53 protein-coding genes, 1 pseudogene and 2 riboswitches (1 of these 56 running past the window's edge) are annotated in these 55,415 nt (G+C 70.1%); of the genes and pseudogenes, 21 read left to right on the forward strand and 33 right to left on the reverse strand.

The annotated features are described in order from the left end of the window. Window positions 1-1,978 (forward strand): pectate lyase family protein (locus VIP82_RS03260; RefSeq protein WP_331905854.1); only part of this gene is annotated, 1,978 nt, incomplete at its 5' end. 58 nt (window positions 1,979-2,036) lie between these two features. Here VIP82_RS03260 and typA read toward each other — a convergent pair. After that, window positions 2,037-3,950, reverse strand: a complete 1,914-nt coding sequence (gene typA / locus VIP82_RS03265) for a translational GTPase TypA (protein ID WP_331905855.1) — start codon at window positions 3,948-3,950, stop codon at window positions 2,037-2,039. A 90-nt stretch (window positions 3,951-4,040) separates the two neighbouring features. Further along, window positions 4,041-5,801 (reverse strand): dipeptide ABC transporter ATP-binding protein, encoded by a 1,761-nt coding sequence (locus VIP82_RS03270; RefSeq protein ID WP_331905856.1) that lies wholly within the window; start codon window positions 5,799-5,801, stop codon window positions 4,041-4,043. Between the two features lie 38 nt (window positions 5,802-5,839). Between VIP82_RS03270 and VIP82_RS03275 the strand changes: the two genes are divergently transcribed. Beyond that, entirely contained in the window at window positions 5,840-6,445 is a 606-nt protein-coding gene (locus VIP82_RS03275; protein WP_331905857.1) for a PH domain-containing protein, read from the forward strand. A 14-nt stretch (window positions 6,446-6,459) separates the two neighbouring features. On the opposite strand, the gene VIP82_RS03280 is transcribed toward VIP82_RS03275, so the two are convergent. The 3 genes from VIP82_RS03280 to VIP82_RS03290 all read right to left on the reverse strand — a co-directional run bounded on the left by VIP82_RS03280 (window position 6,460) and on the right by VIP82_RS03290 (window position 11,084). Beyond that, the gene (locus VIP82_RS03280; protein ID WP_331905858.1) at window positions 6,460-7,614 is read right to left on the reverse strand and encodes an ABC transporter permease; all 1,155 of its coding nucleotides are present in this window, start codon (window positions 7,612-7,614) and stop codon (window positions 6,460-6,462) included. Next, entirely contained in the window at window positions 7,614-9,149 is a 1,536-nt protein-coding gene (locus VIP82_RS03285; RefSeq protein WP_331905859.1) for an ABC transporter permease, read from the reverse strand. Before VIP82_RS03285 ends, VIP82_RS03280 begins: the two co-directional genes overlap by 1 nt. A 159-nt stretch (window positions 9,150-9,308) precedes the next feature. Continuing rightward, a complete protein-coding gene (locus tag VIP82_RS03290; protein WP_331905860.1) occupies window positions 9,309-11,084 on the reverse strand; it encodes an ABC transporter family substrate-binding protein in 1,776 nt (591 codons plus the stop codon). Window positions 11,085-11,246: 162 nt separating this feature from the next. On the opposite strand from VIP82_RS03290, the gene VIP82_RS03295 reads away from it, so the two are divergent. Next, the gene (locus VIP82_RS03295; protein WP_331905861.1) at window positions 11,247-12,116 is read left to right on the forward strand and encodes a CPBP family intramembrane glutamic endopeptidase; all 870 of its coding nucleotides are present in this window, start codon (window positions 11,247-11,249) and stop codon (window positions 12,114-12,116) included. A 148-nt stretch (window positions 12,117-12,264) separates the two neighbouring features. Here VIP82_RS03295 and gcvP read toward each other — a convergent pair whose 3' ends face one another. The 9 genes from gcvP to VIP82_RS03340 form a co-directional block, all read right to left on the reverse strand. Continuing rightward, a complete protein-coding gene (gcvP, locus tag VIP82_RS03300) occupies window positions 12,265-15,174 on the reverse strand; it encodes an aminomethyl-transferring glycine dehydrogenase (RefSeq protein ID WP_331905862.1) in 2,910 nt (969 codons plus the stop codon). Then, window positions 15,171-15,554: a glycine cleavage system protein GcvH gene (gene gcvH, locus VIP82_RS03305; protein ID WP_331905863.1), complete on the reverse strand. Its 384-nt coding sequence runs from the start codon at window positions 15,552-15,554 to the stop codon at window positions 15,171-15,173. Before gcvH ends, gcvP begins: the two co-directional genes overlap by 4 nt. Then, window positions 15,551-16,684: a glycine cleavage system aminomethyltransferase GcvT gene (gene gcvT / locus VIP82_RS03310; RefSeq protein ID WP_331905864.1), complete on the reverse strand. Its 1,134-nt coding sequence runs from the start codon at window positions 16,682-16,684 to the stop codon at window positions 15,551-15,553. Before gcvT ends, gcvH begins: the two co-directional genes overlap by 4 nt. Before the next feature lie 48 nt (window positions 16,685-16,732). Then, window positions 16,733-16,835, reverse strand: a riboswitch (glycine riboswitch). A 1-nt stretch (window position 16,836) separates the two neighbouring features. After that, window positions 16,837-16,934, reverse strand: a riboswitch (glycine riboswitch). A 42-nt stretch (window positions 16,935-16,976) separates the two neighbouring features. Then, on the reverse strand, window positions 16,977-18,149 hold the full coding sequence (locus VIP82_RS03315) for a MarP family serine protease (RefSeq protein WP_331905865.1): 1,173 nt from the start codon (window positions 18,147-18,149) through the stop codon (window positions 16,977-16,979). Window positions 18,150-18,260: 111 nt separating this feature from the next. After that, window positions 18,261-19,127, reverse strand: coding sequence for an ABC transporter ATP-binding protein (locus tag VIP82_RS03320; protein WP_331905866.1), 867 nt, complete (start codon window positions 19,125-19,127; stop codon window positions 18,261-18,263). Beyond that, window positions 19,124-20,023 carry an ABC transporter ATP-binding protein gene (locus VIP82_RS03325; protein WP_331905867.1) on the reverse strand — a complete coding sequence of 300 codons (900 nt, stop codon included), beginning with the start codon at window positions 20,021-20,023 and terminating at the stop codon, window positions 19,124-19,126. Before VIP82_RS03325 ends, VIP82_RS03320 begins: the two co-directional genes overlap by 4 nt. Next, window positions 20,020-21,000, reverse strand: a complete 981-nt coding sequence (locus VIP82_RS03330; RefSeq protein ID WP_331905913.1) for an ABC transporter permease — start codon at window positions 20,998-21,000, stop codon at window positions 20,020-20,022. The genes VIP82_RS03325 and VIP82_RS03330 overlap by 4 nt, the downstream gene beginning before the upstream one ends. A gap of 103 nt (window positions 21,001-21,103) precedes the next feature. Then, entirely contained in the window at window positions 21,104-22,099 is a 996-nt protein-coding gene (locus tag VIP82_RS03335; RefSeq protein WP_331905868.1) for an ABC transporter permease, read from the reverse strand. 43 nt (window positions 22,100-22,142) lie between these two features. Continuing rightward, entirely contained in the window at window positions 22,143-23,819 is a 1,677-nt protein-coding gene (locus VIP82_RS03340; RefSeq protein ID WP_331905869.1) for an ABC transporter substrate-binding protein, read from the reverse strand. A 257-nt stretch (window positions 23,820-24,076) separates the two neighbouring features. On the opposite strand from VIP82_RS03340, the gene VIP82_RS03345 reads away from it, so the two are divergent. The 6 genes from VIP82_RS03345 to VIP82_RS03370 all read left to right on the forward strand — a co-directional run bounded on the left by VIP82_RS03345 (window position 24,077) and on the right by VIP82_RS03370 (window position 31,038). Beyond that, window positions 24,077-24,781 (forward strand): NUDIX hydrolase, encoded by a 705-nt coding sequence (locus VIP82_RS03345; protein ID WP_331905870.1) that lies wholly within the window; start codon window positions 24,077-24,079, stop codon window positions 24,779-24,781. A 23-nt stretch (window positions 24,782-24,804) separates the two neighbouring features. Further along, window positions 24,805-26,157, forward strand: a complete 1,353-nt coding sequence (gene nadA, locus VIP82_RS03350; protein WP_331905871.1) for a quinolinate synthase NadA — start codon at window positions 24,805-24,807, stop codon at window positions 26,155-26,157. Next, window positions 26,154-27,965, forward strand: coding sequence for an L-aspartate oxidase (locus VIP82_RS03355; protein ID WP_331905872.1), 1,812 nt, complete (start codon window positions 26,154-26,156; stop codon window positions 27,963-27,965). The genes nadA and VIP82_RS03355 overlap by 4 nt, the downstream gene beginning before the upstream one ends. Beyond that, the gene (gene nadC, locus VIP82_RS03360; protein WP_331905873.1) at window positions 27,959-28,816 is read left to right on the forward strand and encodes a carboxylating nicotinate-nucleotide diphosphorylase; all 858 of its coding nucleotides are present in this window, start codon (window positions 27,959-27,961) and stop codon (window positions 28,814-28,816) included. Before VIP82_RS03355 ends, nadC begins: the two co-directional genes overlap by 7 nt. Window positions 28,817-28,841: 25 nt before the next feature. Beyond that, entirely contained in the window at window positions 28,842-30,011 is a 1,170-nt protein-coding gene (locus tag VIP82_RS03365) for a cysteine desulfurase family protein (protein ID WP_331905914.1), read from the forward strand. A gap of 73 nt (window positions 30,012-30,084) precedes the next feature. Continuing rightward, on the forward strand, window positions 30,085-31,038 hold the full coding sequence (locus tag VIP82_RS03370) for a glycosyltransferase family 2 protein (RefSeq protein WP_331905874.1): 954 nt from the start codon (window positions 30,085-30,087) through the stop codon (window positions 31,036-31,038). Between the two features lie 21 nt (window positions 31,039-31,059). Here the strand turns inward: VIP82_RS03370 and VIP82_RS03375 are convergent, their stop codons facing one another. Continuing rightward, window positions 31,060-33,078 (reverse strand): ABC transporter ATP-binding protein, encoded by a 2,019-nt coding sequence (locus VIP82_RS03375; protein ID WP_331905915.1) that lies wholly within the window; start codon window positions 33,076-33,078, stop codon window positions 31,060-31,062. Between the two features lie 47 nt (window positions 33,079-33,125). On the opposite strand from VIP82_RS03375, the gene VIP82_RS03380 reads away from it, so the two are divergent. From VIP82_RS03380 to VIP82_RS03390, 3 genes are all read left to right on the forward strand, one after another. Beyond that, window positions 33,126-33,335 (forward strand): hypothetical protein, encoded by a 210-nt coding sequence (locus VIP82_RS03380; protein WP_331905875.1) that lies wholly within the window; start codon window positions 33,126-33,128, stop codon window positions 33,333-33,335. Window positions 33,336-33,468: 133 nt separating this feature from the next. Next, window positions 33,469-35,001, forward strand: a complete 1,533-nt coding sequence (locus tag VIP82_RS03385; protein ID WP_331905876.1) for an MDR family MFS transporter — start codon at window positions 33,469-33,471, stop codon at window positions 34,999-35,001. 106 nt (window positions 35,002-35,107) lie between these two features. Beyond that, window positions 35,108-35,704 carry a carboxymuconolactone decarboxylase family protein gene (locus VIP82_RS03390; protein ID WP_331905877.1) on the forward strand — a complete coding sequence of 199 codons (597 nt, stop codon included), beginning with the start codon at window positions 35,108-35,110 and terminating at the stop codon, window positions 35,702-35,704. On the opposite strand, the gene VIP82_RS03395 is transcribed toward VIP82_RS03390, so the two are convergent. The 6 genes from VIP82_RS03395 to VIP82_RS03420 form a co-directional block, all read right to left on the reverse strand. Further along, window positions 35,691-36,200, reverse strand: a complete 510-nt coding sequence (locus tag VIP82_RS03395) for a hypothetical protein (protein ID WP_331905878.1) — start codon at window positions 36,198-36,200, stop codon at window positions 35,691-35,693. The genes VIP82_RS03390 and VIP82_RS03395 overlap by 14 nt on opposite strands. Before the next feature lie 33 nt (window positions 36,201-36,233). Continuing rightward, the gene (locus VIP82_RS03400; protein ID WP_331905879.1) at window positions 36,234-36,356 is read right to left on the reverse strand and encodes a hypothetical protein; all 123 of its coding nucleotides are present in this window, start codon (window positions 36,354-36,356) and stop codon (window positions 36,234-36,236) included. Between the two features lie 53 nt (window positions 36,357-36,409). Next, window positions 36,410-37,249 carry a DNA-formamidopyrimidine glycosylase family protein gene (locus VIP82_RS03405; protein ID WP_331905880.1) on the reverse strand — a complete coding sequence of 280 codons (840 nt, stop codon included), beginning with the start codon at window positions 37,247-37,249 and terminating at the stop codon, window positions 36,410-36,412. Window positions 37,250-37,288: 39 nt separating this feature from the next. Then, window positions 37,289-37,576: a hypothetical protein gene (locus tag VIP82_RS03410; RefSeq protein WP_331905881.1), complete on the reverse strand. Its 288-nt coding sequence runs from the start codon at window positions 37,574-37,576 to the stop codon at window positions 37,289-37,291. 16 nt (window positions 37,577-37,592) lie between these two features. Continuing rightward, window positions 37,593-37,784: a hypothetical protein gene (locus tag VIP82_RS03415; RefSeq protein WP_331905882.1), complete on the reverse strand. Its 192-nt coding sequence runs from the start codon at window positions 37,782-37,784 to the stop codon at window positions 37,593-37,595. Window positions 37,785-37,904: 120 nt separating this feature from the next. Further along, window positions 37,905-38,273 carry a DUF7882 family protein gene (locus VIP82_RS03420; protein ID WP_331905883.1) on the reverse strand — a complete coding sequence of 123 codons (369 nt, stop codon included), beginning with the start codon at window positions 38,271-38,273 and terminating at the stop codon, window positions 37,905-37,907. Window positions 38,274-38,430: 157 nt separating this feature from the next. Between VIP82_RS03420 and VIP82_RS03425 the strand changes: the two genes are divergently transcribed. From VIP82_RS03425 to VIP82_RS03435, 3 genes are all read left to right on the forward strand, one after another. Next, window positions 38,431-38,907 (forward strand): MarR family winged helix-turn-helix transcriptional regulator, encoded by a 477-nt coding sequence (locus tag VIP82_RS03425; RefSeq protein ID WP_331905884.1) that lies wholly within the window; start codon window positions 38,431-38,433, stop codon window positions 38,905-38,907. 97 nt (window positions 38,908-39,004) lie between these two features. Next, window positions 39,005-39,790: an EI24 domain-containing protein gene (locus VIP82_RS03430; RefSeq protein ID WP_331905885.1), complete on the forward strand. Its 786-nt coding sequence runs from the start codon at window positions 39,005-39,007 to the stop codon at window positions 39,788-39,790. Between the two features lie 96 nt (window positions 39,791-39,886). Further along, complete coding sequence (locus VIP82_RS03435; RefSeq protein WP_331905886.1) at window positions 39,887-40,669, forward strand: patatin-like phospholipase family protein; 783 nt, start codon at window positions 39,887-39,889, stop codon at window positions 40,667-40,669. A gap of 28 nt (window positions 40,670-40,697) precedes the next feature. Here the strand turns inward: VIP82_RS03435 and VIP82_RS03440 are convergent, their stop codons facing one another. Both VIP82_RS03440 and VIP82_RS03445 read right to left on the reverse strand, forming a co-directional pair. Then, window positions 40,698-41,498: a DUF1206 domain-containing protein gene (locus VIP82_RS03440; protein ID WP_331905887.1), complete on the reverse strand. Its 801-nt coding sequence runs from the start codon at window positions 41,496-41,498 to the stop codon at window positions 40,698-40,700. A gap of 64 nt (window positions 41,499-41,562) precedes the next feature. Then, complete coding sequence (locus tag VIP82_RS03445) at window positions 41,563-42,264, reverse strand: phosphatase PAP2 family protein (RefSeq protein WP_331905888.1); 702 nt, start codon at window positions 42,262-42,264, stop codon at window positions 41,563-41,565. A gap of 116 nt (window positions 42,265-42,380) precedes the next feature. On the opposite strand from VIP82_RS03445, the gene VIP82_RS03450 reads away from it, so the two are divergent. Beyond that, window positions 42,381-43,754, forward strand: a complete 1,374-nt coding sequence (locus tag VIP82_RS03450; RefSeq protein ID WP_331905889.1) for an NAD(P)-binding protein — start codon at window positions 42,381-42,383, stop codon at window positions 43,752-43,754. A 17-nt stretch (window positions 43,755-43,771) separates the two neighbouring features. Here the strand turns inward: VIP82_RS03450 and VIP82_RS03455 are convergent, their stop codons facing one another. Continuing rightward, window positions 43,772-44,077 carry an NIPSNAP family protein gene (locus VIP82_RS03455; RefSeq protein WP_331905890.1) on the reverse strand — a complete coding sequence of 102 codons (306 nt, stop codon included), beginning with the start codon at window positions 44,075-44,077 and terminating at the stop codon, window positions 43,772-43,774. A 163-nt stretch (window positions 44,078-44,240) separates the two neighbouring features. Between VIP82_RS03455 and VIP82_RS03460 the strand changes: the two are divergent. Beyond that, window positions 44,241-44,414 (forward strand): annotated as a pseudogene (locus VIP82_RS03460) (hypothetical protein); the annotation flags it as partial. 295 nt (window positions 44,415-44,709) lie between these two features. Here the strand turns inward: VIP82_RS03460 and VIP82_RS03465 are convergent. From VIP82_RS03465 to VIP82_RS03475, 3 genes are all read right to left on the reverse strand, one after another. Beyond that, complete coding sequence (locus VIP82_RS03465; protein WP_331905891.1) at window positions 44,710-45,399, reverse strand: alpha/beta fold hydrolase; 690 nt, start codon at window positions 45,397-45,399, stop codon at window positions 44,710-44,712. A 67-nt stretch (window positions 45,400-45,466) separates the two neighbouring features. Continuing rightward, window positions 45,467-46,540, reverse strand: coding sequence for a redox-regulated ATPase YchF (gene ychF / locus VIP82_RS03470; RefSeq protein ID WP_331905892.1), 1,074 nt, complete (start codon window positions 46,538-46,540; stop codon window positions 45,467-45,469). Window positions 46,541-46,600: 60 nt separating this feature from the next. Further along, on the reverse strand, window positions 46,601-47,212 hold the full coding sequence (locus tag VIP82_RS03475) for a dihydrofolate reductase family protein (protein ID WP_331905893.1): 612 nt from the start codon (window positions 47,210-47,212) through the stop codon (window positions 46,601-46,603). 130 nt (window positions 47,213-47,342) lie between these two features. On the opposite strand from VIP82_RS03475, the gene VIP82_RS03480 reads away from it, so the two are divergent. Next, window positions 47,343-47,999: a class I SAM-dependent methyltransferase gene (locus tag VIP82_RS03480; protein WP_331905894.1), complete on the forward strand. Its 657-nt coding sequence runs from the start codon at window positions 47,343-47,345 to the stop codon at window positions 47,997-47,999. 50 nt (window positions 48,000-48,049) lie between these two features. Here the strand turns inward: VIP82_RS03480 and VIP82_RS03485 are convergent, their stop codons facing one another. Continuing rightward, window positions 48,050-48,808: a class I SAM-dependent methyltransferase gene (locus VIP82_RS03485; protein WP_331905895.1), complete on the reverse strand. Its 759-nt coding sequence runs from the start codon at window positions 48,806-48,808 to the stop codon at window positions 48,050-48,052. A gap of 75 nt (window positions 48,809-48,883) precedes the next feature. On the opposite strand from VIP82_RS03485, the gene VIP82_RS03490 reads away from it, so the two are divergent. Both VIP82_RS03490 and VIP82_RS03495 read left to right on the forward strand, forming a co-directional pair. Beyond that, complete coding sequence (locus VIP82_RS03490) at window positions 48,884-49,486, forward strand: 3'-5' exonuclease (protein WP_331905896.1); 603 nt, start codon at window positions 48,884-48,886, stop codon at window positions 49,484-49,486. Between the two features lie 77 nt (window positions 49,487-49,563). After that, on the forward strand, window positions 49,564-50,877 hold the full coding sequence (locus tag VIP82_RS03495; RefSeq protein ID WP_331905897.1) for a DNA recombination protein RmuC: 1,314 nt from the start codon (window positions 49,564-49,566) through the stop codon (window positions 50,875-50,877). Window positions 50,878-50,940: 63 nt separating this feature from the next. Here VIP82_RS03495 and VIP82_RS03500 read toward each other — a convergent pair whose 3' ends face one another. After that, complete coding sequence (locus VIP82_RS03500) at window positions 50,941-51,153, reverse strand: UDP-N-acetylmuramyl pentapeptide phosphotransferase (RefSeq protein WP_308869541.1); 213 nt, start codon at window positions 51,151-51,153, stop codon at window positions 50,941-50,943. 143 nt (window positions 51,154-51,296) lie between these two features. Further along, window positions 51,297-52,286, reverse strand: coding sequence for a class II fructose-bisphosphatase (gene glpX, locus VIP82_RS03505; protein WP_331905898.1), 990 nt, complete (start codon window positions 52,284-52,286; stop codon window positions 51,297-51,299). Between the two features lie 228 nt (window positions 52,287-52,514). Between glpX and fbaA the strand changes: the two genes are divergently transcribed. Further along, window positions 52,515-53,546 (forward strand): class II fructose-bisphosphate aldolase, encoded by a 1,032-nt coding sequence (gene fbaA / locus VIP82_RS03510; protein ID WP_331905899.1) that lies wholly within the window; start codon window positions 52,515-52,517, stop codon window positions 53,544-53,546. A 113-nt stretch (window positions 53,547-53,659) separates the two neighbouring features. On the opposite strand, the gene VIP82_RS03515 is transcribed toward fbaA, so the two are convergent. The 3 genes from VIP82_RS03515 to VIP82_RS03525 form a co-directional block, all read right to left on the reverse strand. Further along, window positions 53,660-54,361 carry a hypothetical protein gene (locus tag VIP82_RS03515; protein ID WP_331905900.1) on the reverse strand — a complete coding sequence of 234 codons (702 nt, stop codon included), beginning with the start codon at window positions 54,359-54,361 and terminating at the stop codon, window positions 53,660-53,662. After that, complete coding sequence (locus VIP82_RS03520) at window positions 54,358-54,897, reverse strand: sigma-70 family RNA polymerase sigma factor (protein ID WP_331905901.1); 540 nt, start codon at window positions 54,895-54,897, stop codon at window positions 54,358-54,360. Before VIP82_RS03520 ends, VIP82_RS03515 begins: the two co-directional genes overlap by 4 nt. Before the next feature lie 135 nt (window positions 54,898-55,032). Further along, window positions 55,033-55,415, reverse strand: partial view of a DUF6264 family protein gene (locus VIP82_RS03525; protein ID WP_331905902.1) — the 3' portion only. Its footprint extends 211 nt past the window's final position; only the last 383 of its 594 coding nucleotides appear in the window; its start codon lies beyond the right edge, outside the window — the gene reads right to left on this strand; its stop codon occupies window positions 55,033-55,035.

A 55,415-nucleotide genomic window follows, 5' to 3' on the forward strand; every position in this document is an offset into this window, starting at 1 on the left:
CCTCGCCGCGGTGCCGCTCACCGCCGCGCCGGCCTCCGCAGCGACGCGGGTCGCGGTCTCCCCTGCCGTCGACCTCGGACGCGAAGTGATCGCCGCGGGCGACGGCTGGGCATCGTGGTCGGGATCTACGGCTCCCGAACGCATCCCGCGCCTGGCCGAGCCCGTCAGCGGCGGGAGTGCCGCGGATCCCTCCCAGGTGTACGTCGTGGACGACTGGCAGGAGCTGCGCGACGCTCTCGCGGGGGCACCCGGCGGCTCGCAGAACGATGCGCGTTACAACCAGGTGCCCCGCATCGTCTACGTCACCGGCGAGCTCGATCCGTGGGTCCGCGCCGACGGCAGCCGCATCACGTGCGACGACATCGCCTCTCAGGTGACGGTCGGAGGCACCGGGGCGCGGTTCGACATGGACGACTACATCGCGGCCTTCGGTCCCGCCGTCGACCCGTCCGGACCCCTCGAGCAGGCGCGCGTCGAGGCGGCGGCCCTGCAGGCGAAGCTCACGCTGCAGCACGTCGGCTCGAACGTGACGCTCGTCGGCGTGGGCGACGAGGCGCGCGTGGTCGGGGCATCCCTGCGCATCCGAGACGCGCACAACGTGATCGTCCGCAACCTCACGCTGTCCGACGCGTACGACTGCTTCCCGCAATGGGATGCCGGCGATGCGGGCGGCAACTGGAACTCCGCGTACGACAACCTCTCGGTCTGGACGTCGACGAGCGTCTGGGTCGACCACAACACGTTCGACGACGGCGCGCACCCGGCGACGAGCCTCGACACCGTCTACGGACGGCCGTTCGAGGTGCACGACGGGCTCCTCGACGTGACGCACGGCTCGGACCTCGTGACCATGTCGTGGAACTGGTTCCAGCATCACGACAAGACCGACATCATCGGCTCGTCCGACTCGCGCGCCCAGGACCGCGGGCAGCACCGCGTCACGCAGCACCACAACCGTTGGACCGACATCGGCCAGCGCGGCCCCCGCGTGCGCTTCGGCGACGTGCACGTCTACAACAACCTCTACGAGCAGACGGATGCCACCACGGCGGCGTCGTCGGCGGACCACCCGTTCTTCCAGTACTTCTGGGGCGCGGGCAAGGAGAGCAGCATCGTCGCAGAGGCCAACGCGGTCGAACTCGTCGACCCGTCGAGCGCGTCGCGCATCATCGCCGGGTGGGGTGGGACGGAACTGCGCGCGACCGACACGCTCGTCGACGGCGAACCGCTCGACGTGCTGGCGGCGTACAACGCGACGGCCGCCAGCCCCCTCTCCCCCGACGTGCGCTGGGATCCCGCCGACGCGTACACCTACACGCCCGACCCTGTGGTCGACGTGGCGACGATCGTCCGCGCGGGCGCGGGTGCCGGCATCCTGTCGTCCGGCACGCCCGCCGCAACGGCAGCGCCCGCGGCGTTCACCGTGTCGGACGACAACGGCCGCGACACCGGGTTGCGCGACGGCGACTACCGGATCTTCGCCGACCTGTGGTGGGGCCAGAACGCGACCGTCGTGAAGCTGTACGAGAACGGCGTGCTGATCGACGCGCGGTGGATCGACGGCGCCTCGCCTGCGGCGCAGCACGCCGCGTTCGACATCGCCGGCCGCGTCGACGGAAGCTACGAGTACACGGTGGTGGCGCTCAATCCCTATGGCGAGACCGCGTCGCGGACCCATACGGTGACGGTGACGGATGCCGCGCCCGCCCGGGCCGTGCTGTCGGCTTCAGGGGAACGGACCGCAACCGTGACCATCACCGCCGACCTCTGGTGGGGCACCAACGCGACCGAGTACGTGCTCTTGCAGGACGGCGTCGAGGTCGACCGCCGGTCGCTCACCGCCGTGACGCCGGACGCTCAGCACGTGGTCACGGTCGTCGGCGCACTTGCGCCGGGCACTTATGAGTTCACCGCGGTGCTGTCGAACGCCGCCGGTTCGACGCCGGCGAAGTCCGTCACCGTGACCGTGCGGGACTGACAGCGATGCCGCGGCCGGCACCTCTGGGAGGCGCCGGCCGCGGCATCCGGGTCATTGCTTACGCGTTGGCGTCCTGGCGCTTCAGGCGTGCCGTGGCGCGGCCACGCTCGGTCGCGTCGAGGACGACCTTGCGTATGCGAACGATCTCGGGCGTCACTTCGACGCATTCGTCGTCACGGGCGAACTCGAGGCTCTCCTCGAGCGAGAGCTGGCGCGGCGGCGTCATCGACTCGAACGTGTCGGAGGTCGACTGACGCATGTTCGTCAGCTTCTTCTCCTTCGTGATGTTCACGTCCATGTCATCGTTGCGCGAGTTCTCGCCGACGACCATGCCCTCGTAGACCTCCTGCGTGGGCTGCACGAAGAACGACATGCGCTCCTGGAGCGCGATGATCGCGAACGGCGTGACCACGCCGGAGCGGTCGGCGACGATCGAGCCGTTCTGGCGCGAGACGATGTGGCCGGCCCACGGCTCGTAGCCGTGCGAGATCGCGTTCGCGATGCCGGTGCCGCGCGTGGTGGTGAGGAACTCGGTGCGGAAGCCGATGAGGCCCCGCGAGGGCACGATGAACTCCATACGCACCCAGCCGGTGCCGTGGTTGGTCATGTTGTCCATCCGCCCCTTGCGGGCGGCGAGCAGTTGCGTGATCGCGCCGAGGTACTCCTCGGGGGCGTCGATCGTGAGGTGCTCGAACGGCTCGTACGTCTTGCCGTCGACCTTCTTCGTCACGACCTGGGGCTTGCCCACGGTCAGCTCGAAGCCCTCTCGGCGCATGTTCTCGACGAGGATCGCCAGGGCGAGCTCGCCGCGGCCCTGGACTTCCCAGGCATCCGGCCGGCCGATGTCGACGACCTTGAGCGACACGTTGCCGACGAGCTCACGGTCGAGGCGATCCTTGACCATGCGTGCCGTCAGCTTGTGGCCCTTCACCTTGCCGACGAGCGGGCTCGTGTTCGTGCCGATCGTCATTGAGATGGCCGGGTCGTCGACGTGGATCTGCGGCAGCGGGCGTACGTCGTCGGGGTCGGCGATCGTCTCGCCGATCGTGATGTCGGGGAAACCCGCGATCGCGACGATGTCACCGGGGGCGGCGCTCTCGGCCGGGTAGCGCTCGAGTGCGCGGGTCTTGAGCAGCTCGGTGATCCGGGCGTTGCTGACCGTGCCGTCGGCGCGCACCCACGCGACCGTCTGGCCCTTCTTCAGCGTGCCGTTGAAGACGCGCAGCAGCGCGAGGCGTCCGAGGAACGGGCTGGAGTCGAGGTTCGTGACCCACGCCTGCAAGGGAGCCTCGTCGTCGTACGCCGGTGCGGGCACGTGCTGGAGGATGGCCTCGAACAACGGCTCGAGGTCGTCGTTGTCGGGCAGGCTGCCGTTCTCGGGACGAGTGCGGGATGCTGCGCCCGCGCGACCGCTCGCGTAGACGACCGGCACATCCAGGAGTGCGTCGACGTCGAGGTCGGGCACGTCGTCGACGAGGTCGCTCGCCAGGCCCAGGAGCAGGTCGTGCGCCTCTTCTTCGACCTCCGCAATGCGCGCATCGGGACGGTCGGTCTTGTTGACCAGGAGGATCACGGGCAGCTTCGCCTCGAGCGCCTTGCGCAGCACGAAGCGGGTCTGGGGCAGCGGACCCTCGCTCGCATCGACCAGCAGCACGACGCCATCGACCATCGACAGGCCGCGCTCGACCTCGCCCCCGAAGTCGGCGTGGCCGGGGGTGTCGATGACGTTGATCGTGACCGCGCCCTCTGTCGCGTGCAGGCCGGAGTACGTGATCGCGGTGTTCTTCGCGAGGATCGTGATGCCCTTTTCGCGCTCGAGGTCGTTCGAGTCCATCGCGCGCTCTTCCATGTGCTCGTGCGAGCCGAACGAGCCGGTCTGACGGAGCATCGCGTCGACGAGGGTGGTCTTGCCGTGGTCGACGTGAGCGACGATAGCCACGTTGCGGAGGTCCGGACGGAGGGCGCGCGCCATGAGGGAATCCTTGAAAGAGAATGGGGATGCCGGAGTGCCGGCATCCCCATTCTATTGGGCGCTCCTGTGTGTCGCCTTTCGGCGCTCTGGTCAGCCCTCCAGGCCCGCGGCGAGCAGGGCCGCACGCGCTTCGCGGCGCACGCGCTGCTCGTCGGGGTCGGGTACCGGGATGGCCGCGATGAGCCGTCGCGTGTAGTCCTCCTGCGGTGCCCGCAGGATCTGGCCGGTCGCGCCCTGCTCCACGATGTGTCCGTGGTGCATCACGATGATGCGGTCGGCGAGCGAGTCGACGACCGCGAGGTCGTGGCTGATGAACAGGCACGCGAAGCCGAGGTCCTGCTGCAGCTGACGCAGCAGCTGCAGCACGGTGGCCTGCACCGACACGTCCAGCGCCGACGTGGGCTCGTCCGCGATGAGCAGCTTCGGCTGCAGCGCGAGTGCGCGGGCGATGCCGACGCGCTGCTTCTGACCACCTGAGAGCTCGTGCGGGTACCGGTTGCGGTACGAGCGGGGCAGCTCGACCGCGTCGAGCAGCTCCTGGATGCGCACGTCGAGCTGGCGGCCCTTCGCGACGTTCGCCAGCAGCATCGGCTCACCGATCGACTGGCCGATCGGCAGACGGGGGTTCAGCGACGACGAGGGGTCCTGGAAGACGATGCCGACGTCCTTGTGCACGGTGTGCAGCAGACGGCGGTCCGCCTTCGAGATGTCGTGCCCGACGACCTCGGCGCGGCCGTCCGCGATCGGCAGCAGGCCGATGGCGGCGCGGCCGACGGTCGTCTTGCCCGAGCCCGACTCGCCGACGAGGCCGGTGACCTCGCCCGGGAAGATCGAGAACGTCGCGTGCTCGACGGCGCGGAACGCCGGGACGCGACCGCGCTTGGGGTACTCGATGGCGACGTCCTGGAAGTCGAGCACCGGAGCGCCGAGGCCCTTGCGCCGCTCTTCGTCCTCGCGCGCAGCCACATCCGCCAGGCGGATCACCGACGTGTCGCCGGCCAGCGCCGCCGTCGTGTCGATCGACTCCCCTGCCGCGTCGCCGATGCGCGGCACCGCCGCCAGCAGCTGCTGCGTGTAGGGATGCTGCGGACGGTTGAACACGGCGTCGACGGTCCCGCGTTCGACGATCTCGCCCTTGCGCATCACCACGATGTCGTCGGCGATGTCGGCCACCACACCCATGTCGTGCGTGATGATGAGGATCGCCGAGTCGAGACGGTGACGCAGGTCGCGCATGAGGTCGAGGATCTCGGCCTGCACCGTCACGTCGAGTGCCGTGGTCGGCTCGTCGGCGATGAGCAGCTGCGGATCGCACGAGATCGACTGCGCGATCATGGCACGCTGCCGCTGGCCGCCCGAGAGCTGGTGCGGGTAGGAGTTGAACGCCTTCAGCGGGTCGGGCAGCTCCACCATCTCGAGGAGCTCGAGCGCGCGGGTGCGCGCCGCGCTCGGCGTCATGCCCTGGTGGATGCGGAGCGTTTCAATGATCTGGAAGCCGACCGTGAACACGGGGTTCAGCGCGGTCATGGGCTCCTGGAAGATCACCGCGATCTCACGGCCGCGCACGCGGCGGAGCTCATCCTTGCGCAGGCCCAGGATCTCGCGGCCGCCGAGCTTGACGCTGCCGGTGACGCGGGCGTTCGAGGGCAGCAGTCCGAGCATCGCCATGGAGCTCGCGCTCTTGCCCGAGCCGGACTCGCCGACGATCGCGAGGGCCTTGCCCGACTCCACGAAGTAGTCGAGTTTCTTCGCCGCGGGCACCCAGTAGTTGTCGACGGCGAAGTCCACGGACAGGCCGCTCACTTCCAGCAGCGGGCCGCCGGTGGATTCGGTGTGGGGGGACGCGTTCATTGGATGGTCCTTGCGGGGTCGAGAGAGAGAATGGGGAGGTGACCGACCATGCGATCCGCATCGACTCCCGTTTCAACCGCATTGCTGCCGTCATCGTCTGGAGTCTTGCGGCACTCGCAGTGATCACCGCCGTATGGAGCTCGGACGCGCGGCTGACGTGGGTCTACGCCGGCGCTCCGCTGGCCGCGCTTCTCGGCTGGGCCGCCCTGTGGCGCCCGTGCGTCGTCGTGTCGGATCACGGCGTCCGCATCGAGAACGTCAGCCACGACGTCGACGTGCCGTGGGAGGCGCTCGTGCACGTCGACACGGCCCGTGCCCTGACGCTGCACACGCCCTCCGGCAGCTTCACCGCCTGGTCCGCGCCGGCGCCCGGCTTCTTCGCCACCATGATGGGCAACGCCAAGGCGCGCCGTGAGGCGAGCGCCGCCGGCGGCGACGCGCGTCCGAGCGACCGTCTGGGCACCGACTCGGGCAATGCCGCCCTCGTGGTGCGCGAGACGTGGCGCCGCCGGCTGGACGCCGGTCAGGTGGAGCTGGGCGTCGCCGACGAGACGCCGGTCAAGCGCCACTGGCACATGCTGTACCTGGTGGCGTCGGCCGTGCTCGCGGTGGCGTCCGTCGCGCTGATCATCGCCACGGGCTGACCGCATCCCGCGCATCATGCGCGGCGATCCGGGTCGGGCGAGATCTCCTCGTCGAGGACATCGTCGCCACGATCGCTCGTGACACCCGAGACCGTCGTACCGCCGCCGGCGGTGACCAATGCCCCCTCGGGCACATCTGCGGTGGTCCCGCTCACGATGACGGCATCGTCCGGAAGATCCTTCACCTTGCGGAAGACGACGCGCTTCTGGCGCGGGTCGAACGCATCGCGCAGGCCGTCGCCGACGAAGTTCACGAGCAGCGACAGGATCACGATGAAGGCGGCGGGCCACCAGAACAGCCAGGGGCGCGTCTGGAACGCCGACTCGTTGGAGGAGATCAGCAGACCGAGCGACACATCGGGAGCGCGGACGCCGTAGCCGAGGAACGACAGCGACGTCTCGAGGATGATCGAGGCGGCGATCAGCAGGGTCGTCGCGACGATCACGACGCCGATCGCGTTCGGCAGGATGTGCTTGAAGATGATGCGGGCGTCGGACGCTCCCGCCACCCGCGCCGCTTCGACGAACTCGCGCTCGCGCAGCGTCAGGAACTCGGCGCGCACCAGTCGCGCGATACCCGTCCAGACGAAGAAGCCGAGGAACAGGGCCAGGAACAGCGGTCCCTGGTTGCCGACGGCCGAACCGACCACGGCGCCGATGACGATCACCGGGATCACGATGACGATGTCGGTCAGGCGCATCAGCACAGCATCCACCCACCCGCGGTAGTAGCCCGCGAGCGCGCCGACCACGACGCCGATGAAGGCGCCGATGAGGCCGATGATGAACATGATGTAGGACGAGTTCACGAGGCCGCGCATGACCATCGCGAAGTAGTCCTTGCCGACCGTGTTCTGGCCGAACGGGTGCTCGCCCAGCGAGAACGGGAACAGCGTCAGCGTCGGCTTGCCGCCGTCGCTGATCGGGATCAGGTCCTCGTAGTTCCACTTCCACCAGCCCGGGATCGGGCCGATGCCGGTCGCGGTGACCGCGAAGCCGACGATCAGGATGAAGAGGATCGCGCTGATGACCGCGGGCCGGTGTGCGAGGAAGCGGCGCAACGTGAGCCGCCCCTGGCTGACACCGCGCTCGTCGGCGGTCTGGACATGCACGCCGCCCTCGGCGACCTGGGTGGGCGGTTCGAGGGAAGGATCGATCGGGATGGACATTACTTGACCCTCACTCTCGGGTCGATTGCCGAGTATGCGAGGTCGGCGAGGAAGTTGAACGTGATGGCGAACACGGCGATGACGACGAAGTACGCCATCACGGGGTTCGGGTCGGCGTGCTGCAGCCCCTGGTTGAACAGGGCGCCCATGCCGCTGAACGCGAAGATCCGCTCGGTGATGATCGCACCACCGATGAGCGCACCCACGTCGGCTGCGACGATCGTGGTGATCGGGATCAGCGAGTTGCGGAACGCGTGGCGGACGACGACGGTGCGCTCGGGGAGACCCTTCGCGCGAGCGGTGCGGATGTAGTCCTGGTTCAGCGTCTCGAGCATGCCGCCGCGCGCGTAGCGGGTGTACGCCGCGAACGAGATGAGCATGAGGCTGATCGTCGGCAGCAGCAGGTGGGTGAACGTGTCGATGCTCTGGATCCACCAGTCGCCCTGCAGGTTCGGGGTCGACGAGCCGATGGTCGCGATCGGGCGCCCGTTCACCTTGGGGTTGTTGACGTAGTCGTTCCAGCGCCCCATGAACTGGTTGAGGACGATGACTCCCATGCCGAGGATGCCGGTGAGGGCGCCGATGCGCATCGCCTGGCCCTTGTCGTACTCGCCCAGGAACCAGCCTGCCGCCACGCCGACGAGCGCTGAGGCGACGAAGAGCGCGAACACGCCCCAGCCGTTGAAGGAATCGAGGAAGGGCTGCAGCACGAAGAACGCGGCCACGAGCACGATGACGGTCGCACCGGCCGTACGCCATGCGTAGCGCGCACGGGGTCCGGCGATGATCAGCACCATGGCGGCGCCGAACGCGGCGATCAGCAGCGGCGTGAGGACCGGACCCAGCGAGGGGTAGAGGAACCACGCCGTGACGCTCATGCCGAAGAGCATGGCGCCCGTGGTGACGACCGACGCTGCGAACACGACCAGGCGACGCTGCCTGTTCCCGCCGATGATCGCTTGCCAGAAGACGCCTGATATGAGGCTCAACGCGATGATCCACGGCCATGTGAACACCGGGCTGTCCAGCCAGTTGTTGAAGCCGAGGGCCAGGAAGACCTTGAGCAGAACACCCATCACGAACGAAGGCAGCGAGTAGAAGAGGAAGCTGGCGAACGTGAAGGAGTAGTCGATCGCGCTGTACTGACGCAGCGCCGAGACGATGCCGACGAGGATGCCGAGGACGATCGCGAGGATCGTCGAGGCGGTCACGAGCTGGAGGGTCGCGCCCATGGCACGGCCGAGAAGGATGTTGACCGGCTGGTTCTGGATCGTCACGCCGAGGTCGCACCCGCCGAACGGGATGACGCAGCGCGCGGCGCCGAGGAGCCAGTTGAACCAGCGGACGGGAATGGGCTGGTCGAGGTTCAGCCAGTCGATGCGCTGGGCGATGAGCGCGTCGCGGTTCGGGCTGTTGGAGGCGTACAGGTCCTCGAGCGGATCTTTGGCAAGAGCCACGAGGGTGTACATCAGGAAGGATGCGGCGATGAGGATCAGGATCGAGACCCCGATGCGCCGCAGGACGAAGCTAAGCACTGGGCTGGCCCTTCATGCAGAAAAGGTAGCAGGCGGGCGACGGCGGCAGCAGAGGGCTGGCGTCGCGGCCACCCGCAATGGACGGGAAGACACACGCACGGGGCGCCGGGCTGCAAGAACCCGACGCCCCATGGCGTGGTGTTTCAGCTGGTCACCGAATTACTCGGAGACCGTCCAGTCCCAGAAGTTCCAGAACACACCGGTCTGGTTGCCCATGAAGGTGATGCCGGCGACGCGGTCGTTGTGCGCCTCGAGGCCGGGGCCCTGGAAGAGCGGCAGACCGTAGGCGTCGGCGAAGAGCTCCGTGTCAGCCTGGATGGTCAGCTCGTCGATCTTGTCGGTGTCGAGCGTGACGGGGATCTCCTGAGCGATCTCGTCGACGGTGGCGTTCTTGTACTGGTTGAAGTTCGAGCCACCGAAGCTCGCGAAGATCTGCGGGACGGTGCCGTTGCCGACACCGGGCGAGATCCAGCCGAAGATGACGGCGTCGTAGATGTCCGAACCGAGCTGCGCGCTCCAGTCCTCACGGCCCACATCCTCGATCACGAAGCCGGCCTGCGAAGCCGAGGCCTGGATGGCCTCGAACGCCGCGACGCGGTTCGGGTTGTTGATGTTGTACATGAGGCGGACGGTCGGCGTCGCACCGGCGAGGAGCTCCTTGGCGCCCTCGATGTCGACGTCGCCGTACGCGTCGGAGCCGTTCGCAGCGACAGCGTCCTCGTAGGCGGCCTGAGCCGGGATGAAGAGGTTCGAGTTGAGAACCTCCGCCTCCGGGTTGACCGGCTTGATGAGCGTGTCGACGAGCTGCTGACGCGGGATCGTCTTCAGGAACGCCTCGCGCACGTTCTGGTCGGCGAACACGCCGGCGAACGTCAGGTCGAGGTGGTCGTAGTTCAGCGCGTCGCCCTGGAGGACCTCGACACCGTCGATCGCCTGCAGCGCCGTGAGGGTGTCGCCGCTCGCCTGCGGGGCGATGATGTCGACCTCGCCGTTCTGGAGGGCGGTCACCTGTGCCTGCGAGTCGCCGATGAAGCGGATGACGAGCTCGGAGAACTGCGGCTTGAGGTCACCGGTGTACTTGTCGTTGATCTTCAGCGTCATCGACTGCGTGGGCTCCCACGAGTCGATGATCCACGGGCCGCTCGACAGGTACAGCGACGGGTCGTCCGGCAGCGACGTCATGTCGAAGCCCGAGTTCCAGAAGTCGGCAGCAGCCTTGAGGGTCTCGTTGACCGGCGCCGGGGCCGCAACGTCACCGCGCGGGCTCGTCAGGATCGTGTCGATGAGCTCGGCCTGGTCGACGCCCGCCTTCTCGGCGACGACGTGGACCGGCTGGTCGATGAGACCGACGATGTTCCAGTCGACGAAGGGCTCGTCGTACTCGAGCGTGAGCGACAGCTTGTCGTCGGCCACGTCGGTGATGGTCGAGGTCTTGACGCCCTCGGTGCTGCCGGCGTACGCGAAGTACTTCGTGCCGCTGACGGCCTCACCCGACTCGGGGTCGAGCGTCGCGTCGTCGAAGACGCCCGACGTCGCGGCCCAGCCGAAGATCAGGTCGTCGGTGGTGATGGGCTCGCCGTCGGACCACTCGAGGCCGTCGTTCAGCGTGTACTTCACCTGGAGGGGGTCCTCGCTGACGACCTCCATCGTGCCGAACGACTCGTCGGGAACGACCTCGTAGGTGTCACTGACGGTGTAGAAGCCGGCGCGCGTCAGATAGTTGACCTTGCCGTTGATGTCGAGGTTGCCGTTGTCGCTGTTCGAGTTCGTACCGGTGAACTCGTTGACCTCGGCAACGGTCACCGCGGTGTCGGTAGCCGTGGGCTCCTCCGACTCCGGCGGGGTCGTCGAGCAGCCGGCGAGGACCAATGCGGTCACGCCGACGCCCGCCGCGACTCCGAGTGCGCGCATGCGCCACGTCGTCTTGTCAGACACTGTGTCTCCTCCTGTGCAGGGTAATGCGCGCGAGTACGGCATGAACCGGACGGGCGCGCGGATGGGAAAACGATAAGCACCGGTGGTGAGATGGTCAAAACGATCGGGGAAAACGTTACAGAGCCTTAACTCAATCGACGCGGAGTGTGACAATCTGACAAGATGACGCCGCGAAACCGGCCCACGGGCCGGAGGGATTCCACTACGCTTGCTTCCCTTGATCCGTTCGAGCGCCGCCGCCTGACCTGGGAGGTCTGGATCGTCCTGGCGATCTCGGTCGGACAGTCCGCGCTCTACTCGGTCCTCTCGCTCGTCCGCAAGCTCCTCGCGCCCGTTCCTCTGGGCCAGCAGCAGACCCAGGTGAATCCGTCGCGCGACGTACAGGCGTTCTGGGACGTCACCTATCAGCTGCTCTCCATCGTCTTCGCGCTCGCCCTGGTCGCGCTCGTCGTGTACCTGCTGTGGGAGCCCGGTAACAACGCGCTGCGCCGCATCGGCCTCGACTTCACCCGGTTCGGCGGCGACCTCGGCCGCGGCATCCTGCTCGCCGCCGTCATCGGCCTTCCGGGGCTGGCGCTCTACGCGGCCGGACGAGCCCTGGGCATCACGGTCGCTGTCGTCGCCTCGCCCCTCGACGCGGCGTGGTGGACGGTGCCGCTCCTCGTGCTGTCGGCGCTGCGTGCCGGGCTGACCGAAGAGGTCATCTTCATCGGCTACCTGTTCGACCGGCTGCGCCGGCTCGGCTGGAACGACTGGTCGATCATCCTGACGACCGCGGCCCTGCGCGGGGCGTACCACGCCTACCAGGGCATCGGTGCGATCGTCGGCAACTTCGTCATGGGCCTGGTGTTCGGCTGGTGCTATCGCAGATGGGGGCGCGTCATGCCCCTCGTCATCGCGCACACCCTGCTCGACATCGTCGCCTTCGTGGGCTATCCCCTCGCCGCGGCGCTGTGGCCCGGCGTCTTCGCCCCGATACCCACCCCGTCGCCGACCCCGACCCCGACCCCGTCCGCCTCCGCTGCGGCGTAGCCCGGCTGATGCCGCGGACCGAGCCATCCGTCGGCCGGTCCCCAGGCGTCCCTCACTCGTGCCTCCAGTCGGCGAAGGGAAGCGGACCGAGACGCAACGACGGAGCGACGGGATGCCGGGGGCACCGGCATCCCGTCGCTAGGGGGCGTCAGGCGAAGGCCTCGATGGGCGGGCACGCGCACACGAGGTTGCGGTCGCCGTAGGCCTGGTCGATGCGGCGCACCGGGGGCCAGTACTTGGTGCGCACGAGCGCGTGCACGGGGTACACGGCGGTCTCGCGCGAGTACGGGTGGCGCCACTCGCCGGCCACGACCGACTCTGCCGTGTGGGGGGCGTTCACCAGCGGGTTGTCGTCGGCGGGCCACTCCCCCGCCGCGACGCGCTCGGCCTCGGCCTTGATCGCGATCATGGCCTCGATGAAGCGCTCGATCTCGCCGAGGTCCTCCGACTCGGTCGGCTCCACCATGAGCGTGCCCGCAACCGGAAACGACATCGTCGGGGCGTGGAACCCGTAGTCGATGAGCCGCTTGGCGACGTCGTCGACCGTGATCCCGGTCGCCTCGCGCAGCGGTCGCAGGTCGAGGATGCACTCGTGCGCGACGAGGCCGTCCTCGCCGGTGTAGAGCACCGGGTAGTGCTCGCGCAGGCGCACCGCGATGTAGTTGGCCGCGAGCACGGCAGCGGCGGTCGCGTCGCGCAGGCCCTCGGCGCCCATCATCCGGACGTAGGCCCACGAGATCGGCAGGATGCCGGCCGAACCGTGCGGCGCGGCCGAGATCGGTCCGCCGTCGAAGACGCCGCCCGCGTGATCCCTGCGCTGCGAGAACGGGTGGCTCGGCAGGTACGGCGCGAGGTGCGCCTTCGCCGCGACCGGGCCCACGCCCGGACCGCCGCCGCCGTGCGGAATCGCGAACGTCTTGTGCAGGTTCAGGTGCGAGACGTCGCCGCCCAGATCGCCGAACCGGGCGTAGCCGAGGAGCGCGTTGAGGTTCGCGCCGTCGATGTACACCTGTCCGCCCGCGTCGTGCACGGCCTGCGTGATGTCGAGCACGTCGTGCTCGTACACGCCGTGCGTCGACGGGTACGTGATCATGAGCGCGGCCAGCTCGTCGGCGTGCGCCGCGATCTTCGCGCGGAGGTCATCGAGGTCGACGTTGCCGGCATCGTCGCACGCGACGACGACGACGCGCATGCCGGCGAGCACGGCCGAGGCCGCGTTGGTGCCGTGCGCCGACGACGGGATGAGGCACACCGTGCGTGCGTGGTCGCCGTTGGCGCGGTGGTAGCCGCGGATGGCCATCAGCCCGGCGAGCTCGCCCTGCGAGCCGGCGTTGGGCTGCAGCGAGACCGCGTCGTAGCCGGTGACCTCGGCGAGCCACACCTCGAGCTGCTCGATGAGCGCGACGTAGCCGTGCACGTCGGCCTCCGGCGCGAACGGATGCACGCGCGAGAACTCCGGCCACGACACCGCTGCCATCTCGGTGGCGGCGTTGAGCTTCATCGTGCACGAGCCCAGCGGGATCATGCCGCGGTCCAACGCGTAGTCGCGGTCGGAGAGCTGCTTGAGGTAGCGCATCATCGCCGTCTCGGACCGGTGCGTGTTGAACACCGGGTGCGTGAGGAACTCCTCGACGCGGTGCAGTCCCGACGGCACGCCGGCGAGCGGCTCGGCATCCGCGTACGGGAGCGTGCGCTCGCCCTGCTCTCCCGCGCCGAGGAACTCGTCCTCGGGCAGCCCGAAGGCCCACGCCACGGCCGCGAGGTCGTCGGCGGTGGTGGTCTCGTCGACCGACACCCCGACCGTCGCGTCGTCCGCCCAGAAGAGCTGGTAGCCGCGCGTGCGGGCGCGCTCGATCACCCGGCGCGACGCACCCGGCGTCGCGACCCGAATGGTGTCGAAGAACGCGTCGGAGCGCAGCGACAGCCCGTACGAGCGCAGTCGCGCGGCGAGGGCCTCGGTCTTCTTCGCCACGTCGGTCGCGATCGCGCGCAGCCCGTCGGGGCCGTGGTACACCGCGTACATGGAGGCCATGACGGCCAGCAGCACCTGCGACGTGCAGATGTTCGAGGTCGCCTTCTCGCGGCGGATGTGCTGTTCGCGGGTCTGCAGCGCGAGGCGGTACGCGGGGTGTCCCGCGGCATCCTGCGAGACGCCCACGAGGCGTCCGGGCAGCTGGCGCTCGAGCCCCTGGCGCACGGCCATGTAGCCGGCGTGGGGTCCGCCGAAGCCGAGGGGCACGCCGAAGCGCTGCGTCGTCCCCACCGCCACGTCGGCCCCGAACGAACCGGGCGAGCGCAGCAGGGTGAGCGCGAGCAGGTCAGCGGCGACGACGACGAGCGCGCCCGTCAGGTGCGCCGCGTCGACGACGCCCGCCGGGTCCCACACGTTGCCCGAGGCGCCCGGGTACTGGATCAGCACGCCGAACGGCTCGAGGGGCTCGCCGGCCGTGTTCTCGAGCAGCGCCCCGTGGGCGAGGTCGAGCTCGACGAGCTCGATGCCGACCGCCGCCGCGCGATGGGCGAGGAGCGCCTTCGTCTGCGGCATGGTGTCGGTGTCGACGACGAAGACGTTGGACGGCGACTTCGAGCCCCGCCGCGCGACGAGCATGCCCTCGACGACCGCGGTCGACTCGTCGAGCATCGATGCGTTGGCGGTCGCGAGGCCGGTGAGGTCGGTCACCATCGTCTGGAAGTTGATGAGCGCCTCCAGGCGCCCCTGCGAGATCTCGGGCTGGTACGGGGTGTACGCGGTGTACCAGGAGGGGTTCTCGAGCACGTTGCGCGCGATCACCGACGGGGTGATCGTGTCGGCGTAGCCGAGGCCGATCATCGGCCGGGCGGTGCGGTTCTGCGCGGCCAGCGTCCGCAGCTCGGCGAGCGCCTCGGCCTCCGTCGCCGCCGGCGGGATGTCGCTCGTCGCCCGCGGCTTGGCATGGATGGATGCCGGCACCGCCGCCTGCACGAGCGCGTCGACGCTGTCGTAGCCGAGGGCGTCGAGCATCGTGCGCTGGGCGGCGGCATCCGTCCCGATGTGACGATCGACGAACAGACCCGTCATTCGGCGCCGCCCGTGAGCGAGATGTACGCGTCGCGGTCGAGCAGGTCGGCGACCGCCGCCGGGTCGACCGTGAGCTTGACGAGCCAGCCGGCGCCGAACGGATCGGCGTTCACGAGCGACGGATCGTCGACGACGGCGTCGTTGACCTCGACGACCTCGCCCGTCAGCGGCGCGTAGAGCTCGCCGACGGACTTGGTGGACTCGATCTCGCCGACGACGGTGGCCGCGGTCACCGTGCTGCCCACGGCGGGCAGCTCGACGAACACGACATCGCCGAGCTTGTCGGCCGCGTACGCGGTGATGCCGACGGTCGCGACGTCGCCGTCGAGGGCGACCCACTCGTGCTCGGCGGTGTACTTGAGGGCGGTGAGGTCGGTCATTTGTTCCTCCGGTAGAAGGGCAGGTCGGTCACGGTCGCGGGGATGCGGGTGCCCCGCACGTCGATGAAGAGCGGGGTGCCGGGCGCGCTCGCGGCCGGCGAGACGAAGGCCATGGCGATGGGATGCCCGAGCGTCGGGCTGAGCGCGCCGCTGGTTACCTCGCCGACCGGCGTGTCGGCGTCGGTCGCGTCGAACACCGCGTAGCCGGCACGACCGGCGCGCCGGCCCTCGGAGACGAGGCCGACGAGCACCGGAGCATCGGGCGTCACGACCGCCGCGAGGGCGGCCTTGCCGACGAAATCGTCCTTGTCGACCGCCACGACGCGGCCGAGCCCGGCCTGTGCGGGGACGATGTCGCTCGAGAGCTCGTGGCCGTAGAGGGGCATCCCGGCTTCCAGGCGCAGCGTGTCGCGCGCGGCGAGGCCCGCGGGAACAAGTCCGAGCGGCTCGCCGGCGGCGAGCAGCGCGTCCCACAGCGCCGGTGCGGAGGACGCTCTGATGTACAGTTCGAAGCCGTCCTCGCCTGTGTAGCCGGTGCGGCCGACGTGCATCGGCACGGGTTCCTCGCCCGGCGCTGCGAACCGCGCGTGCGCCATGCGGTAGTACTTGAGGTCGCCGAGCGAGGCCGAGAGGTCGACGATCCCGGCCGTCGTCTCGAGGATCGCCTGCGATGCCGGGCCCTGCACCGCGACGAGCGCGATGTGGTCGGTCGCATCGTCGATGTCGACGTCGAACGACTGCGCGCGCTCCGCGAACGCCGCCGCGACGGCTGCGCGGTTCCCCGCGTTGGCCACGACCATGAGTCGCTCAGGGTTGTGGCGATAGACGATGACGTCGTCGACGATTCCGCCGTCGGCATCCAGCACCAGGCTGTACTTCGCCTGATCGTCGGTCATCGCCGACAGCCGTCCGGCGAGCGCGTAGTCCAGGAACGCCCCCGCCTCGGGCCCTTCTACCAGGAACTCGGCCATGTGCGAGATGTCGAAGAGGCCGGCCGCCGTGCGCACCGCGTGGTGCTCGGCGAGATCGGAGCTGTAGCGCACCGGCATGAGCCAGCCGCCGAAGTCGGTGAACGAGGCGCCGAGCGTCTCGTGGCGGTCGTGCAAGGCAGTCGTACGGAGTTCTGTCATGAGTTCTCCCGGTCGCGGACGGGCAGACGCCGATCGACGTCTGTGAACTCCCCCTCTGTCATGGGCCTGAGAGCTTCGCCGGGATGCGAGGCATCCGGCTTTCACCGTCGGCGGATTCGCGAGCTTCGCTCGAAATCGCTTTCCAGAGTCGGCCTGCCCGAACGGTACGCGGTACCTGAGAGATTGGCGGGGAGGCTTGCTCCTTCGGTGCTCGGCGATCGCGCTGCCGAGGCTCTCCCGCCCGGGTGATGGGCCGTATTGACTTGCGCAGCAAGCATAGCGGTCGTGGCCGTCAGCCGACGCAGGAGCCCGTCGACACGGTGTTCGACAGCGACGGCGCGCGGGCCGCCACCGGGTCGAGCTCGGCCATCGTCATGGCGTAACCGAGGTTCTCGTCGTTCTCCGCACGGGCGAAGACGACACCGGCCACCGCGCCGTCGTCGGTGAGCAGCGGGCCGCCCGAGTTGCCGGGGCGCACGACGGCGTCGAGCGCGTAGATCTCGCGCGGGTTCCACGACTCGTCGTACACGTCGGGCACGTTCGCGGTGCCTACCGACTCCACCCCGGCCGGGACCATGGTGAACGGGCCGCCGTAGGGGTAGCCCTGCACGGCCGCCGCGTCACCGGGCGCAAGCGTCGGCGAGAACGGCAGGACGTCGGCGCCCAGGTCGTCCACCGCGATCACCGCGAGGTCGTCGATCGGATCGAAGTACACGACGCGTCCCTCGCGCGCCGCGACGCCCGGCAACTCGACGATGGGCGTGTCGACGCCGGCGACGACATGGGCGTTCGTGACGACGCGGTCCTCCGCGATGACGAACCCGCTCCCGGCCGATCCGCGCCCGCAGGCGTACGCGTTGCCCGACACGCGGGCGACGGATGCCGCGGCCCGCTGCAGCTCCGGATCGTCCAGCGCCACCGGGGGCGCCGGATCCACCGTCGTGGGGCCGAGCAGCTGGCCGAGGCCCGGCAGGCTGTCGTCCAGCACCGCGCCGCGCAGCTGGGCCAGTGCCGCCGCGACGGGGTCGGGCGTGGCCGCCTCGATCCCGCGCAGGATGTTCGACGAGGCGACGGCGGACGACACGACCGGGATGCCGGCGACGGCGATCGCCGGGGCGACGAAGGCGAGGGCGAGGATCGCGGCGAGCACCGAGGCGATGCCGCCGAGGAAGCGCTCGATGCCGCGGAGCTTGAGCCGGTCCGCGCCGGAGCGCAGCGCCGAGCCGATGGCTGCGCCGATCGCGGCGCCAGCGAAGACCAGTCCGATCGCGGTGAGGATCACGGCCGGGCCGCGCCAGACGGGCGAGGGCACCCACGTGCTGACCAGCGGGGTTAGCCAGTAGGCAGCGAACGCACCCGCGGCGAGCCCGGCGAGCGTGCCGATGCTGGCGAAGAAGCCGCGCTGGACACCGCCGATGCAGGCGGCGACGAGGAGGAGGACGATCAGCACGTCGACGACGATCATCCCCACCCCTTCCGCCGTCAGGACCCGTCTCGACAGGCTACGCATCGCGCCTGGGAGAACGGCCGCGACGCCGGCTCACCGGCGTGTCGGGAAGCGGACGCAGGCGGTGCGTCAGAGCTGCTTCGCCGCCAGCTCCCTGCGCACCTCGTCGCGCAGCATCCCCTGGTTCTCGGGATCGGGAGCGGCACCCAGCAGCGTCCGCGTGTAGTGGTGCTGCGGGTCGAGGATGACCGTGTCGGCGGGCCCCCGCTCGACGATGTCGCCGCGATACATCACCAGGATGTCGTCGGAGAAGTGGCGAGCGGTCGCGAGGTCGTGGGTGATGTAGAGCACGCCCAGATGGTCCTCGCGCTGCAGCTGCGCGAGCAGGTTCAGCACGCCGAGACGGATCGACACGTCGAGCATGGAGACCGGCTCGTCGGCGATGATGAACTGCGCCCCGGGCGCGAGCGCCCTCGCGATCGCGACGCGCTGGCGCTGACCGCCCGACAGCTCGTGCGGGCGGCGCTCCGCCATCTTGTCGGTCGGCGTGAGGCGCACGCGGTCGAGCAGTTCGAGCACGCGCCGGCGCACCTCCGCGTTGCCGATCCCCGGATTGTGGATGCGCAGCGGACGTTCGAGGTGATGCTCGATCGAGTGAAACGGGTTCAGCGACGCGAACGGGTCCTGGAACACCATCTGCACGTCGCCCCGGTAGGCCGCGACCTCGCGGCTGCGGCCTCCGGCCGGCTTGCCGTCCAGCAGGATCTGCCCGCTCGTCGGATTCTCGAGGCGTGCCAGCATCTTCGCGATGGTGGACTTTCCCGACCCGGACTCGCCCACCAGCGCGATCGTGCGGCCGGCCTCGAGCGTGAACGAGACGTCCTTCACCGCGTGGAGGGTGGAGAAGCTCAGACCGCTGCGGAGCCGGAAGTCCTTGACGAGGTTGCGGGCCTCGAGTGTGCGCTGCCCGCGCGCGGTGGGTGCCTGGGCGCTCATGCGGTTCCTCCTTCGAGCGGGACGGCGCCCGCGGCCGGGCCCAGCGTCGCCGAGACCGGCTGCGTCCCGGTGCGCACGAAGTCGCCCCGGTCGCCGCGCAGGCTGGGGAAGCTCGACAGCAGCTTCTTGGTGTACTCGTGCTGCGGGTCGCGGTAGATCTCGGTGGCGGTGCCGAGCTCGACGATCCCGCCCTGCAGCATGACGGCGATGCGGTCGCTGATCTCGATCAGCATGGGCAGGTCGTGCGTGATGAAGATCACGGCGAACCCGAGCCGCTCGCGCAGGCGCATGATCTCGCGGATGATGCCGCGCTGCACCACGACGTCGAGCGCGGTGGTCGGCTCGTCCATGATCATGACCTGCGGGTCGAGGGCGAGCGCCATCGCGATCATGACGCGCTGGCGCATGCCGCCCGACAGCTCGTGCGGAAAGCTCGACAGGCGCTTCGGGTCGACGCCCACGAGCTCGAGGAGCTCCTCGCTGCGCTGCTGCTTCTCACGCTTGGACATCTCCGGCCGGTGCGTCGTGAACACGTCGAACAGCTGGGCGCGGACGTTGATGACCGGGTTCAGCGAGTTCATCGCACCCTGGAAGACCATCGACACCTTGTCCCACCGGAAGCGCCGCAGCTCCTCGTCGGCGAGCCCGACGACGTCGATGTCCTCGCCCGAGCGGTCGTGGAACACGATCTCGCCGGAGGTCATCAGCGCCGGCGGCTTCAGCAGCCGATTGACTCCGTAGGCGAACGTGGACTTGCCGCAGCCCGACTCGCCGGCGAGGCCGAGGATCTCGCCCCGGTGCAGGGTGAGCGATACGTCCCGCACGGCCTTCACCGGCGGGTCGACCTCGTATTCGATCGACACGTTCCTCGCTGTGAGGACGGCATCGCGGTTCATGCCTCGGCTCCGTTCGGGGTGCGGATCGACTCGACGCCGCGGCCGGCGCGCTTCGCCTTGCGCACGCGCCGCGCGTTCTCCGGGGCGAGGCGGAGCTTCGGGTTGATGATCTCGTCGATCGAGAAGTTGATCAGCGACAGCCCGGCGCCGAGCAGCGCGATCATGAGGCCGGGCGGGACGAACCACCACCACGCCCCGGTGCCGAGCGCCTGACCGGTCTGCGCGTCGTTGAGCATCGTGCCCCACGTGATCGATCCGGTGGGCCCGAGTCCGAGGTACGACAGGCCGGCCTCGCCGAGGATCGCGAAGATGATCGCGAAGAGGAACTGGGCGGCCAGGAGCGGCAGCAGATTGGGCAGGATCTCGACGCGGATGATGCGCGTCGTCCTCTCCCCCGCCACGCGGCTGGCGGCGACGTAGTCGCGTGAGCGCAGCGAGCGCGCCTGCGCCCGGAGGACGACCGCCGAGCCCGCCCACCCGGTGATGCCGAGCACGACGGCCACCAGCAGCCAGCTCCGCCCCGGGATATAGGTGGCGATCACCATGACGAGGGGAAGGCCCGGGATGACGAGCATGATGTTGGTGAACAGCGACAGGATCTCGTCCCACCAGCCGCCCTTGTAGCCCGCGATGATGCCGAAGACGATCGACAGGATGAGCGCGATGAGGCCTGCGGTGATGCCGACCATGAGCGACCCCCGGGTGCCCCATGCGAGCTGGGCCAGCACGTCGTAGCCGAGCTTCGTCGTGCCGAGGAGGTGCTCCGGGCTCGGCGGCGACAGCGCCGGGTTGTCGGAGTCCATGGGGTCCTGGCAGAACACCGGCCCCAGGATGCCGAAGAGCACGATCCCGATGACGATGATGAGGCCGAGCGCGAGCTTGAGCGACATCCGCGGCAGCAGCTGGCGGATCCCGCGCCGAGCGGCGGATGCCTCGTCCCGGGCCGCGACGACCTCGGCGTCGACGGGCGGGGTCATGAGCGCGCCGGGGGCGACGATCGCGGGGTCGATGGTGCGGTCGGAGAGCGTCTCGGGGATGCTCTCGAGATCGGTGGTCGACGGTTCGGTCACTTCGACCCTCTCAGACATTGTGACGCGCCCTCGGGTCGATGAATCCGTAGACGATGTCCATGATGAAGTTCGCCGCGAGCACCGCGACGGTGATCACGAGGAACACGCCCTGCATGAGCGCGTAGTCGCTGTTCTGCACGGACTGGATCATGAGTTTGCCGATGCCGGGGTACGTGAAGACCTGCTCCATCACGATGGAGCCGGCCACCACGAAGCCGAGCGAGATGCTGAAGCCGGCGATGGACGGGATCGCCGCGTTGCGCGTGGCATAGGTGCGGAGGATCCGCATCGGCTTCAGCCCCTTGGCCTCGGCCGTGACGATGTAATCCTCCGACACGGTCGACACCATCATGTTGCGCATACCGAGCAGCCATCCGCCGACCGAGCTCAGCACGATCGTGAGGGCCGGCAGGAACCCGTGATAGATCGCGCTGCCGATGAAGTCCCAGCTCCACTCCGGGCCGTCGGGGAACGCCCACACGTCGTAGCCGCCGAAGATCGGGAAGACGCCGAGCGCGACCGAGAAGATCGCGACCAGCACGAGCGCCAGCCAGAAGTACGGGATCGACTGCAGCACGGTCGTGAAGGGCACGAGATGATCCACCCAGGTGCCCCGCCGCCAGCCCACCCAGGCGCCGATGCCGACGCCGAGCACGAACGAGATGACGGTGGCGAGGCCGACCAGGATGACCGTCCACGGCAGCGCCGCGGCGATGAGCTCGGTCACCGGGGTCGGGTACTTCGTGACCGAGACGCCCAGATCTCCCTGGAGCATCCGGCCCCAGTACGCGACGTACTGCTCCCACATCGACGACGAGTCGCCGCCGAGCAGGGCCTTGATGTTGCGAACGGTCGTCTCGTTGAGCTCGCCGCCCGCGCGCTGCATCTTCGCGAGGAGGATGTCGGCGGGGTCACCGGGCAGAAGCCTCGGCAGGAGGAAGTTGAGGGAGATCGTCGCCCACAGTGTCACCACATAGAACGCGATCCGCCGCGCATAGAACTTCATTGCGGCCTGCTCCTCCGTGCCGCGGCTTCTGCCCGGTTCTGCATTACTTCACCGGCTCCAGGTGCTGGAGGACGTAGCCGGACGCGACCGAGCCCCAGGCGGGCGGGAAGGCGTACAGGTCGTCCTCGGTCGGCCAGCCCGTGAAGTCCTTCGTGTTGAAGAACGTCTGCGTGGCGTTGATGACGAGCGGGATGTAAGGCAGGTCGCGCACGATCTCGGCCTGCACTGCGGCGTACGCCTCCTGCTTGACGGCCTCGTCGTCCGTGGCGGCGGCCGCGGCCACTGCCTCGTTCACGATGGCGTTGTCGTAGCGGCTGAAGTTCCAGCGCCCGGTGGGAACCTCCTGGCCGACCTGCGAGGTCGACTCACCGGTGAACCAGTCCTTGTAGATCTGGAACGGGTCGGCGACAGAGGTGCCGATGACGCCGCCCATGATGAGCTGGTACTGACCGGTCTGGCGGGCGTCCGAGAACTCCTGCCACTGCACCGTCGACGCGTTGACCTTGATGCCGGCCTCCGCCGCCTGCTCGGAGATGAGCTTGGCCGCGTCGTTGTAGTCGGTCCAGCCGTCGACCGAGACGAGGCTCAGCTCGAGCGGGGCGCCGTCCTTCGCGTAGAAGCCGTCGCCGCCCTTCGTGTAGCCGGCCGCCTCGAGGATCTCACCGGCGGCCTCGGCGTCGGGCGACTGCGGGCTCACCTCGTTCGCGGGGTCGGCGACCCACTTCTGGTCGCGCGGCAGCAGTGCGAATGTGGGCGAGATGTCGCCGGTCAGGCCGACGAACGCCTTCTCCTTGATCGTGGCGCGGTCGATCGCGACATTGAGCGCCTGGCGGACGGCCACGTCGGTCTGCGGACCGGTGCAGCCGAGGTCCGCGTTGGAGCAGGTGTAGAGCACGGTCGGGTCCTGCGGCGTGTTCAGCATGCTGATCACCCCGTTGGAGGTCACCGAGTCGGGGTTGGGCACGAACATCCCGGTCCAGTCGAGCTCGCCGGCGGTCAGCAGGTCCTGCGCCGACTGGTTCGCGTCGATGCCGATGTACTGCACCTTCTTGATCGCGGGCACGCCCTCGTCACGGAAGTCGTCGTTCGCGACGACGGTGTACGAGGCATCCGTCACCTTGTCGACGACGTACGGACCGGTGCCGACCGGCTCCTCGTCGGTGAACGTGGTGTAGTCGTCGACCTCCGACCAGATGTGCTCGGGCAGCATCCAGGTGGTGCCGAGGATCTGGAACTCGTTGGTGAACTGCGGCGTCTCGTAGGTGAGCACGACGGTCGTGTCGTCGGTCGCCTCGGCCGAGATGAGACCGTCGCGGTGGTTCGGCTCGTAGTTGAACGTGAACGCGGCGTCCTCGGCGGTGAAGTCCTCGCCGTCGTTCCACTTCACGCCGTCCTTGAGCTTCACCGTGATGACGGTGCCGTCCTCGTTGTACTCGAAGCTCTCCCCGAGCATCGGCGCGGGCGCCTCGTCGGCCGTCTTGTTGTAGAAGAACAGCGGCTCGTAGATCGGGCCGAGCGCAGCGTGGAGCACGCTCGGCGAGAAGGGGTTGAAGTTGGCCTCGATGGGAGTCTGGCTGCCGGCCCAGACCCTGAGGGTGCGTCCGTCGGAATCACCGCTGTCGTCGCCGCCACCACCGGCACAGCCCGACAGGCCGATGCCGAGGATCGCTGTCCCGGCTACGGCGATGAGCGCCGCTCGGCGCTTCGCGTTTCGAATCATCGTTGGTTCTTTCTCTCGTGCGGCATTGCAGGGAGGAGTGCGAGGGCACCCGGGGCATTCATTAAGTACTGAGCCCTAACAAATGTTTGAACGTAAACCTAACAAACATTCCCTCCGCTTCGCACCCCTCCACGACCGTGGGCACGTCACGTCTTCACAACGGTTCGGCCGAAAGGCTCGTCGGCTGCTGACATTACGACCGCGGTTTGGCTTCTGGTCGTCATGACACTATGATCGAATCGACAGTTAGAGTCACTATGACCAGAACAGCTCCTGACACCCCCTCCTCCGCCGACGCGATCCGCGTGGCGGTATCGACCGTGATCTTCACGCTGCGCCGCCTGCCTGGCAGCGACGCGGTCCAGGTCGTGCTCCCGCTGGTGCGCCGCACGCGGGATCCCCACGAGGGGCAGTGGGCGCTTCCGGGCGGCTGGCTCGACGCGGCCGAGGGGCTCGCCGCCGCGGCATCGCGCACCCTCGGCGAGACCACGGGACTGGCGCCGAGCTATCTCGAGCAGCTGTACGCGTTCGGCGCCGTCGATCGCTCCCCCACCCGCGTCGTCTCGATCGTGTACTGGGCGCTGCTGCGCGCCGACGAGATCACCGACAGCACCGTCGAGAACGTCTCGTGGTTCGACGCCGCGTCCCTGCCCTCGCTCGCCTTCGATCACAACGAGATCGTCGAATACGCGCTGTGGCGTCTGCGCAACAAGGTCGGCTACAGCCGCATCGCACATGGCCTCCTCGCCGACGAGTTCACGCTGGCGGATCTGCGAGAGGTGTACGAGGCGATCCTCGGCCGGCGGCTCGACCCGGCGAACTTCCGCCGTCAGGTGGAGAACTCCGGCACCCTCATCCCCACCGACCGCTTCCGCACGGGCAGTCACCGCCCGGCGCGCCTGTACCGCTACAACCAGGATGTCGAGCTCGCCGACCGCGGCCCGCTCGACGCCCGCGACTGACCGACCCGAACGGAGCGCCCGACATGCCTGCCGTCAACATCACCCTCAACCCTCGACCCGAACTCGACGCCTCTGTCGATCACGCGATCCAGGCGATCATCCTGGGCGCGTCGACCGGCGAGACCTGCAACACGGATCTCGCCGCCGGCCCGTGGGACTTCGACACGCGCCCCGGCTACGGTCCGGGCTCGTCGATGGGTGACGTCATCCCGACGGGATCCCCGCGCCAGGGCGAGTTGCCCCGTGAGTACCGCGAGGCGTCCGAGGCGAAGCTCGCCGAACGCATCCGCATCGCCAAGGCGAGCCTCGGCGACCGGGTCGTGGTGCTCGGCCACTTCTACCAGCGCGAAGAGGTCATCGTGCACGCCGACTACGTGGGCGACTCGTTCCAGCTCGCGAACGCGGCACTGGAGCACCCGGATGCCGAGGCGATCGTGTTCTGCGGCGTCCACTTCATGGCCGAGACCGCCGATCTGCTGTCGCGCCCGGAGCAGGCCGTGATCCTGCCGAACCTCGCCGCCGGCTGCTCGATGGCCGACATGGCCGACATCGACCAGGTCGAGGACTGCTGGGAGCAGCTCGCCGAGGTGTACGGCGACATGGACGCCGTCGATGCGGACGGCCTCGTGCCCGTCATCCCGGTCACCTACATGAACTCCTCGGCCGCGATCAAGGGCTTCGTCGGTCGGCACGGCGGCATCGTCTGCACGTCGTCGAACGCGCGGACCGTGCTCGAGTGGGCGTTCCAGCGCGGCCGCCGCGTGCTCTTCTTCCCCGACCAGCACCTCGGCCGCAACACCGCGAAGGCGATGGGCGTGCCCCTCGAGCAGATGCCGATGTGGAATCCCCGCAAGCCTCTCGGTGGGGCTTCCGTCGATGCCATCGAGGACGCGCGCGTCATCCTGTGGCACGGCTTCTGCTCGGTGCACCGCCGCTTCTCGGTCGAGCAGATCGAGAAGGCCCGCGCCGAGCACCCCGGCGTGCGCGTCATCGTGCACCCCGAGTGCCCGATGGACGTCGTTGACGCGGCCGACGAGTCCGGTTCGACCGACTACATCCGCAAGGCGATCGAAGCCGCCATCGAGCCGACCGCGTTCGCGATCGGCACCGAGGTGAACCTCGTGCAGCGCCTCGCGGCGGAGCACCCGCAGCACGAGATCTTCTGCCTCGACCCGGTGGTGTGCCCGTGCTCGACGATGTACCGCATCCACCCGGGGTACCTCGCGTGGGTGCTCGAAGGACTCGTGGCGGGCGAGGTTCGCAACCGCATCACGGTGCCGCAGGACGTCGCCGACCCGGCACGCCTGGCACTGGAGCGGATGCTGGCGGCCAAGCCGCCGGCAGCCCCCGCGGCCGCCTGGGAGCACGCGTCATGACCGTGTCGGCGGCAGGGCCCCGCGCGATCGTCGTCGGTTCGGGGATCGCCGGATTGCTGACCGCGCTGCACGCCGTCGCGCACGGCTGCCGCGTGACGCTCGTCACCAAGGACGTGCTCGAGCACGCCAACACGCGCTACGCGCAGGGCGGGATCGCCGGCGTCATGTTCGACGACGACCGTGTCGAGGACCACGTGCGCGACACGCTCGTGGCGGGCGCGGGGCTCAGCGACCCTGACGCCGTGCGGGTGCTCGTCGACGAGGGCCCGGCGCGCATCCGCGAGCTCGTCGCCCTCGGCGTCGCGTTCGACCGCGACGCCGCCGGCGGGTTCGTGAAGGGCCTCGAGGCCGCGCACTCGTATCCGCGCATCCTGCACGCGGGCGGCGATGCCACCGGCACGGCGATCGAGAAGGCGCTGGTCGCCGGGCTGCGCGCGAGCGACGTGACCGTGATCGAGCACGCCTTCCTGGTCGGCCTGGTGCTCGATGGCGTCGCGTCAGGCGCACGGCGGGTCACCGGGGTGGAGCTGCTCGTCGGCGAGACGGATGCCGCCCCCGGCCGCCGCGAGACCCTCCACGCCGACGCGGTCGTGCTGGCCACGGGCGGCGCGGGCGAGCTGTACGCGCACTCGACCAACCCCGAGGTGGCGACGGGCGACGGCATCGCCGCGGCGATCCGCGCGGGAGCCGAGGTCGCCGACCTCGAGTTCTTCCAGTTCCACCCGACGGTACTCGAAGGCAAGGCTGACGCCGCCGGGCTCGAAGGCAAGGCTGACGCCGGCCGGCTCGAAGGCAAGGCTGACGCCGCCGGGCTTGCGGCGGGCGAGTCCTTCCTGGTGTCGGAGGCGGTGCGCGGCGAGGGCGCGACGCTCGTCGACGAGAACGGCCGCCGGTTCGTCTTCGATGCCCACCGCGATGGCGAGCTGGCGCCCCGCGACGTCGTCGCCCGGGCGATCGCGCGGCAGATGGAGGCCCAGGACGGACGCCCGGTGCTTCTCGACGCGACGCATATCCACTCGTCCGATGCCGACGAGCGCGCAGCGTTCCTCGCACGGCGCTTCCCGACGATCGACCGGGCCGTCCGTGAGCGGGGTCTCGACTGGGCGCGCGAGCCGATCCCGGTGACGCCGGCCGCCCACTACCTGATGGGCGGCGTTGCCACCGACCTGTTCGGCCGCACGTCCCTGCCGGGCCTCTACGCCGTGGGCGAGGTCGCCCGCACCGGCGTGCACGGCGCGAACCGCCTCGCGTCGAACTCGCTGCTCGAAGGCGCGGTGTTCGGCGCGCGCGCCGGCGACGTGATCGCCGCCGACACGGTGTCCGGGGCGTGGACGGGCCCGAGACGTTCCGTCTCCTCGCTCGACGACGGGGCCGCCATGCCGTTCGACCCGCTCGACGACCGATCGTCCGGCGAGCGCAGCGCGACGAATCGTACTCCCGTCCCCGCGGAGCCGTTCTCGCGGCGAGCGCTGCAGCAGCTCATGTGGGAGCACGCCGGCCTCGTGCGCGACGAGGACGGACTCGGGCACGCGGCATCCCTCATCGCCCATTGGCGGGCGCAGCTGCGCACGCCGGTGAGCGAGCACGACTTCGAGGACGAGAACCTGCTGCTCCTCGCCGCGCGGGTCGTCGCCGCGGCACGCGCCCGCCGGGAGTCTGTCGGCGCCCACTTCCGGTCCGACGACCCTGCGGCCGCAAGTCCTCAGGATCTGCACCAGGCCACCGTCACGGTCGCTCCCGTCGCGTCGGTCGCCGCGCTTCGGAGGAGTTCGGCACTTCCGGTCGCCGAGGAGGCGGTCGCATGCTGACCCGGGCGATCATCGACCGCACGGTCGCGGCCGCGCTCGAAGAGGACGCGCCATGGGGCGACCTCACGAGCGAGGCGCTCATCCCCGAGAACGCCGTCGCCCGCGCCGACCTCGTGGCGCGCGAACGCGGAGTGTTCTCGGGGGGCGAGGTGTTCGAGGCCGCGTTCCGCCTGACGGACCCCGCCATCGACGTCGAGCTCGTCGTCGACGACGGCGAGTGGTTCGAGCCGGGGGCGGTGCTCGCGGTCGTGACCGGAGCCGCCCGCGGAGTACTCACGGCCGAGCGCATCGGACTCAACTTCGTCCAACGCATGTCGGGCATCGCGACGCTCACCGGCACCTACGTCGCCGAGGTGGCCCACACCCGCGCCCGCATCGCCGACACGCGCAAGACGACACCGGGCCTGCGCGCCTTCGAGCGCAAGGCCGTCCGCGACGGCGGCGGCCGCAACCACCGTCACTCCCTGTCGGACGCCGTCATGGCGAAGGACAACCACCTCGCCGTCCTCGCGCAGAAGGGCGTCTCGCCCACGGCGGCGCTGCTCGCCGCGAAGGACCTCCTCCCCCACACCACGCACATCGAGGTCGAGGTCGACCGGATCGAGCAGATCGAGCCCGTGCTCGCCGCGGGGATCGGCACCATCATGCTCGACAACTTCTCGCTCGACGAGCTCCGCACCGGCGTCGCCCAGGTCGCGGGTCGCGCGACCGTCGAGGCGTCGGGCGGCGTGTCGCTCGAGACGGTGCGCGCCATCGCCGAGACGGGCGTCGACGTGATCTCGGTCGGCGCCCTGACCCACTCCGCCCGCGCGCTCGATCTGGGGCTCGACGTGCGGATCGACGCCCCCTGAACCACGAGAGCGGCACCCGATGAGCATGCTCTACCTCGACAACGCGGCGACGACCCCGGTGCGCCCGGAGGTTCTCGAGGCGATGATGCCGTACCTCACCCGCTGGTACGGCAATGCGTCGAGCCACCACACCGTGGGCGAAGCGGCCGCAGACGCGCTGGCCGACGCCCGCGCACGCGTCGCCCGGGTGCTCGGTCTCCGCGCCGGCGACATCGTCTTCACCTCCGGCGGCACCGAGGCCAACAACCTCGCGATCAAGGGCATCGCCGTCGCGGCCGCCCTGCGCCGTGACGGTGCGGCCGGCGCCCTGCGCCCCGCGCACGTCATCACGACGCCGATCGAGCACGAGTCGGTGCTCGAGTCGGTCGCGTACCTCGAGAGGCTGCACGGGTTCGCGGCGACGTACGTGCCGGTCGACGAGCACGCGCGGGTGTCGACGGATGCCGTGGCGCAGACCCTCCGCGACGACACCGTGCTCGTGAGCGTCGGGTACGCCAACAACGAAGTCGGGACGGTGCAGGATGCCGCGGCCCTCGCGGCCGCCCTCCGCGAGCGACGGGTGCCGCTGCACCTCGATGCCGTGCAGGCGGCCGGCTGGCTGACGCTCTCGGCGGCGGAGCTCGGCTACGACGCGATCTCGCTCGCCGGGCACAAGCTCGGCGCCCCCAAGGGCACGGGCGTGCTCGGCATCCGCGGCCGGATCCCGCTCGAGCCGCTGCTGCACGGCGGCGGGCAGGAACGCGGCCGCCGCAGCGGCACCGAGGACGTCGCCGGCGCAGTCGGGTTCGCCACCGCGCTGGAGCTCGCCGAAGCGGAGCGCGTCGAGGCATCGGCCCGCGTCGGCGCGATCCGCGATCGCTTCATCGCGCGGGTGCTCGAGCGCGTGCCGTCGGCACGGCTCACGGGCGACCCGGTGAACAGGCTCGGCGGCACCGCGAGCTTCACCTTCGCGGGCACGAGCGGCGAGGCGGTGCTGCTCGAGCTGGAGCGGCGCGGGGTCGTCTCGTCGAGCGGGTCGGCCTGCGCCGCGGGCAGCGACGAGCCCTCTCATGTGCTCCTCGCGATGGGTATCGCCCCCGAGATCGCGCAGACCGCCGTACGGTTCACGTTCCCCCGCTGGCTCAACGCACCCCTGGACGCCGTCGCCGACGCGGTGGAGGCGTCCGTGGCCGCGGTCTCGACCCCTGGCCGCTGAGCGCGCGCCGGCGGGGCGGACCGTCATGCCCGCTTCGACCCTCGGTGCTCGGCAGCGCCCATAGGATCGGGACGTGACCCCCGCCGTGACCGTCATCGTCCCGGGCTACGACGTGGCCGCCTACGCCGCCGAGGCGTTGGATTCGCTCCGGGCGCAGACCCGCACCGACTGGGCGGCAATCCTCGTCGACGACGCGTCGACGGACGAGACCGGTGCCCTGTTCGACGCCGCGGCCGCCGCCGACGACAGGTTCCAGGTGGTGCACCATCCGGAGCAGTCCGGGCTGGGCGCGGCGCGCAACAGCGGGCTCGAGCTCGTGCGCACGCCGTTCGTCGGCTTCCTCGACGCCGACGATCGTCTGACGCCGCACGCCCTCGAGCGGCTCGTCGGGACGCTCACGGCCAGCGGCAGCGACTTCGCCCTCGGCGCGTACGTGCGCCTCCGCCCCGACACCGCCGGCGGGTACACCGCCGGGATCGTGCAGCCGTGGGTAGCCGCGGCGACCGACCCGGCGCGCCTCGGCACGACGCTCGACCAGCACCCCGAGGCGTCGGGCAACATCGTGGCCTGGTCGAAGGTGAGCCGGACGGACCTGTGGCAGCGTACCGGACTGCGGTTTCCCGTCGGCAAGGCTTACGAGGACCAGATCGTCGCGCAGCAGATGTACACGCGCGCCCGGGCCTTCGACGTCATCCCCGACGTCGTCGTCGAGTGGCGCGAGCGGGCGGACGGCTCGTCGATCACGCAGCACAAGGGCGAGCTGCCGGTGCTCCGCGACTACCTCGACGCGCTGATGGGCGGCATCACGGTGCTGGATGCCGCCGGCCAGACGCGGGCAGCGGCATCCCGCGTGCGGCTCATCCTCACGATGGATCTGCCGCCCCTCGTCGACCTGGCGCGCGATCACGTGGACGGCGCCTATCGGCGCGACCTCGGTGCCTTCGCGCGCGCGCTCTGGGCGCGCACGGACGGTACGGAACTGCCCGAACCGGCCGCGACCGCCGTCGCCGCCGCCCGTCTGTGGTGACCTCGGTCTGACGACCCGGCCTCAGCCCTCCGGCCAGTCGGTGTCGCGGATGACGGCCCGGCCGGACGCGAGCACCTCATCGGGCGTGACCACGGCGAGGTCCGGAGCGATGTCGGCCCGGCGGTCGGGGTGGTCCGCCGGCGGATCGGCGTCTTCCGCCTCGAGGATCTTGGTCGTCGCGAGCTGCTGGGCCGCGAGCTCGGTGTAGAGCCCGCCGGCGGCGAGCAGCGACGTGTGCGTGCCCGACTCGACGATGCGCCCCGCCTCCACCACGTGGATGACGTCGGCGGCGATCACGGTCGACAGACGGTGGGCGATCGACAGCGTGGTGCGGCCGCGGGCCGCGGCGTCGAGCGCCTCCTGCACCACGCGTTCCGACACGGTGTCGAGCGCCGACGTGGCCTCGTCGAGCAGCAGCACGGGCGGATCCTTCAGCAGCACGCGCGCGATGGCGATCCGCTGCTTCTCGCCACCCGAGAGCCGGTAGCCGCGCTCGCCGACGACCGTGTCGTACCCGTTCTCGAACCGCTCGATGACGTGATGGATGTTGGCCGCGCGGCAGGCCGCCTCGAGCTCGGCATCCGTCGCCTCCGGCTTGGCGTAGCGGAGGTTCTCGCGGATGGTGGCGTGGAACAGGTAGGTCTCCTGCGAGACGATGCCCACGTTGTCGACGATCGACTCCTGCTGAAGGCGCCGCACGTCCTCTCCGGCGAAGAGCACGGACCCGCCCGACGCCTCGTACAGGCGTGGCGTCAGATAGAGCACGGTCGTCTTGCCGGCGCCCGACGGCCCGACGAAGGCGACGTGCTGGCCGGGCTCCGCCACGAACGAGACGCCGCGCAGCGTCGCGCGGCTGTCGTCGGCGGCATCCGGGTAGCGGAACACGACGTCGCGGAACTCGATCCGGCCGAGCGGGCCCGGCGCGTCCGCCACGGCGATGGCGTCGGGATCGTCGCGGATGGCCGGGACCAGGTCGAGGTACTCGAAGATGCGCGCGAACAGCGCCGACGAGGTCTGCAGGTCGAGCGACACGCGCATCAGGCCCATGAGCGGCATGAGCAGCCGCGCCTGCACGGTGGTGAACGCCACGATCGTGCCGGCGGTGATGGCGTCGCTGCCGCCACCGATCAGATATCCCGAGACGAGGTAGATGATCGCGGGGACGCTCGCCATGATGACCTGCACGACCGCGAAGAAGCCCTGACCGCTCATCGCGCGCCGCACCTGCAGGCGCACCTGGTTGAGATTCTCGTCGGCGTAACGGGTCGCCTCGGTGCGCTGCCGGTTGAACGACTTCGAGAGCAGGATGCCCGACACGCTCAGCGTCTCCTGCGTGATCGCCGTCAGCTCCGACAGCGACTCCTGGGTCTCGCCGGCGATGCGCGCCCGCACCTGGCCGACACGGCGCTGCACGAGCACCAGGAACGGCATGAGCACGACGGCGATGATCGTCAGCCGCCAGTCGATGAGGATCATGGCGACGAGCGAGGCGACGACCGTGACGGTGTTGCCGAGGATGCTCGTCACGGTGTTCGTGAGCACGCCGGACACGCCACCCACGTCGTTCTGCAGGCGCGATTGGATGACGCCGGTCTTGGTGCGGGTGAAGAAGCCGAGCTCCATCGACTGCAGGTGATCGAACAGCTTCACGCGCAGATCGCCTGTGACGCGGTTGCCGACAGTGGACGTGAGCCACGTCTGGACCACCCCGAGGCCGGCCGAGAACAGGAACAGCGCGATCATGGCGACCACGAGCTTCCACAGCAGCCCGAGGTCGGGCGCCGATCCGTCGAGCGGGAACAGCGCGTCATCGAACACCCGCTGCACCAGCAGCGGGGGGATGACGGCGATGCCCGCACCGGCGACGACCAGGAAGCCGGTGATGACGATCGACCACTTGTACGGACGGAAGAGCCCGACGACCCGCTTGCCCAGATCGGGGATCTCCGGCGCTTCGGCGTTCGCCCGTCGCTGCGCGTCGCTGTCGACCGGCCGGAAGCCGGGGTGCCCGCCCCCGCCTCCGCCCCCACCGCCGCGCATGCTCACATGGCAAGCCTAATGAGCGCCGCCGACGCTAGGCTCGAGCCATGACCTCGACTCCCGACGCCCCCGAACACGACGGCAGCGACCTCGCCGAGCTGCGCGAGGAGATCGACGCCCTCAAGGCCATCCCGCACGAGGAGATCGTCAACCCGCTCCCCAAGAGCCTCGAGGACCGCGAGCCCGAGGCCGAGCCGACCGACGCGATCGGCTCGGAGAGGTGGGACGACACGGAGCCCCGGCGCTCCGGCAGCTGATCCGAACGGTCGTCGGCACGCCGGCTGACGTTCCCTGAATCGGGAATGGGATGTCGGAACCTGAGGTTATGGTGAGAGCTTGCCATCCTCGGGTGGCACTTCGCTGTCCATCCGAGCCTCGAGGAGACGACCTATGGCCGCCATCGACACGACCCCCGGAACAGGCAGCCTGCCCGCTGTCCCCCGCACCACTGCGCCGGGCGCCACACCCAAGCTCGGCCCCCGTGAGAGCCGCGTCATCTGGCTGCTGCTGGCCGCCGCGTTCGTCGCGATCCTCAACGAGACCACGATGGGCGTCGCGATCCCGCACCTCATCACCGACCTCGGAATCACGGCGCTGTCCGCGCAGTGGCTGACGACCGCCTTCATGCTGACCATGGCCGTGGTCATCCCGATCACCGGCTTCCTGTTGCGCCGCTTCACCACGCGCACGATGTTCGTCGCCGCGATGGGGCTGTTCTCGACAGGAACGCTCCTCGCATTCCTCTCGCCGGGCTTCCCGATGCTGCTCGTCGCGCGCGTCGTGCAGGCGTCCGGCACCGCCATCATGATGCCGCTGCTCATGACGACCCTCATGACCGTCGTGCCGGCGGCCATCCGCGGCCGCATGATGGGCCGCGTCAGCATCGTGATCTCGCTCGCTCCGGCGATCGGCCCGACCCTCGCCGGCGCCATCCTCAACAACTTCGAGTGGCGCTGGATCTTCGGCATGGTGCTGCCGATCGCGATCGTCGCCCTCGTCGTCGGCGCGCGCTGGATCCACAACCTCGGCGAGACGACGCACGCTCGCATCGACGTCCTCTCGGTCATCCTCTCGGCGCTCGGGTTCGGTGGACTCGTCTTCGGCCTCAGCCAGCTGGGGGCCGGCGGTCATGGCGGCGGAGCGGATGCCGCGGCCGCCAGCGCCGCCTCGACCACGACGCTCGTCGTGTCGCTGTCGGTGGGCGTCGTCGCGCTCGGACTGTTCGGCTGGCGCCAGCTCGTCCTGCAGCGCAAGGACGACGCGCTGCTTGATCTGCGCGTGTTCCGCAGCGCGAACTTCTCGCTGTCGATCGGACAGATGGCGATCATGTCGATGGCGTTCTTCGGCGCCATCACGGTGGTTCCGCTGTACGTCCAGGACGTGCTGCAGGTCGACCCGCTCACCACGGGCCTCGTGGTGCTGCCGGGAGCGCTCGCGATGGGTCTGGCTGGTCCCTTCATCGGTCGCATCTACGACCGCTGGGGCACGACGGTGCTGCTGGTGCCCGGCGCCGTGATCACGAGCGCGATGCTGTGGTTCTACACGACCTTCGGTTCCGAGACGCCGGTGTGGCTGGTCGCGGTGGCGCAGACCGTGCTGTCGATCGGCCTGGCGCTGTCGTTCACACCGCTCTTCACGGCGTCGCTCGCGTCGCTGCAGCCGAAGTTCTACTCGTACGGCTCGGCGGTCGTCGGCACGGTGCAGCAGGTCGCGGGTGCGGCCGGCATCGCGCTGATGTTCGGCGTGATGGCCGCAGCGACCGCCGGTGCGATCTCGTCGGGTGCCGACGAGGTCGCGGCGGGCGCGGCCGGAACGCACGCCGCGTTCCTGACCGCCGCATTCCTGTCGCTGCCGATGCTCGTCGGCGCGTTCCTCATCCGCAAGCCGGCCGATCAGCCGATGGGCGTGCCCACGGCGCACTGATCGCCCAGACGCGCGGCTCCGGTATCAGGCGGATGCCCCACCCCTCGACAAGGGGTGGGGCATCCGCCATTCTGGTTGCGCCCGAATCCGACGGGAAGGCACGACAATGATCGTCAGCACTCCAGACCTCGACGGCGTCACCGGCCACGCCGCCGACATGTACGACAGCGACCTGAGCGGCGACGGCTTCGTCTTCGCGTACACCCGGGCGATGGCGGTGAACCCCGACGCGCATCAGGCCTTCGAGACCCTGATCCGTGCGATCGTGCCTTCGATCGGCCTACGCAACTACGAGCTCGCCACACTGGGCGCGGCGCGCGCGATCGGCTCGGAGCACTGCCTCCTCGCGCACGGCCGCAGGAGCCTGCGTGCCGGCCTGTTCGATGAGGACCAGCTGGCGCGCCTTGCGCGTGACGGCGTCGAGGCCGACCTCGACGAGCGGGACCGTGCCGTGGTCGCGTACTCCGAGAAGCTGTCGACGGATGCCGCGGCCATGACGGACGCCGACTCCGGCCGTCTGCGCGAGGTGGGGTTCACGGACCGCGAGATCGTCGACATCACTCTCGCCGCGGCCGCGCGCAACTTCTTCAGCCGGGCGCTGCTCGCTCTGGCCGTTCCCGTCGACGACGTGCCAGGGCTCACCCCGGAGCTCATCGCGGCGCTGCGCGCACCGGGCGACGCAGCGCGCGTCAGTGGTGGATGATCGCCTTCAGCAGGATGAGCACCCCGCCGAACGCGGCGGTGACCACGGCGCTGAGAACGCGCGGCAGCCAGTGCGTGCTCCAGCGCGCCACCGCGATCCACCCCAGCGCGCCGAGGAGCACGGTGTTGACGATGAGTGCCACCCAGAGCGCGAGGCTGTCGTCGATCAGCCGGGTCGCGCCGAGCAGCAGGATGAGCAGCGGCGGCACCGCGGCGAGAAGCATGCCGCCTGATTGATGAGCGGAGGCGCGCAGGCTCGCGCGCAGCCCGGCCTTCCCGTCCGTGGCCGCCAGGCGACCGAGCGTTCCGGCGAAGACGTGGGCGGCGAAGAACACGATCACCGTCACGCCGACGGTGATCAGGGCGTCGACGGCCGTGCCGGTCGAGGAGCCGCTGACCACGATCATGCCGGAGACGAGGATGAGTCCGTAGATCGCCTCCTCCGACATGAGGATGCGACCCACGCGCGGGGTGATGTGGAGCTGGTCGTCGGTCATCGACGGCGCGTGGCGGTGTTCGGGAGCGTCAGGTCAGTCGATGCTGCAGCTGCCGCCACCGCAGCACGAGCCCGCGGACTCGACCACCGTGAGGAGGTTCTTGTCGTCGGGCACCGGCGCCAGAGTGAGGGGGGCCGGCTGCTGCGAAGTCGTCATGCGGTCCATGCTACCCAGGTCTGCCGGCAACGAGGGCGCCCACTCTTCCGGTGTCAGAGCGGCACCCCGCCGTTCTGACAGGTGGGGCAGTACTGCGCGGACGTGCCGGAGAACGTGAGATCGAGGATCGTGTCGCCGCACACCGGGCACGCTTCACCGCTGCGTCCGTGCACGCGCATGGCGGCGACTTTCTGCGCCTTCAGCTGGTCGATCGGCACTCCGCTCCGAGCCGCGATGGCGTCTCGGACGGTCGTCACGGTCGCCTCGAACAGGCGGTCGGTCGCCTCGGGGTCGAGCGCCGCGGCGTGGGTCACCGGCGACTGGCGAGCGAGGTGGAGGATCTCGTCGGAGTAGGCGTTGCCGATGCCCGCGAGCGACTCCTGCTCCTGGAGGATCGCCTTGACCTGCTTCCGGCGCCCGCCGAGTGCGGCGTCGAACTGAGAGCGGGTGAAGGCGGGGTCAGCCGGATCGGGGCCGAGTTTCGCGATCGCGGGGACCTCGGCGGCGCGGTCGACCACGAACAGACCGAGCGACACCCAGGATCCGGCATCCGTCACCTCCAGGGCGACGTCCCCCGACAGATCGAGCGTGGCGAGGGCCGGCGGCGCATCGGCCGGCAGTTCGGGGTCGGTGCCCTCCGAGTCTGTGCCGAGCCAGCGCATCCACCCGTGACGGCCGAGCGACACCACGAGACTCCCCTCGTCGAGGAGGAGTTGAACATGCTTGCCATGACGCGCCGCACCGGTGATCGTGCGTCCGGCGATACCGGCGGGCGGCGTGTTCCGCGTCTTGACGGTGCGGAACTCCAGTACATCGACGGCGCGGATCTCACGACCGGAGGCCTCGTCAGCGAGGAACCGCGCGAGAGCCTCGACCTCTGGCGACTCAGGCATGGCCCCATCCTGCCACCGCCCGCCGACACGGCGCCGGGGTCACGCGTGCGCGGGCGGCCGGTGCGGGATCGGATCGGGCTTGAGCGCGCCGAGACTGCGGCACTGCTCCAGCATCTGAACCGCCGCGAGGAAGAGCATCTCCAGCGACGCGAACCGCGCGGTGCCGCAGCCCACCGACACCCACACGGCTTCGTACATGCCGTCGTCGCGCTGTTCCACGTAGGCGACCAGGCTGGACGGGTCGTCGCGGCCGATCGCCCGGTCGCGCAACCGCCACGCGCGATCGGCGAGAGGGGTCAGCACCAGCTGGTGGATGTCGTCGCGCATGTTCGCCTCTGCGCCCTCACTCATGCCGGTCCGCCGGCATGGGACCCCACCACGGGTGCTCACGGGCGGCGCGCTCACGGCGCCGCTCGGCGGCGTCGCCGTGTGCCGACTGCTCCCCCGGCCCCGGTCCGCGGGACGATTCGAGCGCCGATGGCTCGCTCGGTACCGGTTTCTGCGCGACGTGCTCGTCGGCGATGGGTTCGGTCATCGTCAACCTCCTGCGCTCTGAGGATGCGGCCTCGCGGCATCCAGGGCAAAGGGGTTGACAGCGGACCTGCGAGCCGTCCGCACGCCCTCTCCGAAGGCAGCGCGACCAGGGCTGACTGGGTCAGGCGGCGGGTTGCGCCACCTCCGGCTGTCGGTGCTCCTGCGGAGGCGTGCCCTCGCCCGACGCCCCGAGCAGACGGACGTCTGCGAGGTCGAGGACGAGCCCGCCGTTGGAGCTGGCGGCGGCCGCGAGATTCGCGAGCAGGGCATGGTCGATCGCGGGTTCTTCGATGGTCTCGAACACGAAGCGCAGCGGGATGGACGGCTCCAGCCACACTGACGAACGGCCGCTGCCGTCGGGGTGACGCCAGGTCAGCATGAAGCTCTCGTTGCGGCGCAGCTTGGTAGCCACGACGAGTTTGACGTGTGCGAGGAGATGTTCCGGCATGTGGACCGGATCGCCCTCGGCACCGTAGATCAGTTCAGCCATGGTGCTGTTCCTTCCGAAGGCCAGACCCCTATGATACTTCGGCATCGAACTATTCGGTCATGAGAGTTTTGCCATCGAGTATTTCATTCACGCGAATTTCATGGTCCAATAGGACCCCTGCGCCACGGTGACGCACAGGGCAGAGAGGGACCAGGTCGTGGTGGATCACACGGGGGCATCCGCATCGACGGAGGCCGGCCGGCCTGATGTCGCCGGCATCCTCGAGCATCTCCGTCTGGCCGAGGCGAAGCTCAATCGCCAGCGCGAGCAGCAGAGCGGTATGACAGAGACCGATCGCGCCGCGATGCGGTACCTGCTCGAGCGCGAAGACTCCGAAGAGGTCACGCCAGGCAGGATCGCGCGCGCGCTGCATCTTTCGCCCGCCTCCGGGACTGCGCTCATCGATCGCCTGGTGGCACGCGGCCTCGTGGTCGTGCACGGCCACCCTCATGACCGCCGCAAGAAGCTCGTGCGTCCGCTCGACGGCGATATCGACCTCGACCACCTCGACCCGCTCACGGTGCGGTTGCGCTCGATCGCTGCGAGACTCACGTCCGGCGACGCGCGGATCGTGGCGACGTTCCTCGAGGACGTGCTCGCATCCGTCACGCACGCGACCGCGCCCTCGCACTGATCGCCGGGCCGCCGATGCCTGCCGACCACGCGCACCGCACGAGGCATCGAGGGTCTCGCCGCGAGGACGGCCGAGTATTGATCGTAGGCTGAGGCCGATGCGCGAGTTCGTCAGAGGAGTGGCCCTCCTGGGCCGCGGCTTCGCCACCTGGCGGCGCCGCCCCGGCCTCATGATGCTGGGACTTCTGCCCGCGGCGATCGTCGGTGCCCTGTTCCTCGCAGGGCTGATCGCGCTGAGCGCCTCGCTGCCGGGGCTCACGGACGCCATGACGCCCTTCGCCGACGGCTGGCCCAGCCTGTGGGCGACGGTCTTCCGCATCGCCGTCGGCACCGCGCTGCTCGGGGCGGCTCTCGTGCTGGTGGTCGTCACGTTCACCGCCGTGACCCTGCTCGTCGGCGACCCGTTCTACGAGCGCATCTGGAGAGCCGTGGAGACGGATGCCGGAGCCGCCCCTCCCGATGCCCGCTACGGATTCTGGCGCTCGGTCGCCGACGGGCTGTCGCTCGTCGGTCGCGGGCTCGGGATCGCCCTCCTCGCCGCGCTCATCGGGCTCGTGCCGGTCGTCGGCGGGGCGCTGAGCGCGGTGTTCGGCGTGACACTCACCGGATGGCTGGTGGCCGATGAGCTGACGTCGCGGGCGTTCACGGCGCGGGGCATGGCCCGGCCTGTGCGTCGGCATCTGATGCACCGCCACCGGGCTCGCGTCCTGGGCTTCGGCGTCGCCACGCAGCTCACGTTCCTGGTGCCGCTCGGCGCCGTTGCCACGATGCCGGCCGCCGTGGCGGGTGCGGCGCTGCTGGCGCGATCGATGCTCGACGCGAACCCCTCGCAGGCGGAGCCGCCGCGCGGCCCGGATCACGAGGTCGGCATCCGTCCGGCCTGACCGCGGAGGGAACCGAACCGTGGGATCGCGCGCATCCACAGTCGCCACCCATCCACGCGGTGCTAGCTTGGCTGCGCACGACGAGCGGAGGACCACGTGGGCGACGACCCTGATCTCGGCCTCGTGCTCGGCGGTGGCGGCGCTTTCGGCGCCGCGCACGTGGGTGTCCTGCAGGTCCTGGCGGAGCGGGGCATCCAGCCGGGGATCGTCACGGGGACGAGCTCGGGCGCCCTGGTCGGCGCTGCCTACGCCGCCGGCGTCGAGCTGGATGCCCTCGACCGCGCCGCACGCGGATTCCGCTGGGGCGCGATCGCACGCTGGTCGCTGGCTCCCCGATGGGGTCTGCTCGACACGACCGCCATCGTCGACGCCGTGTCGCGCACACTCGGCGAGGACCCGCTCATCGAGGACCTGCCGCGGCGCTTCGCGGCGTTCGCGACCGACCTCCGCACTCGGCGGGGCGTGATCCTCGACAGTGGTCCGCTGAGCCTCGCGCTCCGGGCGACGGTCGCCGTCCCGGGCCTGCTCCCACCGGTGCGGCGGAGCGGCGAGCTGCTCGCCGACGGCGGCATGATCGACAACGTGCCGGTCGCGGCCGCCCGCGCGCTCGGCGCGTCCCGCGTCATCGTGGTGCGACTGCACGCGAAGTGGGAGAACGTGCGCATGATGCGCACCGTGACCCGCACGGCGGAACTCGTCGAGGACCCCTCGGTCGTGCTCGTCCAGCCTGAGATGGAGGGCATGGCCCAGTGGACGATGTCCGACGTGCCGCGCCTCATCGCCGAGGGGCGACGCGCCGCGATATCGGCGCTGGATGACGCGCAGTGGGGTCGACGGAGCGTTGCGGCGTCAGACGACGGACGGCCCGAGAGCGGGTGAGCGCGATGCGCGGCAGCGGCGAAGCTGCTCACATCCGCGCATAGCGGGCACGTGCGAAGCAGAACAGGCCGTAGATGATCAGCCCCACCGCGACCACCCAGAGGATCAGCGGCCCGAACGGCAGCTCGGCGAGCGTGTGCAGGGCGCCGTCCAGTCCTCCGGCCTTCTCGGGGTCGTGAGTGAACGCCGCCACGACGAAGAGCACGCCGGTGACGGCGACCGCGACGCCCTTCGCGACGTAGCCCACCACGCCGAACGTCACGATCCCCGTGCGGACGGCACCGGCCGGAAGGTCCAGGTGCTTCTCGAAGGCCCGGGTGAATCCGCGGACGACGAAGGCGATGCCGATGGCGAGCACGATGAGTCCGATCAGCACGAGCAGGATCAGGCCGCCGGTCGTGGCCATCAGCTGCGCGCTGAGGCTCTGCGACGACTGCGAGGAGTCGGACTGGCCGCCCAGCGCGTACACGAGCGCGGTGAACGCGATCGCGAGGTAGACGAGTGCGGTGCCGGCGAACTTCACCCGATGGCCCCACTTCTTCTTGGCGTCGGCGTCCCGCGCGAGAAAGGCCTCCGCGATCTGCCACGCGGCGAGCGCCACCAGTCCGATCACGATCGCCCAGAGGAGCACCACGCCGGCGGGAGAATCCCGGATCGCCTCCATCGCGCCGCCCTGGTCCGCCTCGCCCCCGCCGCCCATCGCGACCGAGATCGCGATGGCGCCGATCACGATGTGCAGCACGCCGAGCACGACATAGCCGATGCGGGCGATCGTGCGGAAGACGGGCGATTCCGTCGCGGTGCGCGCGGCGTTCTTGGCAGTGGTCATGGCCGAAGCGTAGCCAGGGGCCGAACCTCGGCGGAGGGGGTTGCAATCGGGCGGAATCCAGGCATCAGGCCGCCGCGCGCGAGGATGGCGTCGCCCGGCGGATCCGGTAGGCCTGGACGGCACTCCACACCAGCGTCGCCACCGCGACGCCCTCCAGCATTCCGGCGACGACGTCGCTCAGCCAGTGCGCGTGAAGATAGGTGCGGCTCCACATCATGTAGAGCACCCAGAACGCGCCGAGAAGCCACACGTACCAGCGCCGCAGCAGCAGCCCGAGCGTGACAGCCATCGTCGTCGCGACCGCGGTGTGACCGGAGGGGAACGACGTGGCGACGCTCTCGGCGAGCGAGTCCTGAGGCCGCACGCGGGCGATGACGGCGGCCATGGGCGCGCCGATCGCGACGACGACGATGATCGCGCTCGCGAGCGTCACGGCATCCCATCGCCTTCGCTGCCACACGAAGATCGCCACGAGCACGATGCCGATCACGATCACTCCGACCGTGCCGCCGACGACGGCGGGCACCCAGGCCGCGACGATGGCGACCTCATCGAGAGTCGCCACCATGACGTCATGCCACCACAGGTCGGCCGGGAGCGGTTCGTGCCCTCCGAGCGCCACGACGAACCGCAGCACGACGAAGGCGACGGTCGCGACCACCCCCACGACGAGGACGATGGCCCGGTGGGGCTCCGGGTGCGGGAGACGCTCGACCGAAGTGGACGCATACGGCGCCGCCGTCCCCTGACCCTCGTCGTCGCTCACTTGCCCATTGTCGGTGCGCCACGCGACTTCGCCGTCGCTCTTGCCCCTGGGCCCCGGGCGGTGTAGCGCGCGGACCGCCCATTGACGCGGATCACCGCCACTGCTCTGATGAGCGCATGGAGGGGATCGTCGACGTCGACTACCTGGTGGTCGGCGCGGGAGCGATGGGGATGGCGTTCGTAGACGCCCTCACCGCCCACGCCGACGTCTCGGTCGCGATCGTCGACCGTCGCCACGGCGCGGGCGGCCACTGGCTCGACGCCTACGGCTTCGTACGGCTGCACCAGGCCTCGGCCTTCTACGGCGTCGCCTCGACGCTGCTGGGCGGCGGCCGCGTGCAGCCCGATGGCCCCGAACGCGGGCTGCACGAACGAGCGCGCGCAGCCGAGGTCACGGAGTACTACGCCCGCGTCCTGACGCGTCTCACGGCGACCGGGCAGGTCGTGTTCCACGGGCGCTCCGAGTACCTGGGAGAGCGCCGGTTCGCATCGCTCATGAGTGGGCGGCGGTTCCGCGCGCCCCGGGCGCGGGTGGTGGATGCCGCATATCTGTCGCCCGACATCCCATCCCTCACTCCCCCGCCGTTCGTCGTCGGCGATGGCGCCCGCGTCATCGCCGTGAACGATCTGGTCCGCATCACCCATGCTCCCGCCCACTACGTCATCGTCGGGGCGGGAAAGACCGCGACCGACACGTGCGTGTGGCTGCTGCAGAACGGCGTCCCGCCCAACGCCATCACGTGGGTGCGACCGCGCGATCCGTGGCTGCTCAACCGCGCGGTGGTGCAGCCCGATCCTGCTGTCTTCCTCGGCATGGCCGCCGACACGATGGCCGCCGCAGCGGAAGCGGCCAGCCCCGACGACGTGTTCCTGCGGATGGAGGATGCCGGGATCATGCTCCGCATCGACCCGACCGTGACACCGACGATGGCCAAGACCCCCACCCTCGCGACATGGGAGCTCGACCTCGTCCGGACGATCGACGATGTCGTCCGTCGCGGTCACCTGCGCGCCGTCGGCCCCGGACGCCTCGTCTTCGCCGACGGCGACGTCCGGGTCCCTGTCGACACGCTCGTCGTGCACTGCGCGGCCGAGGGCCTGAAATACCCGGGGCTCCGGCCGATCTGGACCTCGGAGGCGATCACTCCGCAGCCGGTGCGGGTCGGGTTCCCGTGCTTCGGGGCCGCGCTCGCCGGCTACGTCGAGGCCACGCGCGACGACGACGACGAGAAGAACCGCGTGTGCAGGCCGTCGCCGTACGCGAACACGCCCTCGGACTGGACGACCATGCAGGTGATCGGCGGCGACGCGTCGCTCGCGATGACCAGAGAGACCGACCTGCGGGAATGGTCGAACGCCACCACGCTGAACCCCGCCCGCATCCCTGCCGACCTCGCCGGCGATCAGGCAGTCCTTGCGGCCCGCGATCGGCTGAAGCAGAGCATCGCCGCCGGAAGGGCACGGCTCGCGGCACTCGCCAACGTGGGGTGACGCCTCCGCCGCGCCCGTCAGTCGAAGACCGGGGCCTGGAAGCGACGCTCGTAGCGGCGGATGCACTGCGTGTCGCGCGCGAACTGGAAGGCCGCCAGGCATTCTGGATCGGTGCGGGAGGCGATGCGATAGGCCTCGTAGTCCGCCATCGACGGGAAGGTGAACAGCGCGAAGGCTTCGTCGCTGTCCCCCTCGCTGGGCATGAAGTAGCCGTGGTGGGTGCCGCCGAGCCTGTTGACCAGCCTGATCCACTCCCGGCCGTACTGCGTGAACTCCTCGAGCTTGTCGGGGTCGATCTCGTAGCGCAGGTGGATGGTGATCATGGGGCTCCGTTCATCGGTCGAGCCGTCGAGGCTGCGAGCGGGTCGTCTTCGATTCTCGCCGACCTCCGCTCGGCCGCCGGCGGATCCGCGGCGTCTACGGCGCCGCTGGCCGGATCACGCGCAGGTTTGGCAGCGGGCCGACGCCCGCTCGGCGGCGGTCCGGATGCCGGCACGCCCGTATCCTGAAGGCGCAGGCAACGGAAGGCTCGCTGTGAACATCACTCTCCTGGAACGGTTCGTCGCCGTCGTCGCCGAAGACCTGCACTTCCCGCGTGCCGCCGATGCCCTCGGCATCCCGCTCGCGTCGCTGTACTCGTCGATCGACAAGCTCGAGGCGGAGGTCGGCCACCCGCTCGTCACGCGCAGCAAGCCCACCTGGTCGCTGACTCCGGCGGGAGTGCTGCTCCTCGAAGAGGCGAAGCGGCGGATCGCCGAGGCCCCCGCGGCCCGCGCCGAAGCCGAAGGTGCCCGCCGGAGGCAAGGCCAAAGCCTCGAAGGGCAAGGGCCGGGCTCCCGCGGTGAAGGGTCAGCCGAAGCCGTTCAAGAAGCGTCAGGGCCGCTAGCTCGACGCTGCTCTCGACGCCATGAGCGCGGCCGCGCCGTCTGCCGGCGCGAGCGCGGTGCGCAGCGGCTCAGTCCCAGTCGAGGTAGTCCTCGATCGGCCACGCGGTCGCACCGACGTGGGTCACCGGGAACAGATGCCCGGCTCCCTCGACACGCGCGACGCTCACCCGATCGGGCGCGGACGCCTGCAGCTGTTCGCCGTTCGACGGAGGGGTCATCCGGTCCTCGGTGCCCTGCACGACCAGCACCGGCACGGCCGGCGCGAGAGAGGACCACTCGAGCTCGGGCGTGGCCTCCAGCGCCGCCCGCTGCATCGCCTCGACCTCGGCGTCGCGCGCCTGCGCCGGGATCTCCGACGCGTCGGAGCTCAGCTCGTCGGTCGCCACCGCACCCTCGACCCCGAGCAGCAGCACGCCGTTGACGCGTCCCGGGTGATCGAGCGACACCGCCCGCGCGACGGAGCCGCCGAACGCGTGACCGCCGACCCAGGCGCTCGCCAGCCCGAGGTGCTCCATCACGTCGACCACGTCCTGCGCCAGGTCGTGCATCGAGACCACCTGGTCGGCGGCCGCACGCGGATGACGAGGGCCGATGCGGACGACGTGGAAGTCCTCCTCCGCCAAGGCGTGCGTCAGCGGGCCCAGGTAGCTGATGTTCAGGCCGCGACCGGGGATGAGCACGAGGGCCGGGCCGTCGGCCCGTTCGTCGACGTACGGGATCGCGCGGCCGTCGGGCTCGAAGATCTGGGTTTCAGCCAAGGTTTCTGGGTCCTCTCGGGTACACGTGTGGGGAGTCGCCCGCGCCCGGCCGGACGCGGTGGGGGCTTCAGACGTTGAACCGGAACTCGACGACGTCGCCGTCCTGCATGACGTAGTCCTTGCCCTCGAGACGGGCCTTGCCCTTCGCACGCGCCTCGACGACCGATCCGGTCGCCACGAGATCGTCGAACGAGATGACCTCGGCCTTGATGAAGCCCTTCTCGAAGTCGGTGTGGATCACGCCCGCCGCCTGCGGGGCCTTCCAGCCCTTGCCGATCGTCCAGGCGCGGGCCTCCTTCGGGCCCGCCGTGAGGTAGGTCTGCAGCCCGAGCGTGTCGAAGCCGATGCGGGCGAGCTGGTCGAGACCGGATTCGTCCTGGCCGGTCGACGCCAGCAGCTCGGCGGCGTCCTCCGGGTCGAGGTCGATCAGCTCGGACTCGATCTTCGCGTCCAGGAACACCGCGTGGGCCGGCGCGACCAGGGCCTCGAGCTCGCCCTTGCGACCGGCATCCGTCAGCACCGCCTCGTCGACGTTGAAGACGAAGATGAACGGCTTCGCCGTCAAGAGGCCCAGCTCCTTGATCGGCGCGAGATCGATGCCCGACGCCGACAGCAGCACGCCGCGCTCGAGGGCGTCCTTCGCCTCGACCGCGGTGGCGAGCACCGACGGGTCGAGCTTGCGGCCCTTGACTTCCTTCTCGTACCGCGCGATCGCGCGGTCGAGCGTCTCGAGGTCGGCGAGCTGCAGCTCGGCGTTGATGGTCTCCATGTCGCTCTTCGGGTTCACCGCGCCCTCGACGTGCACGACGTCGTCGTCGGCGAAGCCGCGGACCACTTGGGCGATAGCGTCCGCCTCCCGGATGTTCGCGAGGAACTTGTTGCCCAGCCCTTCACCCTCCGAAGCGCCGCGCACGATGCCGGCGATGTCGACGAACGACACCGCGGCGGGCAGGATGCGCTCCGAGTGGAAGATCTCCGCGAGCTTGTCGAGTCGCGGGTCGGGCAGGTTGACGACGCCGATGTTGGGCTCGATCGTCGCGAACGGGTAGTTCGCCGCGAGCACCTGGTTCTTGGTCAGGGCGTTGAAGAGGGTCGACTTGCCGACGTTCGGGAGACCGACGATTCCGATGGTGAGAGCCACGGGCATCGAGTCTACGTTGACGCATGCCGCAGGCCCGCGCCGACGCCGCCCCTCACGGGGTCAGTCAGGGTCGACGCGCCACCGCATCAGGACGTTGCCCGACGCCTCCCAGGTGCGGGTCTCGAGGAGCCTCAGCGCCACCGGCGGCCGGGAGTCGAACAGCGGCACGCCGGTTCCGGCGATCAGGGGGAACGTCACGAGATGCAGCTCGTCGACGAGGCCCGCGTGCATCAGGTCGTTCCACAGCACGCGTCCGAGGAGGATCAGGATGCCGCGCCCGTCGCGCCCCTTGAGCGCGGCGACCTCGGCGTGCGCGTCGGAGACGCGCACGATGCGGATGTTCTCGTACGGCGCGATGTCGTCTTCGGTGATGGTGTCGGAGACGACGACCTTCTCGACGCCGAGGATGAGCTCGGCGAACTCACGGCGGATGTCGGTGGCATCCGGGTTCCCCCGCACCCCGCTCCAGTAGCCAAGGTTTCCGAGGGTCGAACGGCGGCCGGCGAGCAGCATGGTGTCGGAGTCCCGCAGCAGCTCGGACGCGTAGTGGTCGAACGAGTCGGCGCCGTGATAGTCGGGATGCCAGTGCTCGAAGAACGAGCCGATGTCGTGGTCGTCGTCCTCGTAGCGGCCGTCGACGGTGACGAAGTTGCAGACGGTGAGGGTGCGCATCCGCTCACCCTAGCGCCGGGCGGCGCGCCCGGGCGAGTGGCCGATGCGCGGCGCCGGCCTCGCGGATCCGAAGCCGTGCGCCGCCTCCTGGCCCGTTGCCCGAGCACCGGCGCGCCGCGATACTGATCCCGTGGACGAGTGCTGTGCGCCGCACGCACCGGACGGATTCGATCGCGAGTTCAACGCCCGGTTCGCGCGCCGCCTCGCGCAGCGGTACCGGCGCGAGGGGCTCACGCCGAGCGCGCAGCTGGTCCTCGAGTTCGCCGACTCGGTGGGTCTCGATGGCGCGTCGGTGCTCGAGATCGGCGGCGGGATCGGCGACATCCAGCTCGAGGCGCTCAAGCGGGGTGCGTCGCACACCACCAACGTCGAGCTCTCGTCCGCGTACGAGCCTGAAGCTGCGCGGCTCCTCGACGAGGCGGGGCTCCGCGCTCGCGTCACGAGGATGCTGGGCGTCGACCTCGCCGGCGCCCCCGAGGGCGTCGAGCCGGCCGACATCGTCGTGCTGCATCGTGTCGTCTGCTGCTACCCGGACTACGAGCGGCTGCTCGGCGCCGCCGCCGGACGCGGAAGGCGCGCCGTGGTGTTCAGCCACCCGACGCACGGTCTCTTCGCCCGCGTGGCGGCTCGCACGATCAACGCCGTGTACGCGCTCACGGGGAATCCCTACCGCGCCTTCGCCCACGCTCCGGATGCGATGGTCGACGTGCTGCGCCGACGCGGCTTCGAACCGCGGTACCGCGGGCGCAGCGGGCCGTGGCACGTCGTCGGCGCGGTGCGCACCTAGCGCGCCTGCGCGTCGACCGTTCGAGCGCCGGGCGGTGCGCGCGCGATGCCTCAGTGACGGATGCCGCGGTACGCGTGCGTGACGTACGGCAGGTCGACGACCTCGGCGCCGGTGGCGTCCGTGATGCGACGCTCGTCGAACAGCACGCTCACCGCGGCGAGGACGGCGCTGCGGTCGGCATCGGACGAGGTGATGACGTAGCTCCGCGAGGCCACCATGTCGAGCATCGCCGCCCGCGTGAGTGAGCGGGTCCAGTGCCACGACCTCGCCTCGAGTCCGTCGAAGGGCTCGGCGACCTGCGGGCCGTCGCCGGACAGCATCTCCTCAGCGTGGCTGCCGTGCATGGCGGCGGTGAGCCGGCGCACCCACGGGTCGGACTCGTCGCGGATGTTCCAGACGAGCCCGAGGACGCCGCCGGCGCGCAGCACGCGCCCGACCTCCGCCGAGGCGGCGACGGGCTCGACCCAGTGCCACGCCTGGCCGAGCAGTACCGCGTCGACGGACGCGTCGGGAAGCGGCATCCGCTCGCCCGTGCCCACGAAGGTCGGGACGCCGTGCACGTGCATGCGCAGCGCGGCGAGCATGTCGGGGTCGGGATCGATCGCGACGACCTCGGCGCCCGCCTCCACGATGGTGCGGGTCAGCTTGCCGGTGCCCGCGCCCACGTCGGCGACGCGAAGTGCCCGGCCGGGCTCGCGCACGGGCGACAGCATCCAGTCCACCGCCTCGCGCGGGTAGTCGGGTCTCCCCGACTCGTAGGCTCCGGCGGCGGACCCGAACGACAGCGACATCTCCTCGCGACTGGCCATGCCCCGACCCTATGACGACGCCCTCGTTCGGCGCGCCTTCCGCGGGTGCGGCCGACGCCGGGTGAGTCTGGGGACGTGCCACTGGATTTCACCGCGATCGACTTCGAGACGGCGAACTCCAGCAACGCCTCCGCTTGTGCGGTCGGTCTCGTGCGGGTGCGCGACGGCCGGATCGTCGAGAAGACGGGCTGGCTCATCCGCCCGCCGGCAGGGCACGACGTGTTCTTCGAGCTGAACGTGCGCATCCACGGGATCCAGCCCGAGGACGTCGCCGACGCCGCCACCTGGACCCAGCAGCTCGCCGACATCGTCGCCTTCGCCGGCGACGACATCCTCGTCGCGCACAACGCGGGCTTCGACATGGCGGTGCTCAAGCGCGCCTGCGACGCGACGGGCGACGACTGCCCCGCCTACCGCTATGCCTGCAGCCTCCAGGTCGCGCGCAAGGTCTACCGGCTCGAGTCGTACCGGCTGCCGTTCGTCGCCGCCGAGGCCGGCTTCGCCGACTTCCCCCACCACAACGCGACCGCAGACGCGCTCGCCTGCGCCCACGTCATGATCGACGCCGCGCACCGGGTGGGCGCGACCGACATCGAAGCCCTCACCGAGGCCGTCGGCGTGCGCGTGTCGCAGATCGCGATAACCGCGGCTCCCGCCATCTCGTTCGCCGTCGCGTAGGCCGCCTCGTCCGCCTCGCCGAGCCCACCGCCGCGCGGCGCGGACGCCATGTCGGAGGCATCCCCCACGCTGGAGACATGGACGCAATCGTGATCGGTGTGGTGGTGATCGCCTGCATCGTCGTCGGCGCCGTGGCGGGGTGGGCGGCAGGACTCGCACGCGGGGCGGCGCGCGCCGCCCGCGAGCAGGCTGATCTCACGGCACGCCTCGCCGGTTCCGAGGCCGCACGACAGGGGGTGCAGGCCCAGCTGGAGCATCAGCAGCTGCTCTACCGCGAGCTCGCGAGCCAGGCCCGCCACGACCAGGCAGCGCGCGAGGAACGCGAACGGCGCGAGCAGTCTGTGCTCCGCGCTCTCGCTCCTGTGCAAGAGACGCTGGCCGCGATGCACACCAAGGTCGACGACCTCGAACGCGATCGGCACCTCCAGTTCGGCACGCTCGCCGAACAGCTCCGGCGTGCGCATGAGTCCGACGAGGCGCTGCGGGCGACCACCGAGTCGCTCGCGAGCGCCTTGCGATCCGGCAGCACGCGCGGCGTCTGGGGCGAGACGCAGCTGCGCCGGGTGGTAGAGGCCGCGGGCCTCACTCGGCACGTCGACTTCGATCTGCAGACATCGATCACCACGGATGCCGGAGCCGGCCGCCCCGACATGGTGATCCGCCTTCCCGGCGACAAGGCCATCGCCGTCGACGCCAAGGTGCCGCTCGACGCGTTCCTCGAGGCGAGTGCGATCCCGCTGACCGCCCAGGGCGCGGAGGCCGCGCGACGCCGCACCCTGCTCGACAAGCACGTCAAGGCGGTGCGCGCCCACGTCGACGCGCTGGCCCGCAAGACCTACTGGGCGGGTCTGTCCTCCAGTCCCGAGTTCGTCGTGTGCTTCCTTCCCAGCGAGTCGCTGCTCGCGGCCGCGCTCGAAGAGGACGCCTCGCTGCTCGACTACGCGTTCGGCAAGCGCGTCGCGCTCGCCTCGCCGGTGAACCTCTGGGCCGTGCTCAAGACCGTCGCATACACGTGGACCCAGCAGGATGTGACGCAGGAGGCCCGGCTGCTCTTCGACCTCGGCAACCAGCTCTACGAGCGGCTCGGGTCGCTCGCCTCGCACGCCGACGACCTGCGCCGCGCGATCGAGCGGACCGTCGACAGCTACAACCGTTTCGCGGGATCGCTCGAGACGCGCGTGCTGGTGAGCGCGCGCAAGTTCCCCGGCATCGACGCGACAAAGCTCGACGCCGTCAGCGAACCGGCGACCATCGACAAGACTCCTCGCCGGCTCACGGCTCCCGAGCTGCTCGACGAGACGCTCGCCGGCATCGACGACGCTCCGCCGAAGCCCGCGGCGACCGCGGAACTGGGCGCGGTGCGCGCGCGCATCGCGACGCCGGACGAATGACGAGCGAGCGACGGCGTCGCCCGCGGCCGTCAGACTCCGCGGCGCAGGCCGCGTGCGGTGGACTCAGGCGCCACCGGGAACGAAGCTCAGCAGCACGATGACGGCGGCGGAGACACCCACGAAGGCGCCGACCATCCACCACGCGCTGATCTCGTGACCTTCGTCACGTCGCACCCGCAGCAGCACATCGGGCCGGCGGGCCGGATCGATCGCGTTGGCGACCACGGCGTGCGCGCCGGTCTGGGGCGACGACGGATCGGCGGACTGCGCAGACATCGTCAACTCCTCGCTTCGGGAACACCGTCGTGTCGCCATCGACACCACAGTCGATTCTGCCAGAGTCCCCTCACGACGGCGGTCACGAAACAGTCACAGGCGCATCATCCGCCGCGTCTGTCACACCGGCACCGTCTGAGGCGTCACAACCACTTCGACACGAGGTGCTCCGACGTGATGCGGCGGAGCGTGCCGGACGCGCCTCGGAGCACGACGCTCTCGGTGTAGACGTAACCGCCTTCGCGACGGACGCCTGCCACCAGGGCACCGTCGGTCACTCCGGTCGCCACGAAGATGGTGTTGCTGCCCTTGACGAGCTCGTCCGCCTCGTAGACGTAGCCGTCGAGCTGCAGGCCGGCGTCGACGCCCCGCTGCTTCTCATCGTCGTCGCGCGGCCAGAGCCGGCCCTGGATGTGCCCGCCGAGCGCCTTGATCGCGCACGCCGTGACGATGCCCTCCGGACTTCCCCCGACACCGACGCACATGTCGGTACGGGCGTTGTGACGGGCGGCGTTGATGCCTCCGGCGACGTCGCCGTCGCTCATGAGACGTGTGCCCGCCCCGGCCTCGCGGATCTCCTCGATGAGGCGCTCGTGGCGCGGGCGGTGCAGCACCGACACGACCAGCTCGTCGACGGGCTTGTCGAGGGCCTTGGCGAGCAGGCGGATGTTCTCGCCGATCGGCAGACGGATGTCCACGACGCCCACACCGGCGGGTCCGGTGACGAGCTTGTCCATGTAGAAGACGCTCGAGGCATCGAGCATGGTGCCGTGATCCGAGACCGCGATCACCGACAGGGCGTTGTTGCGCCCGGCGGCGGTCAGCGAGGTGCCGTCGATCGGGTCGACCGCCACGTCGGCCTGCGGGCCGCGGCCGTTGCCCACGCGCTCGCCGTTGTAGAGCATGGGGGCTTCGTCCTTCTCGCCCTCGCCGATGACGATCGTCCCGTCGAAGTTCACCGTGGTGAAGAAGGCCCGCATCGCATCGACGGCCGCGCCGTCGGCCGCCTCCTTGGCGCCGCGACCGATGAACGGCACCGCGCGGATCGCCGCCGCTTCCGTCGCCCGCACGAGTTCCAGTGCGAGGTTGCGATCGGGGTGGAGGGGACTCATATCCGCGGTAAGGCTGACCATGCGGTCAGCCTAGCCAGCCTCTGGCCCGATTCAGGGGAATTTCACTCAACGGTAAGCGAAGGAATCGCGTTTCTTTCCGATATCGCAGGGACGGATGTTTCCCACCGCACCGGGGGCCGCCGGCATCCGTGCACGAACCGGGGCTTGGGTAGAGTTTGCGTGAGGCCCGCAGGGACCGACAGCCTTGAACCCACACCCCTTCAGACCCGTGAAGATCTAGGAGCACCCATGCCCGTCGCCACCCCGGAACAGTACGCCGAGATGCTGGACCGCGCGAAGGCCGGTGGCTTCGCGTATCCCGCCATCAACGCCGCCAGCTCGCAGTCGGTCAACGCCGTCCTGCAGGGACTCACCGAAGCCGGCTCCGACGGCATCCTGCAGGTGACCACGGGCGGCGCCGACTACTTCGCCGGCCACACCGTGAAGGCCCGCGCGACCGGCGCGCTCGCCTTCGCGGCCTACGTCCACGAGGTCGCCAAGAGCTACCCGATCACCGTCGCCCTCCACACCGACCACTGCCCCAAGCCGGCGCTCGAGGACTTCGTGCTGCCGCTCATCAAGGCCTCGGAGCAGGCGGTCGCCGACGGCGGCAACCCCATCTTCCAGTCCCACATGTGGGACGGCTCGGCGGTGCCGCTGGACGAGAACGTCGAGATCGCGAAGGAGCTCCTCCCCCGCCTCAAGGCGATCAACGCGATCCTCGAGGTCGAGATCGGCGTGGTGGGCGGCGAAGAGGACGGCGTCAAGCACGAGGGCTCGAACGAGGCGCTCTACACGACCACCGCCGACGTCGCGAAGGCCGTCGACGCCCTGGGCCTCGGCGACCAGGGCCGCTGGATCGCCGCCCTCACCTTCGGCAACGTCCACGGCGTCTACAAGCCCGGCAACGTGAAGCTGCGCCCCGAGCTCCTCGGTGAGATCCAGGAGGGCATCGCCGCGCAGTTCGGCACCGGCCCCAAGCCGCTGGACCTCGTCTTCCACGGCGGCAGCGGCTCGACCGACGAAGAGATCGCCACGGCGGTCGCGAACGGCGTCGTGAAGATGAACATCGACACCGACACCCAGTACGCCTTCACCCGCTCCGTCGCCGGCTTCATGTTCAAGAACTACGACGGCGTCCTGAAGGTCGACGGCGAGGTGGGCAACAAGAAGGCCTACGACCCGCGCGCGTGGGGCAAGATCGCCGAGTCGGCGATGGCCGCCCGCGTGGTCGAGGCCACGCAGCAGCTCGGCTCCGCCGGCAAGAGCCTCGCCGCGTAACAGCGTCCGTTCGGGGCCAGGTGCCCGGACACCTCGGATGCCTCGGCACCGGTCCTGCGAAGGACTCGGCGCCGGGGCATCCGTCGTCTCACCGCGTCACCGGTGGCGGCGGCTCAGTCTCCCGGCTCGCCCCGCAGCAGGACACGGCCGTCCGAGACCGCGCGCACCTCGATCGAGGCGATGTCGGCACGGTCGAGGGCGGTTCCGGCATCCAGATGCGCGGTCGTCCCGGGACCCGCTCGCCACGTCGACAGCTCGCTGGCCGTGCCGTCCGTCGACGTGACCACGAGGACGTAAGGCCACTGCTGATCGGCCGTATAGGGGTCATCGGTGGGCGGGTAGTCGCACACCATGGCGATGCGCGTGCCCCACGCGACGTCGGTCAGCTCCACCGTCGCGCTCAGCGGCACGTCGGTGACCGGCTGGAGCGCGACGACATCTTCCGGCACCGCCGCCGGCACGACCGAGGTCGTGACCGCGAAGGCGACCACCACCGCGAGCACCGCCGCGGCGGCGATCCCGCCGCCCCAGGCGAGCATCCTCCGATGGCGCGCGCTGCGCGTGCCCCGGGCCACCATCCGAGCGCGGGCCGCCGGGTCGGGGCCGCTGTCGCCCGGCGGGTCGAGGAGCGACTCGGCGCGGTCCACTCCCACGCGCGCCAGCAGTCCCAGCGCTGGCGCGAGGTCGGCGATCGCGTCGCGGCACAGGCGGCACTCGTCGAGGTGCGCCTCGTACAGCCGGCGGTCGTCCGAGCTGAGCGCGCGCACCATGTACGCGGCATCCCAGTCGGCGAAGCGGACGTGGTCGGTGCTCATCGGGTCACCCCCTTCTCCTGCAGAGTGAGCCGGAGAGCACGCAGCCCGTAGTGCAGGCGCGACTTGACGGTGCCGGGCGGGATGTCGAGCTCGTCCGCCATCTCGGCGACGGAGAGCCCGCGATAGTACGCACGGATCACGACGGCGCGGTGCTCCGTCGTGAGCGCGGCGAGCGCCTCTTCGACGAGGATCGCCTCGAACAGCGCGTCCGTCGCGTCGGGCGCGGCGCGCTCGGGCACCTCGGCGACACCGATCTCACGGCGGCGCCGCGCGCTGCGCGCCTCGTCGATGACGAGGTGACGGGCCACCGTGAACATCCACGAGCGCGTGCTCGAGGGATCCTGCTCGAGGATCCTGGGCGTCCGCCACGCCCGCAGCAGCGTCTCCTGCACGATGTCGTCGGCACCCGCACGATCGCCGGTCAGATGCACGACGTAGCGCCAGACCGGGGCGGCGTGGGCATCGTACAGAGCGGCCAGCCGCTCGGCATCGCGGCCGGCGGCGCTGTCACGACTCTCCACGCTGTCGTGCGGCATCCATCACCTCCCGCAGAAGACACGAGACGTGGCACCCGCAGGTTCAGGTGAGCCGCTACGCCCCCGCCGTCATCACGAGTATGGACCTCCGCCGCGGCATCGCGGCAGACCCAGGGGCCGCGTGAGCTTCCAGGCTCAGCCGCCGGCGCTCTCCACGAGCGCCTGCCACACCGCCGGATCGTTCATCAGCGGAACGGCCATCAGTGCGCCGGAGACGAACGTGAACAGGATGCCGCCCACGAGCGGGATCCACCACGTCAGTCGTCCGCGGCGCACGCTCCACCACGAGACCACGGCGGTCGCACACCATCCGACCGCGAGGACGAGGACGGCGGCGATCCCCCACGCCTTTCCGGCGGCGGGATCCGTGATCTGGACGTCGACGCCCAGCATCGAGAGCAGCGTCTCGGCGTACGCGCCGTAGTCGAGGAAGGCCGGCACCGACGAGATGACGTTCACCAGGCCGTACGCGAGCAGCGCGAACGTCACGATGCGATCCACCGGGCGCGGACCCCGTT

It is taken from the genome of Microbacterium sp. (assembly GCF_036566905.1).
GTDB lineage: Bacteria > Actinomycetota > Actinomycetes > Actinomycetales > Microbacteriaceae > Microbacterium.

What these genes read in the sequence shown, in the direction of transcription:
- typA (WP_331905855.1), bottom strand. Translation starts at nt 3,950, where the DNA reads ATGGCGCGCGCCCTCCGTCCGGACCTCCGCAACGTGGCTATCGTCGCT.
- VIP82_RS03270 (WP_331905856.1), bottom strand. Translation starts at nt 5,801, where the DNA reads ATGAACGCGTCCCCCCACACCGAATCCACCGGCGGCCCGCTGCTGGAA.
- VIP82_RS03280 (WP_331905858.1), bottom strand. Translation starts at nt 7,614, where the DNA reads ATGTCCATCCCGATCGATCCTTCCCTCGAACCGCCCACCCAGGTCGCC.
- VIP82_RS03295 (WP_331905861.1), top strand. Translation starts at nt 11,247, where the DNA reads ATGACGCCGCGAAACCGGCCCACGGGCCGGAGGGATTCCACTACGCTT.
- gcvP (WP_331905862.1), bottom strand. Translation starts at nt 15,174, where the DNA reads ATGACGGGTCTGTTCGTCGATCGTCACATCGGGACGGATGCCGCCGCC.
- gcvH (WP_331905863.1), bottom strand. Translation starts at nt 15,554, where the DNA reads ATGACCGACCTCACCGCCCTCAAGTACACCGCCGAGCACGAGTGGGTC.
- gcvT (WP_331905864.1), bottom strand. Translation starts at nt 16,684, where the DNA reads ATGACAGAACTCCGTACGACTGCCTTGCACGACCGCCACGAGACGCTC.
- VIP82_RS03315 (WP_331905865.1), bottom strand. Translation starts at nt 18,149, where the DNA reads ATGATCGTCGTCGACGTGCTGATCGTCCTCCTCCTCGTCGCCGCCTGC.
- VIP82_RS03320 (WP_331905866.1), bottom strand. Translation starts at nt 19,127, where the DNA reads ATGAGCGCCCAGGCACCCACCGCGCGCGGGCAGCGCACACTCGAGGCC.
- VIP82_RS03325 (WP_331905867.1), bottom strand. Translation starts at nt 20,023, where the DNA reads ATGAACCGCGATGCCGTCCTCACAGCGAGGAACGTGTCGATCGAATAC.
- VIP82_RS03330 (WP_331905913.1), bottom strand. Translation starts at nt 21,000, where the DNA reads ATGACCCCGCCCGTCGACGCCGAGGTCGTCGCGGCCCGGGACGAGGCA.
- VIP82_RS03335 (WP_331905868.1), bottom strand. Translation starts at nt 22,099, where the DNA reads ATGAAGTTCTATGCGCGGCGGATCGCGTTCTATGTGGTGACACTGTGG.
- VIP82_RS03340 (WP_331905869.1), bottom strand. Translation starts at nt 23,819, where the DNA reads ATGATTCGAAACGCGAAGCGCCGAGCGGCGCTCATCGCCGTAGCCGGG.
- VIP82_RS03345 (WP_331905870.1), top strand. Translation starts at nt 24,077, where the DNA reads ATGACCAGAACAGCTCCTGACACCCCCTCCTCCGCCGACGCGATCCGC.
- nadA (WP_331905871.1), top strand. Translation starts at nt 24,805, where the DNA reads ATGCCTGCCGTCAACATCACCCTCAACCCTCGACCCGAACTCGACGCC.
- VIP82_RS03355 (WP_331905872.1), top strand. Translation starts at nt 26,154, where the DNA reads ATGACCGTGTCGGCGGCAGGGCCCCGCGCGATCGTCGTCGGTTCGGGG.
- nadC (WP_331905873.1), top strand. Translation starts at nt 27,959, where the DNA reads ATGCTGACCCGGGCGATCATCGACCGCACGGTCGCGGCCGCGCTCGAA.
- VIP82_RS03365 (WP_331905914.1), top strand. Translation starts at nt 28,842, where the DNA reads ATGCTCTACCTCGACAACGCGGCGACGACCCCGGTGCGCCCGGAGGTT.
- VIP82_RS03375 (WP_331905915.1), bottom strand. Translation starts at nt 33,078, where the DNA reads ATGCGCGGCGGTGGGGGCGGAGGCGGGGGCGGGCACCCCGGCTTCCGG.
- VIP82_RS03380 (WP_331905875.1), top strand. Translation starts at nt 33,126, where the DNA reads ATGACCTCGACTCCCGACGCCCCCGAACACGACGGCAGCGACCTCGCC.
- VIP82_RS03385 (WP_331905876.1), top strand. Translation starts at nt 33,469, where the DNA reads ATGGCCGCCATCGACACGACCCCCGGAACAGGCAGCCTGCCCGCTGTC.
- VIP82_RS03390 (WP_331905877.1), top strand. Translation starts at nt 35,108, where the DNA reads ATGATCGTCAGCACTCCAGACCTCGACGGCGTCACCGGCCACGCCGCC.
- VIP82_RS03395 (WP_331905878.1), bottom strand. Translation starts at nt 36,200, where the DNA reads ATGACCGACGACCAGCTCCACATCACCCCGCGCGTGGGTCGCATCCTC.
- VIP82_RS03400 (WP_331905879.1), bottom strand. Translation starts at nt 36,356, where the DNA reads ATGACGACTTCGCAGCAGCCGGCCCCCCTCACTCTGGCGCCGGTGCCC.
- VIP82_RS03405 (WP_331905880.1), bottom strand. Translation starts at nt 37,249, where the DNA reads ATGCCTGAGTCGCCAGAGGTCGAGGCTCTCGCGCGGTTCCTCGCTGAC.
- VIP82_RS03410 (WP_331905881.1), bottom strand. Translation starts at nt 37,576, where the DNA reads ATGCGCGACGACATCCACCAGCTGGTGCTGACCCCTCTCGCCGATCGC.
- VIP82_RS03415 (WP_331905882.1), bottom strand. Translation starts at nt 37,784, where the DNA reads ATGACCGAACCCATCGCCGACGAGCACGTCGCGCAGAAACCGGTACCG.
- VIP82_RS03420 (WP_331905883.1), bottom strand. Translation starts at nt 38,273, where the DNA reads ATGGCTGAACTGATCTACGGTGCCGAGGGCGATCCGGTCCACATGCCG.
- VIP82_RS03430 (WP_331905885.1), top strand. Translation starts at nt 39,005, where the DNA reads ATGCGCGAGTTCGTCAGAGGAGTGGCCCTCCTGGGCCGCGGCTTCGCC.
- VIP82_RS03440 (WP_331905887.1), bottom strand. Translation starts at nt 41,498, where the DNA reads ATGACCACTGCCAAGAACGCCGCGCGCACCGCGACGGAATCGCCCGTC.
- VIP82_RS03450 (WP_331905889.1), top strand. Translation starts at nt 42,381, where the DNA reads ATGGAGGGGATCGTCGACGTCGACTACCTGGTGGTCGGCGCGGGAGCG.
- VIP82_RS03455 (WP_331905890.1), bottom strand. Translation starts at nt 44,077, where the DNA reads ATGATCACCATCCACCTGCGCTACGAGATCGACCCCGACAAGCTCGAG.
- VIP82_RS03475 (WP_331905893.1), bottom strand. Translation starts at nt 47,212, where the DNA reads ATGCGCACCCTCACCGTCTGCAACTTCGTCACCGTCGACGGCCGCTAC.
- VIP82_RS03485 (WP_331905895.1), bottom strand. Translation starts at nt 48,808, where the DNA reads ATGGCCAGTCGCGAGGAGATGTCGCTGTCGTTCGGGTCCGCCGCCGGA.
- VIP82_RS03495 (WP_331905897.1), top strand. Translation starts at nt 49,564, where the DNA reads ATGGACGCAATCGTGATCGGTGTGGTGGTGATCGCCTGCATCGTCGTC.
- VIP82_RS03500 (WP_308869541.1), bottom strand. Translation starts at nt 51,153, where the DNA reads ATGTCTGCGCAGTCCGCCGATCCGTCGTCGCCCCAGACCGGCGCGCAC.
- glpX (WP_331905898.1), bottom strand. Translation starts at nt 52,286, where the DNA reads ATGGTCAGCCTTACCGCGGATATGAGTCCCCTCCACCCCGATCGCAAC.
- fbaA (WP_331905899.1), top strand. Translation starts at nt 52,515, where the DNA reads ATGCCCGTCGCCACCCCGGAACAGTACGCCGAGATGCTGGACCGCGCG.
- VIP82_RS03515 (WP_331905900.1), bottom strand. Translation starts at nt 54,361, where the DNA reads ATGAGCACCGACCACGTCCGCTTCGCCGACTGGGATGCCGCGTACATG.
- VIP82_RS03520 (WP_331905901.1), bottom strand. Translation starts at nt 54,897, where the DNA reads ATGCCGCACGACAGCGTGGAGAGTCGTGACAGCGCCGCCGGCCGCGAT.